This window comes from Enterobacter cloacae complex sp. IR5418, from assembly GCF_049238105.1.
Taxonomy (GTDB): Bacteria; Pseudomonadota; Gammaproteobacteria; order Enterobacterales; family Enterobacteriaceae; genus Enterobacter; species Enterobacter hormaechei.
This window is the reverse complement of the sequence record NZ_JBMKHS010000025.1, coordinates 1-57,671: the sequence shown is the minus strand read 5'-3', so window position 1 is coordinate 57,671 and position 57,671 is coordinate 1. Positions and strand designations below refer to the sequence as shown.

Annotated in this window: 45 protein-coding genes; 23 read left to right on the top strand and 22 right to left on the bottom strand. The window is 56.1% G+C overall.

All coding sequences use genetic code 11. The features are described 5' to 3' along the window. Positions 1-24: 24 nt before the first annotated feature. Positions 25-915: an HTH-type transcriptional activator IlvY gene (ilvY, locus tag ACOTX7_RS17660; RefSeq protein ID WP_017382574.1), complete on the bottom strand. Its 891-nt coding sequence runs from the start codon at positions 913-915 to the stop codon at positions 25-27. 152 nt (positions 916-1,067) lie between these two features. Between ilvY and ilvC the strand changes: the two genes are divergently transcribed. Next, positions 1,068-2,543 (top strand): ketol-acid reductoisomerase, encoded by a 1,476-nt coding sequence (gene ilvC, locus ACOTX7_RS17655; protein WP_006808634.1) that lies wholly within the window; start codon positions 1,068-1,070, stop codon positions 2,541-2,543. A gap of 38 nt (positions 2,544-2,581) precedes the next feature. Here the strand turns inward: ilvC and trmL are convergent, their stop codons facing one another. The 5 genes from trmL to lldP form a co-directional block, all read right to left on the bottom strand. After that, positions 2,582-3,055: a tRNA (uridine(34)/cytosine(34)/5-carboxymethylaminomethyluridine(34)-2'-O)-methyltransferase TrmL gene (gene trmL, locus ACOTX7_RS17650; protein ID WP_006808633.1), complete on the bottom strand. Its 474-nt coding sequence runs from the start codon at positions 3,053-3,055 to the stop codon at positions 2,582-2,584. A 46-nt stretch (positions 3,056-3,101) separates the two neighbouring features. Further along, positions 3,102-4,442: an MFS transporter gene (locus tag ACOTX7_RS17645; RefSeq protein ID WP_006808632.1), complete on the bottom strand. Its 1,341-nt coding sequence runs from the start codon at positions 4,440-4,442 to the stop codon at positions 3,102-3,104. Between the two features lie 180 nt (positions 4,443-4,622). Then, positions 4,623-5,810: a quinone-dependent L-lactate dehydrogenase gene (lldD, locus tag ACOTX7_RS17640; RefSeq protein ID WP_006808631.1), complete on the bottom strand. Its 1,188-nt coding sequence runs from the start codon at positions 5,808-5,810 to the stop codon at positions 4,623-4,625. Then, the gene (gene lldR / locus ACOTX7_RS17635; protein WP_221256650.1) at positions 5,807-6,580 is read right to left on the bottom strand and encodes a transcriptional regulator LldR; all 774 of its coding nucleotides are present in this window, start codon (positions 6,578-6,580) and stop codon (positions 5,807-5,809) included. Before lldR ends, lldD begins: the two co-directional genes overlap by 4 nt. After that, the gene (lldP, locus tag ACOTX7_RS17630) at positions 6,577-8,232 is read right to left on the bottom strand and encodes an L-lactate permease (RefSeq protein WP_003860175.1); all 1,656 of its coding nucleotides are present in this window, start codon (positions 8,230-8,232) and stop codon (positions 6,577-6,579) included. Before lldP ends, lldR begins: the two co-directional genes overlap by 4 nt. A gap of 1,099 nt (positions 8,233-9,331) precedes the next feature. Between lldP and ACOTX7_RS17625 the strand changes: the two genes are divergently transcribed. From ACOTX7_RS17625 to ACOTX7_RS17610, 4 genes are read left to right on the top strand one after another with little or no spacing between them, the layout of a single operon-like run. After that, positions 9,332-9,913 carry a fimbrial protein gene (locus ACOTX7_RS17625; RefSeq protein WP_006808628.1) on the top strand — a complete coding sequence of 194 codons (582 nt, stop codon included), beginning with the start codon at positions 9,332-9,334 and terminating at the stop codon, positions 9,911-9,913. 30 nt (positions 9,914-9,943) lie between these two features. Beyond that, entirely contained in the window at positions 9,944-10,618 is a 675-nt protein-coding gene (locus tag ACOTX7_RS17620; RefSeq protein ID WP_221256647.1) for a fimbrial biogenesis chaperone, read from the top strand. 4 nt (positions 10,619-10,622) lie between these two features. Beyond that, positions 10,623-13,103 carry a fimbria/pilus outer membrane usher protein gene (locus tag ACOTX7_RS17615; RefSeq protein ID WP_221256645.1) on the top strand — a complete coding sequence of 827 codons (2,481 nt, stop codon included), beginning with the start codon at positions 10,623-10,625 and terminating at the stop codon, positions 13,101-13,103. A gap of 9 nt (positions 13,104-13,112) precedes the next feature. After that, positions 13,113-14,207 (top strand): fimbrial protein, encoded by a 1,095-nt coding sequence (locus ACOTX7_RS17610; RefSeq protein WP_221256644.1) that lies wholly within the window; start codon positions 13,113-13,115, stop codon positions 14,205-14,207. A 32-nt stretch (positions 14,208-14,239) separates the two neighbouring features. On the opposite strand, the gene ACOTX7_RS17605 is transcribed toward ACOTX7_RS17610, so the two are convergent. The 4 genes from ACOTX7_RS17605 to ACOTX7_RS17590 form a co-directional block, all read right to left on the bottom strand. Then, positions 14,240-14,602, bottom strand: a complete 363-nt coding sequence (locus tag ACOTX7_RS17605) for a YibL family ribosome-associated protein (RefSeq protein ID WP_205925290.1) — start codon at positions 14,600-14,602, stop codon at positions 14,240-14,242. Between the two features lie 58 nt (positions 14,603-14,660). Then, positions 14,661-15,251 carry a mannitol operon repressor MtlR gene (gene mtlR / locus ACOTX7_RS17600; RefSeq protein WP_006808621.1) on the bottom strand — a complete coding sequence of 197 codons (591 nt, stop codon included), beginning with the start codon at positions 15,249-15,251 and terminating at the stop codon, positions 14,661-14,663. After that, positions 15,248-16,396, bottom strand: coding sequence for a mannitol-1-phosphate 5-dehydrogenase (gene mtlD / locus ACOTX7_RS17595; RefSeq protein ID WP_205925289.1), 1,149 nt, complete (start codon positions 16,394-16,396; stop codon positions 15,248-15,250). The genes mtlR and mtlD overlap by 4 nt, the downstream gene beginning before the upstream one ends. A 102-nt stretch (positions 16,397-16,498) precedes the next feature. Further along, positions 16,499-18,406: a PTS mannitol transporter subunit IICBA gene (locus ACOTX7_RS17590; RefSeq protein WP_221256643.1), complete on the bottom strand. Its 1,908-nt coding sequence runs from the start codon at positions 18,404-18,406 to the stop codon at positions 16,499-16,501. A gap of 664 nt (positions 18,407-19,070) precedes the next feature. On the opposite strand from ACOTX7_RS17590, the gene ACOTX7_RS17585 reads away from it, so the two are divergent. From ACOTX7_RS17585 to selB, 5 genes are all read left to right on the top strand, one after another. Next, positions 19,071-19,427 (top strand): DUF3302 domain-containing protein, encoded by a 357-nt coding sequence (locus ACOTX7_RS17585; RefSeq protein WP_047354180.1) that lies wholly within the window; start codon positions 19,071-19,073, stop codon positions 19,425-19,427. A gap of 2 nt (positions 19,428-19,429) precedes the next feature. After that, positions 19,430-20,566 carry an HlyD family secretion protein gene (locus ACOTX7_RS17580; RefSeq protein ID WP_006808617.1) on the top strand — a complete coding sequence of 379 codons (1,137 nt, stop codon included), beginning with the start codon at positions 19,430-19,432 and terminating at the stop codon, positions 20,564-20,566. Positions 20,567-20,655: 89 nt separating this feature from the next. Further along, complete coding sequence (locus ACOTX7_RS17575; protein WP_039274607.1) at positions 20,656-21,264, top strand: glutathione S-transferase; 609 nt, start codon at positions 20,656-20,658, stop codon at positions 21,262-21,264. Positions 21,265-21,367: 103 nt separating this feature from the next. Further along, on the top strand, positions 21,368-22,753 hold the full coding sequence (selA, locus tag ACOTX7_RS17570) for an L-seryl-tRNA(Sec) selenium transferase (protein ID WP_221256642.1): 1,386 nt from the start codon (positions 21,368-21,370) through the stop codon (positions 22,751-22,753). Next, positions 22,750-24,588, top strand: a complete 1,839-nt coding sequence (gene selB / locus ACOTX7_RS17565) for a selenocysteine-specific translation elongation factor (RefSeq protein WP_205922976.1) — start codon at positions 22,750-22,752, stop codon at positions 24,586-24,588. The genes selA and selB overlap by 4 nt, the downstream gene beginning before the upstream one ends. A gap of 3 nt (positions 24,589-24,591) precedes the next feature. Here the strand turns inward: selB and ACOTX7_RS17560 are convergent, their stop codons facing one another. Continuing rightward, positions 24,592-25,476: an ROK family protein gene (locus ACOTX7_RS17560; protein ID WP_221256640.1), complete on the bottom strand. Its 885-nt coding sequence runs from the start codon at positions 25,474-25,476 to the stop codon at positions 24,592-24,594. A 166-nt stretch (positions 25,477-25,642) separates the two neighbouring features. Between ACOTX7_RS17560 and aldB the strand changes: the two genes are divergently transcribed. Then, entirely contained in the window at positions 25,643-27,181 is a 1,539-nt protein-coding gene (aldB, locus tag ACOTX7_RS17555) for an aldehyde dehydrogenase AldB (RefSeq protein ID WP_421626141.1), read from the top strand. A 99-nt stretch (positions 27,182-27,280) separates the two neighbouring features. On the opposite strand, the gene ACOTX7_RS17550 is transcribed toward aldB, so the two are convergent. Both ACOTX7_RS17550 and ACOTX7_RS17545 read right to left on the bottom strand, forming a co-directional pair. After that, a complete protein-coding gene (locus tag ACOTX7_RS17550; protein ID WP_221256639.1) occupies positions 27,281-29,230 on the bottom strand; it encodes a glycoside hydrolase family 127 protein in 1,950 nt (649 codons plus the stop codon). Positions 29,231-29,240: 10 nt separating this feature from the next. Next, positions 29,241-30,641, bottom strand: a complete 1,401-nt coding sequence (locus ACOTX7_RS17545) for an MFS transporter (RefSeq protein WP_221256638.1) — start codon at positions 30,639-30,641, stop codon at positions 29,241-29,243. A gap of 226 nt (positions 30,642-30,867) precedes the next feature. Between ACOTX7_RS17545 and ACOTX7_RS17540 the strand changes: the two genes are divergently transcribed. Further along, the gene (locus ACOTX7_RS17540; RefSeq protein WP_006808609.1) at positions 30,868-31,686 is read left to right on the top strand and encodes an AraC family transcriptional regulator; all 819 of its coding nucleotides are present in this window, start codon (positions 30,868-30,870) and stop codon (positions 31,684-31,686) included. 93 nt (positions 31,687-31,779) lie between these two features. Further along, positions 31,780-32,235, top strand: a complete 456-nt coding sequence (locus ACOTX7_RS17535) for a 4Fe-4S dicluster domain-containing protein (protein WP_221813611.1) — start codon at positions 31,780-31,782, stop codon at positions 32,233-32,235. A gap of 7 nt (positions 32,236-32,242) precedes the next feature. Here ACOTX7_RS17535 and avtA read toward each other — a convergent pair whose 3' ends face one another. Both avtA and ACOTX7_RS17525 read right to left on the bottom strand, forming a co-directional pair. After that, on the bottom strand, positions 32,243-33,496 hold the full coding sequence (avtA, locus tag ACOTX7_RS17530) for a valine--pyruvate transaminase (RefSeq protein WP_221256637.1): 1,254 nt from the start codon (positions 33,494-33,496) through the stop codon (positions 32,243-32,245). 236 nt (positions 33,497-33,732) lie between these two features. Continuing rightward, positions 33,733-35,763, bottom strand: coding sequence for an alpha-amylase (locus ACOTX7_RS17525; RefSeq protein WP_205925282.1), 2,031 nt, complete (start codon positions 35,761-35,763; stop codon positions 33,733-33,735). Between the two features lie 314 nt (positions 35,764-36,077). Between ACOTX7_RS17525 and ACOTX7_RS17520 the strand changes: the two genes are divergently transcribed. Further along, complete coding sequence (locus tag ACOTX7_RS17520) at positions 36,078-36,902, top strand: protein bax (protein ID WP_006808605.1); 825 nt, start codon at positions 36,078-36,080, stop codon at positions 36,900-36,902. A 35-nt stretch (positions 36,903-36,937) separates the two neighbouring features. On the opposite strand, the gene xylR is transcribed toward ACOTX7_RS17520, so the two are convergent. From xylR to xylF, 4 genes are all read right to left on the bottom strand, one after another. After that, complete coding sequence (gene xylR / locus ACOTX7_RS17515) at positions 36,938-38,116, bottom strand: D-xylose utilization transcriptional activator XylR (RefSeq protein ID WP_006808604.1); 1,179 nt, start codon at positions 38,114-38,116, stop codon at positions 36,938-36,940. A gap of 34 nt (positions 38,117-38,150) precedes the next feature. Beyond that, complete coding sequence (gene xylH, locus ACOTX7_RS17510) at positions 38,151-39,332, bottom strand: xylose ABC transporter permease XylH (protein WP_221256635.1); 1,182 nt, start codon at positions 39,330-39,332, stop codon at positions 38,151-38,153. Continuing rightward, complete coding sequence (locus ACOTX7_RS17505) at positions 39,310-40,851, bottom strand: xylose ABC transporter ATP-binding protein (protein ID WP_221256634.1); 1,542 nt, start codon at positions 40,849-40,851, stop codon at positions 39,310-39,312. The genes xylH and ACOTX7_RS17505 overlap by 23 nt, the downstream gene beginning before the upstream one ends. A 72-nt stretch (positions 40,852-40,923) precedes the next feature. Continuing rightward, the gene (gene xylF, locus ACOTX7_RS17500; RefSeq protein ID WP_006808602.1) at positions 40,924-41,916 is read right to left on the bottom strand and encodes a D-xylose ABC transporter substrate-binding protein; all 993 of its coding nucleotides are present in this window, start codon (positions 41,914-41,916) and stop codon (positions 40,924-40,926) included. 370 nt (positions 41,917-42,286) lie between these two features. On the opposite strand from xylF, the gene xylA reads away from it, so the two are divergent. Both xylA and xylB read left to right on the top strand, forming a co-directional pair. Further along, complete coding sequence (gene xylA / locus ACOTX7_RS17495) at positions 42,287-43,609, top strand: xylose isomerase (RefSeq protein WP_026080557.1); 1,323 nt, start codon at positions 42,287-42,289, stop codon at positions 43,607-43,609. A 60-nt stretch (positions 43,610-43,669) separates the two neighbouring features. After that, positions 43,670-45,124 (top strand): xylulokinase, encoded by a 1,455-nt coding sequence (gene xylB, locus ACOTX7_RS17490; RefSeq protein ID WP_221256633.1) that lies wholly within the window; start codon positions 43,670-43,672, stop codon positions 45,122-45,124. A gap of 52 nt (positions 45,125-45,176) precedes the next feature. On the opposite strand, the gene ACOTX7_RS17485 is transcribed toward xylB, so the two are convergent. Beyond that, positions 45,177-46,172 carry an acyltransferase gene (locus tag ACOTX7_RS17485; protein ID WP_221256632.1) on the bottom strand — a complete coding sequence of 332 codons (996 nt, stop codon included), beginning with the start codon at positions 46,170-46,172 and terminating at the stop codon, positions 45,177-45,179. A gap of 184 nt (positions 46,173-46,356) precedes the next feature. On the opposite strand from ACOTX7_RS17485, the gene ACOTX7_RS17480 reads away from it, so the two are divergent. From ACOTX7_RS17480 to glyS, 3 genes are all read left to right on the top strand, one after another. Then, the gene (locus tag ACOTX7_RS17480; RefSeq protein ID WP_006808597.1) at positions 46,357-46,662 is read left to right on the top strand and encodes a YsaB family lipoprotein; all 306 of its coding nucleotides are present in this window, start codon (positions 46,357-46,359) and stop codon (positions 46,660-46,662) included. A gap of 160 nt (positions 46,663-46,822) precedes the next feature. Then, positions 46,823-47,734 (top strand): glycine--tRNA ligase subunit alpha, encoded by a 912-nt coding sequence (gene glyQ, locus ACOTX7_RS17475; protein ID WP_003860141.1) that lies wholly within the window; start codon positions 46,823-46,825, stop codon positions 47,732-47,734. Between the two features lie 9 nt (positions 47,735-47,743). Continuing rightward, positions 47,744-49,813 (top strand): glycine--tRNA ligase subunit beta, encoded by a 2,070-nt coding sequence (gene glyS, locus ACOTX7_RS17470; protein WP_221256630.1) that lies wholly within the window; start codon positions 47,744-47,746, stop codon positions 49,811-49,813. Between the two features lie 202 nt (positions 49,814-50,015). On the opposite strand, the gene fadA is transcribed toward glyS, so the two are convergent. Both fadA and fadB read right to left on the bottom strand, forming a co-directional pair. Continuing rightward, complete coding sequence (gene fadA, locus ACOTX7_RS17465; protein ID WP_006808595.1) at positions 50,016-51,179, bottom strand: acetyl-CoA C-acyltransferase FadA; 1,164 nt, start codon at positions 51,177-51,179, stop codon at positions 50,016-50,018. A 9-nt stretch (positions 51,180-51,188) separates the two neighbouring features. Then, positions 51,189-53,378 (bottom strand): fatty acid oxidation complex subunit alpha FadB, encoded by a 2,190-nt coding sequence (gene fadB / locus ACOTX7_RS17460; protein ID WP_221256629.1) that lies wholly within the window; start codon positions 53,376-53,378, stop codon positions 51,189-51,191. A 190-nt stretch (positions 53,379-53,568) separates the two neighbouring features. Between fadB and pepQ the strand changes: the two genes are divergently transcribed. Genes pepQ through hemG form a run of 4 tightly spaced genes read left to right on the top strand, consistent with a single transcriptional unit; the run spans position 53,569 to position 57,564 of the window. Continuing rightward, positions 53,569-54,900, top strand: coding sequence for a Xaa-Pro dipeptidase (pepQ, locus tag ACOTX7_RS17455; RefSeq protein ID WP_032673451.1), 1,332 nt, complete (start codon positions 53,569-53,571; stop codon positions 54,898-54,900). Then, positions 54,900-55,514 (top strand): IMPACT family protein, encoded by a 615-nt coding sequence (locus tag ACOTX7_RS17450; RefSeq protein ID WP_006808592.1) that lies wholly within the window; start codon positions 54,900-54,902, stop codon positions 55,512-55,514. Before pepQ ends, ACOTX7_RS17450 begins: the two co-directional genes overlap by 1 nt. 42 nt (positions 55,515-55,556) lie before the next feature. Further along, positions 55,557-57,008, top strand: a complete 1,452-nt coding sequence (trkH, locus tag ACOTX7_RS17445) for a Trk system potassium transporter TrkH (protein ID WP_006808591.1) — start codon at positions 55,557-55,559, stop codon at positions 57,006-57,008. 10 nt (positions 57,009-57,018) lie between these two features. Continuing rightward, positions 57,019-57,564, top strand: a complete 546-nt coding sequence (gene hemG, locus ACOTX7_RS17440) for a menaquinone-dependent protoporphyrinogen IX dehydrogenase (protein WP_032673450.1) — start codon at positions 57,019-57,021, stop codon at positions 57,562-57,564. Positions 57,565-57,671: the final 107 nt, after the last annotated feature.

Genomic DNA, 57,671 nt, shown 5'->3' with positions numbered 1-57,671 from the left:
GGGTAAGCGCAGCGCCACCCGGCTTTAGTGGTTGGGCAAAATCTTCCAGAACGCATCAATAAGCGGCTCATGCAGCCGCTTTTTTTGTGCACACACGCCAAGTTCGAACGGCGTTTTCTCGTCGCTGCGCTCTAAAATCATCACGCGATTGCGCACCGGTTCCGGGCTATTTTCCAGCACCACTTCCGGCAGCAGCGCCACGCCGCAGCCGAGCGCCACCATCGACACCATTGCCTCATGGCCGCCGACCGTGGCGTAAATTGACGGGTTGCTGATCTTCTGGCGGCGGAACCACAGCTCGATGCGGCGACGCACCGGGCCTTGATCGGCCATGATAAACGGCACCGTTGACCAGTCTGGTTTTTCCACAGAGACCTGGTTGCGCACCGGGCAGGGCAGCGCCGGGGCAATCAGCACCACCGCCAGATTCTCCAGCATCGAGAACGCCACCGCACCCGGCAGGGTTTCAGGTTTCCCGGCAATCGCCAGATCCGCTTCGCCCGTGACCACTTTTTCCATCGCGTCGGCGGCATCGCCGGTGGTGAGTTTAATTTCGACCGACGGATGTTCCGCGCGGAAGCGATCGAGAATGGGAGGAAGATGGCTGTAGGCGGCGGTTACGGAGCAGAAAATATGCAGCTCGCCGGAAAGCGACGGCCCCTGCTGGTCAATGGTGTGCCGCAGCTGCTGATACTGCAACAGCGTCTGCTGGGCAAAAATGCGCAGTTCTTCCCCGGCTTCCGTGAGGGTGACGGTGCGGTTATCGCGCACGAACAGCGGCTGGCCGAGGTCTTCTTCAAGGCGCTGGATCTGGCGCGACAGCGTGGACGGGCTGACGTGCATCGCCCGGGCGCTACGGCCAAAGTGGCGGCTTTCCGCCAGATGCAGGAACATTTTCAGATCGCGTAAATCCACCGATTCCATTCCCTCTTTTTACATTGCATAAATTGCAATATGACGTTGTGAATATATCAATTTCCGCAATAAATTTCCTGTTGTAATGTGGGTACATTCTCGCTGAAACGCGAACCGAACAATAAGACACACAACATCACGAGGTATCACCCATGGCTAACTACTTTAATACACTGAACTTGCGCCAGCAGCTGGCGCAGCTGGGCAAATGCCGCTTCATGGCGCGCGACGAATTTGCCGATGGCGCGAGCTACCTTCAGGGTAAAAAAGTGGTCATCGTCGGCTGTGGCGCGCAGGGTCTGAACCAGGGCCTGAACATGCGTGACTCCGGGCTGGATATCTCTTACGCCCTGCGTAAAGAAGCGATCGCTGAAAAGCGCGCGTCCTGGCGTAAAGCGACCGAAAACGGCTTTAAGGTGGGTACCTACGAAGAGCTGATCCCGCAGGCGGATCTGGTGGTTAACCTGACGCCAGACAAGCAGCACTCTGACGTTGTGCGTTCCGTACAGCCGCTGATGAAAGATGGCGCCGCGCTGGGTTACTCCCACGGCTTCAACATTGTTGAAGTGGGCGAGCAGATCCGTAAAGACATCACCGTCGTGATGGTGGCACCGAAGTGCCCGGGTACAGAAGTACGCGAAGAGTACAAACGTGGCTTCGGCGTGCCGACGCTTATCGCCGTTCACCCGGAAAACGATCCGAAAGGCGAAGGCATGGCGATTGCCAAAGCCTGGGCAGCGGCGACCGGCGGTCACCGTGCGGGCGTTCTGGAATCTTCCTTCGTTGCGGAAGTGAAATCTGACCTGATGGGCGAGCAGACCATCCTGTGCGGTATGCTCCAGGCTGGCTCTCTGCTGTGCTTCGACAAGCTGGTGGAAGAAGGCACCGACCCGGCATATGCGGAAAAACTGATTCAGTTCGGCTGGGAAACCATCACCGAAGCGCTGAAGCAGGGCGGCATTACGCTGATGATGGACCGTCTGTCCAACCCGGCAAAACTGCGCGCGTTCGCACTCTCTGAACAGCTGAAAACCATCATGGCGCCGCTGTTCCAGAAACACATGGACGATATCATCTCCGGCGAGTTCTCTTCCGGCATGATGGCGGACTGGGCGAATGACGATAAGAAACTGCTGACCTGGCGCGAAGAGACCGGTAAAACCGCGTTCGAAACCGCACCACAGTACGACGGCAAAATCACCGAGCAGGAGTACTTCGATAAAGGCGTCCTGATGATCGCGATGGTGAAAGCAGGCGTTGAGCTGGCGTTCGAAACCATGGTGGATTCCGGCATCATCGAAGAGTCCGCGTACTATGAATCACTGCACGAGCTGCCGCTGATTGCGAACACCATCGCCCGTAAGCGTCTGTATGAAATGAACGTGGTGATCTCCGATACCGCCGAGTACGGTAACTACCTGTTCTCATACGCCTGCGTACCGCTGCTGAAAGAGTTTATGACCACCCTGCAAGCAGGCGATCTGGGCCAGGCGATTGCGGAAGGTGCGGTTGATAACGCGCAATTGCGTGACGTAAACGAAGCGATTCGCAGCCACGAAATCGAGAAAGTGGGCCAGAAGCTGCGTGGCTACATGACCGATATGAAACGTATCGCGGTAGCAGGCTAAATACGACGAATCGGGTGGCGCAAGCCACCCGAATTGTTTTAACTACGCAGTATCGCGCCGGGATATCCCAGCTGGCGCCACGCCTCATACACCACCACCGACACCGCATTCGACAGGTTCATGCTGCGGCTGTCCGGCATCATCGGAATACGAATTTTCTGCTCCGCGGGCAGGGCATCCAGAATCGTGGCGGGCAGGCCGCGAGTTTCCGGGCCAAACATCAGATAATCCCCGTCCTGATAGCTTACGGCGCTGTGCGCTGGCGTACCTTTGGTGGTCAGGGCGAACATGCGCTGCGGTTTTTCGGCTTCCAGAAACGCGGCGTAATCGTGATGGCGAACGACGGCAGTAAATTCATGGTAATCCAGCCCTGCGCGACGCAGACGTTTGTCGTCCCACGTAAAGCCCATCGGCTCGATGATGTGCAGGCGAAAACCGGTGTTGGCACACAGGCGGATGATATTGCCGGTATTGGGTGGGATTTCTGGTTCAAATAAGACGATGTTAAGCATGCTGCCCCCTTAATTGCGGGGGGCAGAATAGCAGAAAAGAGAGGGATTACGCGACGCCCGGCTCCTGCGAGCGGCTATACAGCATTTTGTAGACGGTAGCCGCCGCAGCCACCAGAGCAGGCACGCTGAGGATCATTAAAATACTGTCGGCCTGCCACTGCATGGCAAGAAGCTGGGCGCTGGTCATGGTGCCTGCTACGCCGCCGAAGCGGCCGATCCCCTGCATCCAGGCGATACCTGTCGCGCGGCATTCGGTAGGGTAAAAGGTGGCGGCCAGGGTCTGCATGCCCGACTGCGCCCCGTTCATCGCGATCCCCATCAGGAAAATTAACCCGCCAAACAGGGCGATATGGTTATGCTCAATCCCCAGTAAAAGAATGAGGCCCATCGTTAGCACGAAACCACACGCGACCACCTTGTGCGCTTCCCAGCGATCCATCATCCAGCCCGCGAGCAAAATGCCTGCGGTGCCGCCGAAGGTGAATAGTGAGGTGAGCCAGGCGGATTCCGCCAGCGCATAACCCATCCCCTGCATCAGCGTCGGCATCCAGCTCAGCAGGACGTAGTAAATGACCAGCCCCATAAAGTAGGTCACCCACAGCATCAGGGTGCCGGGCAGCCAGGGCATGGAAAACAGCTGCGCCACGCTCCCTTTTTTAGACGCCACCTTGTCTTCCACCAGGAAAAAGCCCGTGACGCTATCGAGCGTGCTGCGGGCGAACCGGCTGGCGATGCGACGAACCTGGGCAAGATCTTTCCCGCGCTGCACCAGAAACTTCACCGACTCCGGCAACAGCAGTGCCAGCAGCACTGTTAAAATCAGCGGTGCAATCGCGCCGGTCAGCAGCACGCTTCGCCAGCCATGGTGAGGAATAAGCCAGGACGAGATCGCCCCGCCGCCCGCTGCACCCAGCGGAAAGCCGCAGTACATGGTGTTAATCGCCATGGCGCGGCAGCGCTGGGGCGCAAACTCTGAGATCAGCGTGATGGCGTTAGGCATCGCGGCGCCCAGCCCGAGACCGGTCAGAAAGCGCCACAGCGTCAGGGTATTCAGACTTTGCGCCCAGGCCGTGCCCAGACTCGCCAGGCCGAAGAACAGGCACGAAAAGACCAGCACACGCTTGCGTCCCATCCGGTCAGATACCGGACCGGCAATAAGGGCTCCCAGCGACAGCCCGAGCAGCGCCGCACTTAGCACCGGCCCCAGATCCTGTTTATGTATTCCCCACTCCGCCGACAGCGTAGGCGCAATGTAACCCATCGCTGCGGTATCGAACCCATCGATCGCCAGCACCAGAAAGCCCAGCACGATAAGAAGCCAGTGAAACCCTGAAAAAGGGCTCTCATCGATCACCTGCTGAATATCCACCCGACCTGAATACGCCATACGTTCCTCTCCGATGTGATGTTGTTTTTGTGTTCTTGTATTTGCTTGTCTATACAATTGCGGAGGGGCGGGTTGTGTCAAATTTTCTTATCCAGAATGTTACGCAGGTGTTATTTTCGACAAAAAAAAACGCCCGATGGAAAGTCGGGCGCAGAAGAAGGGGAGGCTAACCGGAGGAGATCAGGCCGCGTTTCCCTGCGACAACGGTGCCAGCGCCGCAGGCAGCTTGCTCAGCTCCTGCACCAGCGAATCTTTGCTGATTTCACTTATCGATTTTGCCCCGGTCAGGGTCATCGCCACCTTCATCTCTTTCTCGATCAGGTTCAGCAGGTTCGCCACGCCCGCCTGACCGCTGGTGGCCAGCGCGTAAAGGTAAGCACGGCCCAGCAGCACGCTGTCTGCTCCCAGCGCAATCATGCGCACCACGTCCAGCCCGTTACGGATGCCGCTGTCGGCCAGGATCGCAATATCGCCCTTCACCGCATCGGCAATGGCTGGCAGCGCGCGGGCAGAAGAGAGCACGCCGTCGAGCTGGCGTCCGCCATGGTTAGAGACCACGATCCCATCGGCGCCAAAACGCACCGCGTCGCGCGCATCTTCCGGATCGAGGATCCCTTTGATCACCATCGGGCCGTCCCAGAATTCGCGGATCCATTCCAGGTCCTTCCACGAGATCGACGGATCGAAGTTGTTCGCCAGCCAGCCGATGTAATCTTCCAGCCCGGTCGGTTTACCGAGGTAGGCCGAAATATTTCCCAGATCGTGCGGACGACCGTTCAGCCCGACATCCCACGCCCACTGCGGGTGCGTCACCGCCTGCCAGTAGCGGCGCAGGGCGGCGTTAGGGCCGCTCATGCCGGAGTGGGCATCACGGTAGCGCGCGCCGGGGGTCGGCATATCGACGGTAAAGACCAGCGTTGAACAGCCCGCCGCTTTGGCGCGCTCCAGCGCGTTGCGCATAAAACCGCGATCGCGCAGGACGTACAGCTGGAACCACATCGGGCGCTTGATGGTCGGGGCGACTTCTTCTATCGGGCAGACGGATACGGTGGACAGGGTAAACGGAATGCCTTTGGCATCCGCGGCGGCGGCGGCCTGCACTTCGCCCCGGCGGGCGTACATGCCGCATAAGCCGACAGGTGCGAGCGCCACCGGCATGGAGAGCGTTTCGTTAAACAGCTTCGTCTCAAGGCTCAGGTCAGACATATTCTTCAGCACACGCTGGCGCAGGGCCACTTCCGACAGATCCTCCACGTTGCGGCGCAGGGTATATTCGGCATACGCCCCACCGTCAATGTAGTGGAACAGGAACGGCGGCAAAATGCGCTGCGCCGCGGCGCGATAGTCACTGGCTGCTGAAATAATCATGCTTTGTTCTCCCTGGAAATATCACTCTCGCCAGGCAGACGGGTAATACGCGCCTGTCGGGCCTGATCTTCATCGAATCGTTTAATGGTGGTATGGACGAAACCCAGATGCGCCATCATCGCTTTGCGCGCGGCCTCGGCATCACCGGCCAGAATGGCGTTGAGCACCGCCTCGTGCTGTTCGGTCAGCCGGGCAAACACCGGCGGGACCAGATACATGCGCTGGCGGCTCTGCTTCACGGAGGATTGCAGCAGGTCGAAAAACCCGCGCATGGTTTGCAGCAGCACCACGTTGTGCGAGGCCTCGGCAATGGCCAGATGGAACCGCACGTCGGCCTGAGAGGCGATGTCCGGGTCGCTGCTTTGCGTGGCGTCAAAACAGGCTTTGAGCTTCTCTTTGTCGGCGTCGGTTGCCCGCATCGCCGCGTGCCACGCGGTACTGGTTTCGATGGCGTGACGCGCTTCGAGGATGTCGAAGCTGTAGTCCGGGTCGTTTTCCATCAGCGTCTTTAATGGTTGCACGATGTTTTGTTCGGACCAGTCATCATGCTGCCAGCGTACAAAGGTGCCGCCGCCGCGACGGCTCAGCAGCACCCCTTCGCTGACCAGCGTCGCCAGCGCTTCGCGTAGTGAATTGCGCGACACGCCAAGCTGGGCGGCAAGCTGACGCTCGGCGGGCAATCTCATGCCCGCTTCCAGCTGTTGTTCTTCTATCAGCGCCCGTACGCGAGTGGCAATCTCGTCGGACAGGCGTCTGGGCATCACTATCATGGAATCATCCAGGTTAAGACATAGGCCTGCAATGTGGTGATCACGCCCACCATGCAGGTAAATATCAGGCTGTGTTTCACGGTAAAACGGAACAGATCCGACTCTTTACCCACCAGTCCTACCGCGGCACAGGCAATGGCGATGGACTGCGGCGAGATCATCTTTCCGGTCACGCCGCCGGTGGTGTTCGCAGCGACCAGCAGCACGTCCGAGACGCCAATCTGCTGCGCGGCCGTTGCCTGGAGGGCGGCAAACAGGGCGTTAGATGACGTATCTGAACCGGTCAGGAAGACCCCCAGCCAGCCGAGGAACGGCGAGAAGAAGGTAAACGCGTGGCCGGTGTGCGCCAGCGCTAACGCCAGCGTCGACGACAGACCGGAGTAGTTCGAAATAAACGCGAACGCCAGCACCATGCCGATGGAGTAGATCGGCAGCATCAGCTCTTTAATCGTCGCCGCAAAAGTCTGTACCGCTGCGGCAGGCTTCATGCGCAGCCACACTACGGAAAGGATAGCGGCAAACAGGATGGCTGTGCCGGTGGCAGAGAACCAGTCGAACTTAAACACTGCCGCATACGGCGTGGCGTCGTGCACCACCGGCGGCATACGGGCGACCATTTTGTCGAGGAACGGCACGGAGATATTAATCACCATGTCGTACAGCGCGCCGCCCGGGGCGAACAGCGCCTTAAACGGCGGAATGCTCCACAGCGTCACGGTTGCGGTCAGGAACAGGAACGGCGACCACGCGCGCACAATCTGTCCGGCGGTATAGCCGGTGCGCGCCAGCGTCTGATCCACGTGCGATGCGCCCATATCAGCAAAGCGGAAGATACGTACCGGCTGCCAGCGTTTCAGGAACAGCGTCAGGCAGACCAGCGACACCAGGGAAGAGATGATATCCGGCAGTTCCGGGCCGAGGAAGTTGGAGCTGAGATACTGGGCAATGGCGAACGAACCGCCCGCCACCATCACCGCAGGCCAGGTCTCCTTCACGCCGCGCCAGCCGTCCATAATCGCCATGATCCAGAACAGCACGATAATGGTCAGGAACGGCAGCTGACGGCCCACCATCTGGCCAATCTCGAAGCTGTCCAGTCCGGTCACCTGGCCCGCCACCAGAATCGGAATGCCCATCGCGCCAAAGGCCACCGGCGCGGTGTTCACAATCAGGCACAGGCCCGCGGCATACAGGGGGTTAAAGCCCAGCCCGACCAGCAGGGCGGCGGTGATCGCAACCGGCGCGCCGAATCCTGCCGCCCCTTCAAGGAACGCCCCGAAGGAGAAACCGACAATCAGCATCTGCAAACGCTGGTCCGGTGTAATAGAGAGAATCGACGAGCGAATAATGTCGAACTGCCCGGTTTTGACCGAGATTTTGTAGACAAAGACGGCGGCGATGATGATCCACGCAATCGGCCACAGGCCGTAGAAGAAACCATACACCACGGAGGCCAGCGCGCGATCGACCGGCATTTTATAGAAGAACAGCGCCACCAGCAGGGCGATGGCAACGGTATACGTCGCGGCAAGGTAGCCCTTCAGCTTGAGCTTAATCAGCGCAAAGAAGAAGAACAGAATGGGTAGCGATGCGATCAGGCTCGACAGCCAGATGTTCCCGGCGGGATCGTAGTTTTGTTGCCAGAGGCTCATGCAGGTCTCCTGGGGACCACACAGCCTGCACTGCGGGTGAGTCTCCGCTCATCTCTGCATCACAGACTGTGTAAAAGTGGTCCATCCAATAATGTGTTGTAGGGGTTATGGCAATAAATGGTTAACTAAGTGTTGCTATTCGGCAATGGTTTTGTGAATTGAAGCATTGGAAGTGTGAACGGTGGTTCGCTTTACAGACGATTGGTAGGACCAAACCGTCTCCGCGATGTACCCGCCCAGGGTACTGACCGTGATGGCCAGTAGCGCATTATGTCGTCAGACAGGACCGCGCACGGTGCGTTAAATATGATGGGCAAAATACAGCGTTGATACGTGTTCGTTAATAAAGGGATTTGTTTTTGTCTTAATTGTGTTTGCAAGTAATAAGTTCAGTGTGAGCGAAATGGATTATTTCAGATAAATAAAAAATTTTTTTAGTTAAAAATGCGGAATCTAACATGTAGCAAAAAATTTTAATTAAGGTAAATTTAACATATAGATTTTAACAGCCTATTACAAACGATCAATTGCTGATCAACAAGGATATGTCCCGAAAATAGGTATTTTTTCAGGATAATGTCAAAGCGCATCGCGTAAAACACAATAATTTATTCTAATAATATTCTGAAATAAATTGATCAAACATTGATCAGTCGAATCTCTTTTTAATTGAGGGGCGGTATTAGAAGCGGGTTAATAATTTTTTGTGCAATGAAAAAGAGTTAAATTTGTTGCGGGGCTGTTAATTTTAAAATGTTTATAAACCGTTCCTGGCCTTTTTCAATGCGTAGACGTAATAAGGTATTTCATTTACTATTTATTCAGAAGCAACGTTACAGAAGAAGCTGTAATTGTTTTAAACCTTAAAGCATTCATGGTTATTTTCGAGCTGACATATTTTTCTGACAGGGAATATGCATACAGGGCTTAATGAAAATATATGGATTATCACACTGGGATGGACCCCGCTTTATACTATGAGGTCGCGTCACCAACTCTACTGGCACCCTTTAGTGACGTTTTCAAATTCTTACAGGAATGATTGCACCTGGTATAACAAGTCTGGATCTGTTTAATCTACAGAGGGTAATACTTTCAAATGAAAATCAAAAATGTGGCGCTGGCAATTGCCGCAGCGGGGATACTGTTATCTTCTCAATCAGTGCTGGCAAGTAGTGATTCAGGGGTAAATACCTCCCTGGACGCTGGCGCCGGCTCGCAAAGCACTGGCGGGGTAATCAATTTTACCGGGAAAATTACCCTTATTTCCTGTGATATTACGCCTGCGTCAAAAAACAAAACGGTAGACCTTGGTGCATGGGCGAAAAACTACTTTGATGAGCACGTCGAAACGACGCCGCGTGAGTTTAAAATCAATGTGGAGAATTGTCCCCCGGCGGTTGAATCTGTTGCGGTGCTGTTCGACGGGAATAAAGATTCGGACGATGCCACGCTGTTGCAGGTTACGCCAGGCACGGGGATGGCGACGGGCGTCGGGGTGAAGCTCTATAACAGCGATCGCAGCACGGCGATTAAACCGGGCACGGTTTCTAAAACAACCGCACCGGATGAAGAAGGCAATGCTGAATTAACTTTCTATGCCGCACTTGACAAAGATGGCACGGAAATCAACGCGGGTGATGTCAACGCCGTATCCAACTTCCTGATGGTTTATAACTGATTTCACAGTCAGCCACCTCCAGAGATAATAATGATGAAACGTTTATCGTATATTATGCTCACTGCATTAATGGTTAGTTCTGCGTCAGTTTCCGCTGGCGTTGTAATGGGGGGAACACGGATCGTATACCCACAACACAGCAAGGAGGTGGCATTTTCTGTTTCTAATATGGAAAGTGCGGTTCCCTACCTTATTCAGTCATGGGTTGAAGGCGATGGGCAGAATAAAAATAACGCTGCGCCATTTATTGTCACGCCACCCCTGTTCAGACTTGATCCGGAGCAGACCAACACGCTGCGTATCCAATATACCGGCACACCGCTGCCCACCGATCGTGAATCTGTATTCTGGCTTGATATTAAAGCGATTGCGCCAAAGCCAAAAGAGAGCACTAACGAATTACAGGTTAACGTAAAATCTAAATTTAAAATTTTCTACCGCCCGGACAATCTGAAAGGGGACGCTGCCACTGCCTGGCAGAAAATAACGTTTTCGCGGACGGGAAAAGGGCTTAAGGCCGCCAACCCGACGCCATACTACGTCTCTTTTTATCGGCTGACCGTTGGCGGGCATAAAATTGAGCAACCGGGCATGATCGGTCCAGGGGAAACCCGCGAATGGCCTGTGTCCGCCTCCGGGGGCGTAAGCTGGTCGGCTATTAATGATTTTGGTGCCATCACCGCCACCCACTCCCAGCCTCTGTAACACCATGCCTTTTCGTCTGTTTCGTTACGCGCCGCTTTCGGTGTTGCTGCTTAGCTTCAGCCGCGCGGGGATAGCCGAGGATTATTTTGATCCCGCCGCGCTGGAGCTTTCCTCTACCGAACAGAAAACGGCGGATCTGCACTATTTCTCTGAAAAGGGCGGGCAAATGCCAGGCACCTGGCTCGTGACGCTGGAGATTAACGGACGCGAGGAGCGGCATCAGGAGATCACCTTCGTCAATGAGAAAGGCAGCCTGCAACCCGTTTTTAGCGTATCGCTGCTGGAAACGCTTGGGGTGAATGTCAGGGCCATTCCTGCATTCTCCCGGTTGCAGGAGGGAGAAACGTTCACGCACCTCGCGGATTTTATTCCGGCAGCGCGGACCTCCTATGACTTCAGCCAGCAGCGCCTTTTTCTCAGCCTGCCGCAGGCGGCGATGAAACACCGCAGCCGTGGCTACGTGCCGCAGTCACGGTGGGATGATGGTATCCCGGCGGCATTTACTGATTACAGTCTGTCGGGTGGCCAGGCACGTCATCAGAGTGGCGTCACGACATCCAGCTATCTGAGCCTGCGTAACGGTATCAATCTGGGGGCATGGCGGTTGCGCAACACCTCCGCCTGGAGCCACAGCGACGCGGGTGGCGACCATTTTCAGTCGCAAAGTAGCTGGCTGACCCGGGATATTCGCCGTCTTAACAGCCAGCTGCGGCTCGGCGATGCCTGGACCGCAGGCGATGTCTTCGATAGCGTGGCGTTTCGCGGGGTACAGCTCTCATCAAGCGAAAGCATGTTACCCGACAGCCAGCGCGGTTTTGCACCAACCATCCGCGGTGTCGCACACAGTTTCGCTAAAGTCTCCGTTTCGCAAAATGGCTATGTGATCTATGAAACCTGGGTGGCCGCCGGGCCATTTATCATTAACGATCTGTTCCCCGGCGCACAAAGTGGCGATCTACAGGTTACGGTCACGGAAAGTGACGGCTCAACGCGCGTCTTTACCCAACCCTATTCTGCGGTGCCGTTTATGCGACGCCAGGGCAGCCTGAAATACAGCCTCAATGCCGGACGATTTCACTCCGGCTCCGGCGATGCACGTTCGCCCGAGTTTGTTGAAGGCGCTTTCTTCTACGGTCTGCTCTCCAGGATGACGGTGTATGGCGGCTTTCGCACGGCGAACAACTATCAGGCCGGTGCGATTGGCGTAGGCAGAGGGTTTGGCGCATTTGGCTCGCTGGGCATTGACGATACGCTGGCAAAAAGCCGTTTACCCAACGGCATAAGCGCGATGGGGCAGGCGTGGCGCATTCAGTACCAGAAAGATTTTAGCGCGACCGGCACCGCCTTCAGTCTTGCCAGTTATCGCTATGCCTCGCGTAATTACTATGAATTTGGCGAACTGAATCAGTCTGACAGCCAACAGTTGCAACTTAATAATCGCCGTAGCCGCTCGCAGGTCACCTTCTCACAGACGCTGGGTCAGTTCGGCAGCCTCAGCGTCTCGGCATGGATGCAGGATTACTGGCATACCTCCGGGCAGGATAAAACCATCCATATTGGCTGGTACACCAGCTGGCGGGGCATTTCCTGGGGCGCGGGATATGACTACACCGACTCAGCGCTTGATCAGCATCCCGATCGCACCGTGTCGTTTAACGTCAATGTTCCGCTTGGTCACTGGTTACCGGACAGCTCGGTCAGTTACTTCATCAACCATAACAATCGCGGGATGACCACGCAGCAGGTGTCACTCAACGGCAGCGCGCTGGCGAACCGCAACCTTAATTACAGCGTTCAGCAGAGTCAGGCCAGCGAGGGACAAGCCGACAGCACCAGCCTGGCGCTGCAATACAACGGTGGTTATGGCAACGTCAGCCTCGGTTATGACCACAGCCGAAGCGGTAGCAACGCGAGCCTCGGACTCGCCGGAGGCGTTATCGCCACGCAGTATGGCGCCACGCTTAGCCAGCCGCTGGGCGATACCGTTGCCCTGATACGCGTGCACGGTGCGGCAAACGTTGAGCCGGAGGGCTACAACGGGATCCATACCAACAGCCGCGGCTATGCGGTCATGCCAACGCTCTCGGCGTATCGCAAAAATACCGTCAGTCTTGATACGGCGACGCTGGGTGAGAACGTTGACGTTGAGCAGAGCGGCCTGACGCTCATTCCTACCAGCGGCGCGGTGGTGCTGGCCAATTACAAAACCCACATTGGTTATCGCGTTCTGTTTTCCCTGCGCTACCACGGCGAACCGTTGCCGTTTGGCGCGCAGGCTGAAGTGGTGGAACAGAACCGCCATTCTGCAAACCGAAGCATGGTCGCTGACGGCGGTCAGGCCTACCTGAGCGGCGTACCAGAGCGCGGCACCCTGCGCGTCACCTGGTATGAAGACGGGGAGCAACAGCAATGCCAGACACCTTTCAGACTGGGGAAAGCGCATATGGCCCCCGGTATCGCCACGCTGTCCGTTGAGTGCCATTAGAGGAATATCATGCGTCGTTTTATTCACTGGTTTTTCTATCTGAGCCTTCTTTCGCTGTTTGGCATGCTGAGTTTTCATGCCCATGCGCAGACCTCGCCTTGCCACACCACGCGCGATCAGTGGGTCGTTCAGGTGCCTTACGCCATTGGGTATGCACCCGGCACGGCGGACTGGACGCCGATATCTGCGCCGATACAGTCTACCGGGGCGGATTTCTACAGCTGTGATGGCGGGAATGACGCCTGGCGGAGTATCGGCTTTGTCGACATGGATAACCCCGTCGGCACCGTAGTAGGTGAGGACGGCGCGTCACGTCACGTCTATAAAACCCAAATTGACGGCATTGGCTACGCGCTGGGATTTCGGGAGCAGCAGTACTGCGGCGCCGATGCGATACGCTATATTGACGGCACAAGTCAGATGAATGGCAATGAGTCCCGGCGCATATGCGACGCATCGCAAAACCCCGCCTTTGCCAGCGCCTCAACGTACAAAATGCAGTTCTGGGTGGTGTTTTATAAAATTCCAACGACCAGCGCCATGCCTGATGATAACGCCAATTCCCAGGAGCAAAATGTGGGATCGCTGATATTGCAGGCGGGAGAAAATCAAGCCAGCGCCACCAATGTGGCGATACCGGTACAGATCCATCTCGCCAGCTTCACCGTCAGGCGTACCAGCTGTTCAGTAGGCTCTCGCAGCATTCTTGTTCCCATGGGGAGCGTGAGCCAGCGTGAATTTCACGGCACAGGTTCACGGGCCGGTGGCGGACGCTTCAGCATTCCGGTGACCTGCGAAAATAACACGGCGGTTAAGGTGGGGTTCTTTGGCGATACCACTCCGGCCAACGATCGGGCACTGGCATTGTCGAAGCAGGAGGATAGCGCCAGCGGTGTCGGGATCGAACTGCTCTACGGTGACAATACCGGTTCGGTTCAGGGGCAGGTGGTACAGTGGAACATCCCGCAGGTATCAGCGCTTGGGCAAGTGGGGGATAACCAGACGCAGACCTTCTGGTTTGATGCGCATTATATTCAGACGGAAGAGAACGTGACGGCGGGAAAAGCGGATGCGATGGCGACGTTTAACCTGATTTACAACTGAGTTTCCCCTGCCGCAGCGGCAGGGGAGAGCGATCAAAATTCGGTCTTACAAAAGCCCGTCATCTCTTTCAGGCCCATTTCGCGGCCAAGCTCGGTCATCGGGTGCACCACCACCAGGCCACGGACGCTCTTCTTCAGCTTGCCCATGTCGGCCTGCTCTTTTTTGGTGATCGCGCGGCGATGCGGCATGTTCATCAGCTTCTGCGCTTCTTTACTCAGCTTCTGGCCTTTCACTTCGCGCAGACGCTCAATTTCCGCCTCCAGCTTCACGGACTCTTTTTCCAGCTCGGCATATTTTTCGGCGGAATCGACCAGGGAGAGGCCAGCCATCTGATGGCGGATCAGATCCAGGCGGTCGCTCAGGCGTTTAATTTCGTTCTTTTCGACTTCTTTCATGACAAATAACTCTGAAAACGGGGAATTTACAGGGAAGGATACACCAATGTGTGCGGGCTTACTTCTGAAACGCTTTTTTTAAGCTGATTTTAGAAATCAGCTCAGTCAGGGAAAGCACCATGGTGGAGCGGACAACCTGTTGATAACGCAGCTTTTGCATCGCGTACAGCTCAGGGTCGCTGTTATCAAACGTCGGTGCGGGAGGAAGCGCGGATACGCAGTGTAGTTCGCCGAAGGGGCCCAGAATCTCATCATCGGTAAAGGTGTACTCGTTACCGTCATGATTAAGCTCTTCGCGCAGCGCCATTAACAGCTCGGCGTCTTCATACTCCTGGCGGTTCAGCACGCCAAGACCGTAAATCAGCTTCAGCCGTACCGATAAATCGCCCAGCGGTCCGTCTCCGTCCAGTAACGGTTCTACAGCATACTTTACCGCGTAGTCGTCTTTGCGAAACACCTGAAGCACCAGAATGTTCACCGCCTCGGTTAACAGCTCAACGGCGGCAATCAGGAAGCTTCGTACGGTTTTGCCAGCATTCAGACGCTCAAGCACACGATTTTCAAAGGCCTGGGTTTGTTCCATTATTGCCTGCATATCTGACAATCTGTTATTCGGGCGCAGGCTAACCTGCGCCGGACTCTGCATCATTTGGTTGCGTTATATACGCTGACCGCCTCCGCAACCACGTCACTGTTGGCATCCAGACCGGAGATCTGCGCCAGCGCCGCCTGCGCGCCTTTGTCATCAATCAGCTGAGCCAGCTCAATCGCCTGCGGATCCTGCTCGCTGCGGTAGTGCATGGCGGCGGCAATCCCTTTCACCAGGCTGGCGTGCGGCAGGCCGTATTCCAGCGTGCCCAGCAGCGGTTTAATCAGGCGGTCGCCCGCGCTCAGTTTACGCAGCGGCTGACGACCCACGCGCTCAACGTCATCTTTCAGATACGGGTTTTCAAAACGACCGAGGATTTTCTGGATGTATGCTGCGTGTTTGTCAGCATCAAAACCGTAGCGTTTGATCAGCACCGCGCCGCTCTCTTCCATTGCCCCTTTGACCACCGCACGGATGTTCTCATCGAGGATCGCGTCACGAATCGTCTGATGACCGGCCAATTTCCCGAGGTACGCGGTTATAGCATGCCCGGTGTTCAGCGTGAAGAGTTTACGTTCGACAAATGCCATCAGGTTATCGGTTAATTCCATTCCCGGAATGGTTGGCAGCGTGCCCTTGAACTGGGTTTTATCAACGATCCACTCGCTGAAGGTTTCCACGGTCACTTCCAGCGGGTCGTTGGTGGCGGATTCGGACGGCGGAACGATGCGGTCAACGGCGGAATCCACAAACCCGACGTGCGCTTCAACCCAGGCTTTATCTTCGTCTGCAACGGCCGCAAGAACGTGGCCTTTCAGCTGCGTGGTGCCGCGCACCATGTTTTCACAGGCGATGATGTTCAGCGGAGCTTCAACGCCCTGCGCTTTACGTTTCGCCAGGCCTTTCGCAACCGCCGGGGCGATACGCTCAAGTACTACCGGACCCACGGCAGTGGTGACGAGGTCAACGTTCGCGATGAGGTCGATCACGTCGTCGCCAATGCTGCTCACCGCATTGACGCCAGAGACCGTTTCAACCTGCTCGTTTTCACCCACCACGTGAACCTGATAGCTATGACGGGCATTCAGGGCATCCAGAACCACCTGATTCACATCGGCGAATGTCAGGGTAATGCCCGCGTCTGCCAGCAGTTTACCGATAAAGCCACGACCGATATTACCTGCGCCAAAATGTAATGCTTTCATAGTGTTAACCTTCATCAATGTTTTTACCCGAGAGGGCTGGGGTGAGGAACGTTTTCCCCTCACCCTAGCCCTCTCCCCAAAGGGGAGAGGGAAGAGGCGCTGCTATTTGTTGAGCAGGGCCAGAACTTCTTCCACGCTGGTGGTGTTGGCCAGGCGCTCGATGACGGTTTCGTCGTCCAGCGCGTTGGTCAGGCTGGTAATCACCTGGATATGCTCGTTGTTGCGAGCGGCGATACCAATCACCAGACGGGCGATGTCGTCCTCTTCTTCACCGAAGCGTACGCCGTCAGGATACTGACAGAACACCACGCCGGTTTTCAGCACGCGATCTTTCGCTTCCACCGTACCGTGTGGAACCGCGATGGATTCACCCAGGTAGGTTGGGGTCAGTTTTTCGCGTTCCAGCATCGCGTCAACGTATTCTGGCTGAACGTAGCCGCCTTTCACCAGCTGCTCACCGGCGAAGCGAATGGCCTCTTCTTTATTGGTCGCCGTGCGGCCGAGGAAGATGTTTTCTGCGCCCAGTTTGAACAGATGCGCGTTGCTCTCGTCGAAGCTGTCTTGCAGGCTGGTGCGCACTTTCACTTCGTTATCTTCATGACGCTGCGCCGCTACCAGACGTTCAGTCAGGCTGGAGTACAGGCCGCTGTCGAGGAAGTTGGTCAGGGAAATGTGCTGCGCCTGCGGCACCTGACGCATTGCGCGTTCGGTCAGATCGCGGTGCGTGATCACCAGGTCAACGTCCGGTGGCAGGCTGTTAATCGCGCTGTTGGTGACGGAGATGTTGGTCAGACTCGCATCCTGCACTTTCTTACGCAGCACGCCCGCACCCATGGCGCTGGAGCCCATACCGGCATCACAGGCCACGATGATTTTACGCACGTGGCTCAGGTCGTTAGAGACATCACCCGCCGCCAGCGGCGTAGCGCCTTTGGATTCGGCTTTCATGTCATGCATACGACGGGTTGCCGCTTCGATATCGTCGTCTTCTTTCACCTTGCTGGTTTTCAGCAGGATAGCGGAGACCACGAAGGAGACCGCCATGGCCGCACAGATCGCCGCGATGTTCGCGAAGTAGGCGCCTTTCGGGGTCATCGCCAGCACCGCCAGGATAGAGCCTGGAGAAGCAGGAGACACCAGACCACCGCCCAGCACGCTCAGGGTGAACACGCCGGTCATACCGCCGAGAATAACGGCCAGGATCAGACGTGGGTTCATCAGCACATACGGGAAGTAAATTTCGTGAATACCGCCCAGGAAGTGAATGATCGCCGCACCGCCAGCAGACTGTTTTGCGCTGCCGCGACCGAAGAACATATAGGCCAGCAGAACGCCCATACCGGGACCCGGGTTCGCTTCAATCAGGAAGAAGATGGACTTGCCGAGATCGTGTGACTGCTGAATACCCAGCGGTGAGAAGATACCGTGGTTGATGGCGTTGTTGAGGAACAGGATTTTCGCCGGTTCAACGAAGATAGACGCCAGCGGCAGCATGTCGTGTGCCACCATGAAGTTAACGCCCGCCGCCAGCAGCTTGGACAGCACTTCAACCGCCGGGCCAATGCCGAGGAACGCCAGAATCGCGAGGATCATCCCGATGATGCCCGCGGAGAAGTTATTCACCAGCATTTCGAAGCCGGATTTGATCTTGCCATCAACCCAGACGTCGAATTTCTTAATTGCCCAGCCGCCCAGAGGACCGGCAATCATCGCACCGAGGAACATCGGCATATCCGCACCGACGATAACCCCCATGGTTGTGATGGCACCCACGACACCACCACGGTCACCGCCCACCAGACGACCACCGGTATAACCGATAAGCAGCGGCAGCAGGTATGTAATCATTGGGCCAACAAGTTTCGCCAGCGTTTCGTTAGGCAACCACCCTGTCGGAATAAATAATGCGGTGATAATACCCCACGCGATAAACGCGCCGATATTTGGCATCACCATGTTGCTGAGGAAACGACCAAAGCTTTGCACTTTGATCTTGAAATCGGATGACATAAAACACCCCTTCTTATGTTTACGCTTAGGCTTGCGGCCCGAGGTTTATCGTTAATGTGCGGCGGCAGAGGTAGCCGGGCCCTGTTCTGATGCTGTGAAATCTGGCACTGAATCGTTCAACTGTCCAGATAGCGGAATTTTGTGTGATCTGAATCACGTAAATGTAGGGGGTGAGGATATTAATGAAGTGATCGCGATCACATAATGAGTGTGTAAAAAAAATACATCGCTCAGAATTACGCCAAAATGGGCGGTGTTTTGTGATTTCTATCACAATGTTAAGTTGGCTGTTTGTTTCCAGATTGTGATTTGATTCACAAAATATTTTTATTCCGATTCCTCCCGCTGCGAGCGCAGTCATTTTCTGCGTGTCGCAGTGCGGCACCCTGTAAAAAAGCAACATTAATCGCTAAGCCAAATGCGCCAAAATGTTGTATGGCGAAAAGCGAAAACCTGGATTACGCTCATATCGTAAGCGTAAATATATTTTTATTCAGGTTATATTTTGACACGTTTATAAACTTGCATGCAGTTATTATAAGAAACGATACTTCCCGGCTCTGAAATAATAGCCGCAGCCTGTTTGTTTAAAAATAAATAAATTAATCAGGTTGCGCATCAATTTATTCAATTAATGAGTTGACGTTGTGTAAGCGAGGAGACTATGTTTCTCAACTATTTCGCGCTGGGCATATTAATTTTCGTGTTCCTGGTTCTGTTCTACGGGATCATCGCTATTCATGATATTCCCTATAATATGGCGAAAAAACGTAATCATCCCCATGCGGATGCTATCCATACGGCTGGCTGGATCAGCCTGTTTACGCTCCATGCCATCTGGCCCTTCCTGTGGATTTGGGCCACGCTGTACCGGGAAGATCGCGGCTGGGGTATGCAAAACCACATTCAGCCGTCAGACCGACCCTCTGACGTTGATGCCCTTGCGAAACGCGTCACCGAGCTTGAGCAAAAGCTCGCCGCCGTGCAGCCCGTGGTCGATAAAAACACGCTGGAGCGATAATCATGGATCTGTTGATTATTCTGACCTATGTGGCCTTCGCCTGGGCTATTTTTAAAATATTCCGTATTCCGGTAAATCAGTGGACGCTCGCCACCGCGTCATTAGGCGGAATATTTATTGTGGCGGGGCTGATTCTGTTAATGAACTATAACCATCCCTATACCTTTACGGCGCAAAAAGCGGTTATTTCAATCCCCATTACGCCGCAGGTCACTGGCGTGGTCAGTGAAGTGACCCATAAAAATAACCAGCTTATTAAAAAGGGCGAAGTGTTATTTAAACTCGATCCGGGTAAGTATCAGGCGCGCGTCGACAGGCTGAAAGCCGATCTGGTTACCGCCACGCACAATATTGATGTACTTAAAGCCCAGCTCTCTGAGGCGCAGGCCAACACGACCCGCGTGTCTGCTGAACGCGACCGGCTGTATAAAGATTATCAGCGCTACGTCAAAGGCAGCCGGGCGAAGGTCAATCCGTTCTCTGAAAGCGATATCGATAACGCACGGCAGAACTATCTGGCGCAGGATGCGCTGGTAAAAGGCTCGGTTGCTGAACAGACCCAGATCCAGAGTCAGTTAGACAGTATGGTCAACGGCGAGCAGTCGCAAATTGCTTCGCTTCGTGCGCAACTGGCCGAGGCCACCTATAACCTGGAACAGACGGTGGTCCGCGCGCCAGGCAACGGCTACGTCACGCAGGTCCTTATCCGCCCGGGAACCTACGCTGCGGCGCTGCCGCTGCGTCCGGTGATGGTGTTTATTCCCGAACAGAAACGCCAGATTATCGCTCAGTTCCGCCAGAACTCATTACTGCGTCTGAAGCCTGGTGACGAAGCGGAAGTGGTGTTCAACGCGCTGCCGGGCCGGGTGTTCTCCGGCAAGCTTACCAGCATCCTGCCGGTGGTGCCGGGAGGAACCTATCAGGCACAGGGGGTGTTACAGTCGCTGACGGTGGCGCCGGGTACGGATGGGGTGCAGGCGCTTATCGAACTGGAACCGAACGCGGATGTTGATGCGCTGCCTGACGGCATCTATGCCCAGGTGGCTGTCTATTCCGACCACTTCGCCCACGTCTCGGTGATGCGTAAGGTATTGCTGCGTATGACCAGCTGGATGCACTACCTTTACCTCGACCATTAAGCGTTGGAGGGCAGGAATGCGAGATGCATACCTGCCTTTTTTCACGGCTTGATCCATACTGACCTCTTTGTGGGCATTAAGGATAAGCAATGAAACTCATCGGCAGTTACACCAGTCCTTTCGTGCGTAAGATTTCGATTCTCCTGCTGGAGAAAGGAATTGAATTTGAATTCGTGAATGAACAGCCCTACAACGCAGAGAACGGCGTTGCGCAGTACAACCCGCTGGGGAAAGTCCCGGCGCTGGTAACGGACGAGGGCGACTACTGGTTTGATTCCCCGATCATTGCGGAGTACATCGAGCTGCTTGGCGTTGCGCCAGCCATGCTGCCGACGGAGCCAAAAGCGGCGCTGGCGATGAAGCAAATTGAAGCCCTGGCGGATGGCATTATGGATGCGGCGCTAACGTCCGTACGCGAGCAGGCAAGGCCCGCCGCCCAGCAGTCAGAAAATGAACTGCTGCGCCAGCGTGAAAAAATCAGCCGCAGCCTGGACAGGTGCGAACAGCTGATCCGCGACGGTAAAATTCAGAGCGATAGCCTGAATCTGGCGACGATCGCCATCGCCTGCGCCATTGGCTACCTCAATTTCCGCCGCGTCTCCCCGGGCTGGTGCGTGGATCGTCCACTGCTGGTCAAACTGGCGGAGACGCTCTTCCAGCGCGAAAGTTTTGCCCGGACGGAACCACCAAAGGCTTGATGCGGGTTATAACACTTCCTGGCGGGAGGCGGTACAATCCCCCCACATGTTAACTCCCTCTCCCGTCGGGAGGGGGGAAGATATTTACTCGCCAGGCGCATTCATGACTACTCATCATTCCCTCTACAGCCAGATCCCCGCTACCGATCGTCTGCTTCGTGACCCGCGCATTACGGCGGTGCTGGAGCAGTTTGGCCATACTGCAACGGTCGACATGCTACGCCAGCTTCAGGACGACGCGCGTCGCCATATTCAGGCTGAGAATGCGCTACCCGGCTGGTGCGTGGCGTGGGCGCAGGAAGTTGAACGCAGGCTGAGCAAGCATGCGCAAAGCGCGTTGCGCCCGGTCATTAACCTGACGGGCACGGTACTGCACACCAATCTGGGGCGGGCACAGCAGGCAGAAGAGGCAATAGAGGCCGTCACCCAGGCCATGCGCTCGCCGGTGACGCTGGAGTACGATCTGGACGGCGCCGGACGTGGGCATCGCGACCGCGCGCTGGCAGATCTTCTCTGCCAGATCACCGGCGCGGAAGATGCCTGCATCGTGAATAACAACGCGGCGGCGGTGCTGTTAATGCTGGCGGCCACCGCGAGCGGAAAAGAGGTTGTCGTCTCTCGCGGCGAGCTGGTGGAGATCGGCGGAGCGTTTCGTATTCCGGACGTCATGCGCCAGGCGGGTTGCACGCTGCATGAAGTGGGTACAACCAACCGTACCCATGCAAAAGATTATCGCGCGGCGGTGAATGAAAATACCGCGCTGCTGATGAAAGTGCATACCAGCAATTACCATATCGAAGGGTTTACCAAAACGGTGGAAGAGGCCGACCTGGCCGCCATCGGGCGCGAGCTAAACGTGCCGGTGATTGCCGATCTCGGCAGCGGGTCGCTGGTGGATATGCGCCAGTTCGGGCTGCCGAAAGAGCCGATGGTGCAGGAGATGATCGCCGCGGGCGTCAGCCTGGTCAGTTTCTCCGGCGATAAACTGCTGGGCGGGCCGCAGGCGGGGATTATCGTCGGCAGGCGCGAGCTGATTGCGCAGCTACAGCAGCATCCACTGAAGCGTGCTCTGCGTGCTGATAAAATGACGCTGGCCGCGCTGGAAGCCACGCTGCGGCTCTATCTCTACCCGGAGAAACTGGCTGACCGCCTGCCCACGTTGCGTTTGCTGAGCCGTGATACGGCCTCCATTCGCGCGCAGGCGGAAGCGCTACTGCCGCAGGTTGCTCCTCATTACCCTGAGTTTGACGTTCGTATCGAGCCTTGCCTGTCGCAAATTGGCAGTGGCTCGCTGCCCGTGGACAGGTTACCGAGCGAAGCGCTGACGTTCACCCCGCGCGACGGACGCGGAAGCCAGCTTGAGGCGCTCTCGGCACGCTGGCGCGCATTACCGACGCCGGTGATAGGCCGTATCGGTGATGGCCGCATGTGGCTGGATTTACGCTGTCTGGAAGATGAAAAGCGGTTTCTGGAGATGATGTTGAAATGATTATTGCCACCGCCGGTCACGTTGACCACGGCAAAACCACGTTATTGCAGGCCATTACGGGCGTGAATGCCGATCGCCTGCCGGAAGAGAAAAAGCGCGGCATGACCATTGACCTGGGTTATGCCTACTGGCCGCAGCCCGATGGTCGCGTGCTGGGTTTTATCGACGTGCCCGGTCACGAGAAGTTTCTTTCCAATATGCTCGCGGGCGTGGGCGGTATCGATCACGCGCTGCTGGTGGTTGCATGCGATGACGGGGTGATGGCGCAAACGCGCGAGCATCTGGCGATCCTCCAGCTGACGGGAAACCCGCAGTTGACCGTCGCCCTCACCAAAGCGGACCGTGTGGACGAGGCGCGTATCGACGAGGTGCGTGAAGAGGTACTGGCGGCACTGGCTGAATACGGTTTTGAGGATGCCGCACTGTTTGTCACCGTGGCGACAGAAGGCCGCGGTATCGACGCCCTTCGCGACCATTTGCAGCAGATCCCGTCTCGTGAACAGGCCAGCCATCACCGGTTCCGTCTGGCGATCGACAGGGCATTCACCGTGAAAGGGGCTGGGCTGGTGGTGACCGGCACCGCGCTGAGCGGCGAAGTGAACGTGGGCGATACCCTGTGGCTGACGGGCGTGAACACACCGATGCGCGTGCGTGGGCTTCATGCGCAAAACCAGCCGGTAGAGCGGGCCTACGCCGGGCAGCGTATCGCCCTGAATATTGCCGGTGATGCCGAAAAAGACCAGCTTAACCGCGGCGACTGGCTGCTGGCCGACGCGCCGCCGGAGCCTTCTGAACGGATCATCGTTTCACTCCAGACCCACACGCCGCTGACCCAGTGGCAGCCGCTGCACATCCACCACGCGGCCAGCCACATCACCGGGCGTGTGTCGCTGCTGGAAAACGATCTCGCCGAGCTGGTGTTCGACTCCCCGCTCTGGCTGGCGGATAACGATCGCCTGGTTCTGCGTGATATTTCGGCGCGGGAAACGCTGGCGGGGGCGCGCGTGGTCATGCTGGATCCGCCCCGTCGCGGCAAGCGTAAGCCCGAGTATTTACAGTGGCTGGCCGCGCTGGCGAAGGCAAGCGACGATAAGTCTGCGTTAGATATCCACCTTGAGCGTGGTGCGGTGGATCTGGCGGCGTTCGCCTGGGCGCGCCAGCTTAGCGGCGAAGGATTGCGTCTTCTGACGCAGGAGCCAGGGTTTATTCAGGCCGGTAACCGCCTGCTGAACGCGCCGGTGGCGGCGCGCTGGCAGCGCAAAGTGCTGAGCACACTGGCGACCTACCATGAACAGCATCAGGATGAGCCAGGCCCGGGCCGCGAGCGTTTGCGGCGCATGGCGTTGCCCATGGAAGATGATGCGCTGGTGCTGTTGCTGATTGAAAACATGCGTGAAAGCGGCGTGATTAACAGTCACCACGGCTGGCTACACCTGCCGGAACACAAGGCCGGTTTTACCGCTGAGCAGGACGCGGTCTGGCAAAAAGTCGCGGCGCTGTTTGGCGATGAACCGTGGTGGGTGCGCGATCTGGCGCGTGAAACCCATACCGACGAGCAGCTGATGCGTCAGGTACTGCGCCATGCGGCACAGCAGGGGATGATTGTGGCGATCGTGAAAGATCGTTATTACCGCAACGATCGGATCGTCGCGTTTGCGAACCTGATCCGGGAGCTGGATCAGGCGCGCGGATCAACCTGCGCCGCAGATTTTCGCGATCGGCTGAACGTGGGACGCAAACTGGCGATTCAGATCCTGGAGTATTTCAACCGCATCGGGTTTACGCGTCGTCGCGGCAATGACCATGTGCTACGCGACGCGCAGTTATTTCCGTAAGCGTTAAGCGCTGCGCGCCTGCTTCTGTTTAGCCAGCCAGACCGCGCCCAGCCTTCCCGCCTGGTTACCCAGCTTGCAGGGAAGGATGGGCACCCGGAGCGCCTCCCACTCTTCGAATCGCTGTAGGTATTTATCCAGCAGGAGATAGATTTTCTCCTGCTCGCTAATGCCGCCGCCAATCAGCACCGCCTGTGGATCAAACATAGATATCACGCTATAAATGCCGCGCGAGAGGAAATGCGCCCACTCTTCTATGGCCTCACGCAGATGCACGTCGCTGTCCATGCGTTTAAACAGCTCTTCCCCGTCAGGCATCTCCTCTTCCGACACGGCCAGCGCGCGGCGGCAGGCTTTCATCAGGCCGCTGGCTGACGCCACTTCGTGCATCGGTTCGCCGTTGTTGCCCACGGGCAGCACGCCAAATTCGCCCGCCCGGTAGTGCGACCCACGGTAGAGATCGCCCTCCATGACGATACCGCCGCCGATACCGGTGCCGATGGTGATGCAGACAAAATGCTCATAGTCCTTACCGGCGCCCTGCCAGCGTTCGCCCAGCGCCGCGCAGTTGGCGTCATTCTCGGCTGTGACGGGGAGATCGGTCAGCTGTGCGAAAAGTTCGCACAGATTTTCGCCGTCAAGATAATCCAGCGCCCCGGCTTTGGCCGCTTCGCCGGTATGGTGATTAATATGGCCCGGGAAACTCACGCCGATGCCGACGATCTCATACTCCTGGCGGTACTTATCCACCACCGTTTTCCACTTCTGTTTGAAGGTGCTTTCATCGTCAGGCGTATCATATTCATCGGATGTCAGTTCTTCGCCGTTTTCATTAATCACGCCGTGTTTGATGTGGGTTCCGCCCACGTCAAAGCCGATAAATAGCTGCATTGCATCGTTCCTCATGAGCCCCTGAGCTATTAAGTATGGCTCCGGCGGCAGAAACGAAACGTAAAGTACGGTAATCCGTGATACGGCTCGTAAACCCGTTACCGGCTGGCGAGAAAATCACCAGCCGGAACTACCCTTGTTGTACACCTACTGCAAGGAGACGGTCATGACAAACAATCCTCCCTCATCGCGTATCCAGCCTGGCGAGTATGGTTTTCCCCTTAAGCTCAAGCCCCGCTATGACAACTTTATCGGTGGCGACTGGGTGGCGCCCGTCGACGGTGAATACTATTCCAACCTGACGCCCGTCACCGGCCAGCCGCTGTGTGAAATTGCCAGTTCGGGCAAGCGGGATATTGATTTAGCGCTGGATGCGGCGCATAAGGCGAAAGATAAATGGGGACAAACGTCCGTTCAGGACAGAGCGGCCATTTTGTTCAAAATCGCCGATCGGATGGAGCAGAGTCTGGAGCTGCTGGCGACCGCTGAAACGTGGGACAACGGCAAGCCGATCCGGGAAACCATGGCGGCGGACGTGCCGCTGGCGATTGACCATTTCCGTTATTTTGCCTCCTGCATTCGTGCCCAGGAGGGGGGAATCAGTGAAGTTGACAAGGATACCGTGGCGTATCACTTCCACGAGCCGCTCGGCGTGGTAGGGCAAATTATTCCCTGGAACTTCCCGCTGCTGATGGCAAGCTGGAAAATGGCGCCCGCGCTGGCGGCAGGTAACTGCGTTGTGCTGAAACCCGCACGCCTGACGCCGCTTTCGGTACTGCTGCTGATGGAGGTGATTGGCGACCTGTTGCCGCCGGGGGTGATTAACGTGGTCAACGGTGCCGGGGGCGAGATTGGCGAATATCTGGCTACTTCAAAGCGTATCGCCAAAGTGGCGTTTACCGGCTCAACGGAAGTGGGTCAGCAGATCATGCAGTACGCGACCCAGAACATCATTCCGGTCACGCTGGAGCTGGGCGGGAAATCGCCGAACATCTTCTTTGCCGACGTGATGGATGAAGAGGACGCCTTCTTCGACAAAGCGCTGGAAGGGTTTGCGTTGTTCGCGTTTAACCAGGGTGAAGTCTGTACCTGTCCGAGCCGCGCGCTGGTGCAGGAATCCATCTATGAGCGCTTTATGGAGCGGGCGATCCGGCGCGTGGAGTCGATTCGCAGCGGTAATCCGCTGGATAACGTCACCCAGATGGGAGCGCAGGTATCGCATGGTCAGCTGGAAACCATCCTCAACTATATTGATATTGGCAAAAAAGAGGGGGCCGATGTGTTGACCGGCGGTCGTCGTAAGGTGCTGGGCGGCGATTTGCAGGAGGGTTACTACCTTGAGCCGACCATCCTGTTCGGTAAGAACAACATGCGCGTTTTCCAGGAGGAAATTTTTGGACCGGTGCTGGCCGTCACCACGTTTAAAACCATGGACGAAGCGCTGGAACTCGCCAACGACACGCAGTATGGCCTGGGGGCGGGCGTCTGGAGCCGTAACGGCAATCTGGCCTATAAAATGGGGCGCGGCATTCAGGCCGGACGCGTATGGACCAACTGCTATCACGCCTATCCGGCTCATGCGGCGTTTGGCGGCTACAAGCAGTCGGGCATCGGGCGTGAAACCCATAAGATGATGCTGGAGCACTACCAGCAAACGAAATGTCTGCTGGTCAGCTACTCCGATAAACCGCTGGGGCTGTTTTAATCTTCCCGCGCAGGCCGTCCCGGGCGGCCTGAGCCAGCCTACGTTTTACTCCCTCTCCCGTGGGAGAGGGCTGGGGTGAGGGCAACAGACCGCCGCTATTCAGCCCTCATCCACCCATATCCGCATTTCACCTTCTCCCCGGTTTGCCCAGCTAAACCACGGAATAAAGGTCAGCGTCCGGGGCTGACGTTCTACCGGCGAGCGGTCGTACTGCCACAGGGCATCAGTGTCCTTCGCCTGACACCCGATCCCCTCTGTCTGTATCAGCATTTTGTGCGCGAAAATGCCTTTGCCTTCAAATACCCGAAACGCGCTGTCTTGTGGCAAGGAAAGGTTATGCAGATTTGCACCGTTATCGGCCTCTTCCAGGCAGTAAACCAGCGGCCCGCGCTGGAGCGCGACTTTCCCCGCCTGCTGGCGCACCTGCGGGTTGCCATACACGCGGCGAACCGGCATCGGTAACGTCAGCGTCAGCGTGTCGCCTTCCTGCCAGCTGCGGTTGAGGTACAGGTATCCCCGGGAGACCTCGCCGGTAATGGCTTCACCATTCAGCGAAACCGCCGGTTCAGCGCACCAGTCCGGCAGCCTCAGGGCCAGCGTGTGACTCACCGGAACTGGCGAGGTTATCTCGATTTTCACCTGCTCATGCCACGGATAGTTGCCGCTAATCCGCAGCTGTAGGGTGTTTTCCCCAACCGGAATGGCGACGTCGTTCCCCACGTACAGATTGATCAACAGCGCGTCCGGGCGAACGGTATAAATGTAGTGCCCCAGCGAAGTCAGGACGCGCGCAATATTCGGCGGGCAACAGGCGCAGCCGAACCAGCGCTGACGCACCGGTTTCACGTGGTCATAGATATGGTTGAAGGCCAGCGTTTTCGGGTGTACTTCCAGCGGATTCACATAAAAGAAATGCTTACCGTCCAGCGCCATGCCGCCCAGCACCGTGTTGTACAGCGCACGCTCCATCACGTCGGCGTAGTGGCCGTCTGCCTCCATCTCCAGCATCCGGCGGGCAAACATCATCAGGCCAATGGAGGCGCAGCTTTCCGCATATACCGTATCGTTGGGCAGATCGTAATCGCTGCTGAACGCCTCGCCGCTGCTTTGCGAGCCAATCCCGCCGGTAATGTACAGCTGGCGCTGCGCCATGTTGTTCCACAGCCGCAGACAGTCCTGGCGTTTGCCTTCGTCATTGCTCAGGCGCGCCAGGTGCGCCATGCCCGCCATCAGGTAGACGAAACGCACCGCATGGCCGATGGCCGTTTGCTGTTCGGCAAGGGGTTGATGCGCCTGGCTGTAGGCTTTGTCCTTGACCATCCACGCCGGGCCATAGGTATTCCAGTAGGACGTTTTGCCGCGCTTCTCGTATTCAATGTCGTAGAAGTGAGGCTGCGCGCCGCGTTCCTCAATGAAATATTTCACCATGTTGAGATAGCGTGGCTCCTGCGTGACGTCGTACAGCCGCATCAGCGCCAGCTCGATTTCCGGGTGTCCCGGATAGCCGTGCAACTGCGTCTCGCCTGGGCCAAACACGCCGTCGATATGGTCCGCCAGCCTGCACACCACGTCCAGCAGGCGGCGCTTTCCGGTTCCCTGGAAATACGCCACGCCCGCTTCAATCATATGTCCGGCGCAGTACAGTTCGTGGCATTCCGCCAGATTGGTCCAGCGCTCCTCGGGGGCTTTCACCGTGAAATAGGTATTGAGATAACCATCTTCGCACTGCGCCGCCGCGACCAGTTCAATCACCTCGTCGGCGGTTTTTTCCAGTTCAGCATCCGGCTTCTGGCACAGCGACCACGCCACGGCTTCGAGCCATTTCGCCACGTCACTGTCCTGAAATACCATCCCGTAAAACTCCCCCTGTTCCAGACCGGCCGCGATGCGGAAGTTGGCGATGGCGTGGCTGGGTTCGGCCTCTGCCACGCGGTCGTTAAGCGCCTCCCACTGGTAAGGGATCACCACGTCACGGACCAGCCGTTGGTACTGACCAAGAAACGGGTCGTTGATTTTCAACTGGTGAAGGTCGGCTTCCATTATGGACATATCGTTCTCCTCAGGACTGGACATGACGCTGGCGCAAATCGGTGGCAATGCGCGGCATCACGGGATTGTTAAGCCTGCACCAGCGGATAGCGACCGCCAGCAGCAGGTGGAAAAGGGCAGGGAGTAGCGTCTCCATGGCGGTGATGCCCTGCAATGAGGCGGGCGTCTGGTTACCCGCGCCTAGCTGATAGGCCACGGCAATAAACACCAGGCTGATGATCCCGGCGCTGGATGCCCACGCGAGCTTGATGAAAAACAGGTTGAAAGCGAAGTTCATGCCCGATGAGCGCACGCCGGTTTTCCATTCGCCGTAATCATCGGCAAAGGCCATCAGCGAGAAGTGCAGCGGCAGAGTGAAGCCCAGGATCACGCCGTTGCTTAAAATGACGATCAGCCAGAGCGTCTGGTGCGCCGGGCCACCCGGCAGAAACCACATGCCCACTGCAAGTGCTGCGAGCACCAGGTTGGTGTAGTAGTAGAGTTTGACGGTATCCATTCGGCGCGACAGCGGGTTGACGATCACCGCACCCAGAATGGCGGCAAAGGTCACCATGGTGAAAAACAGCGAGGTGTACGCCGTGCTGCCCTGAAGCACGTAGGTGATGAAGTACATGTATCCGCCGCCGCGAATGTTGAATACGTTAATCAGCAGGAACGACATCACCAGCATCAGCAGTAGCTGATCGTTTTTACGCAGGCCCGCCAGATGCTCGCGCAGGGTGAATTTGCCCATCAGCGCCAGCGGGACGCGCTCGCGTACCCAGAAGAAGCAGCACAGGAACATCACCACGGCGATGGCACACAGCACGCCGACGCCCAGTTGATAACCCCGGGCGGCATTGCCCTGGCCCAGTTCCGCCACCAGCCACGGCAGGCCAACGGAGACCAGAAAGCCCGCCACGCCGCACAGTACGAAGCGCCAGGACTGGCAGGATATGACCTCGTTGTGGCGGGTGGTCATGGTATTGATCAGCGCACAATACGGCACGTTGATGGCGGTATAGCCCACGGACAACAGCAAATAGGTGCCAAACGCCCAGGCGATTTTCACGCCCATGCTGGCGTCCGGGACGGTAAAGGTCAGCACGCCGATGATGCCGATGGGAAGCGCGACCCACAGCTGCCAGGGACGAAAACGTCCCCAGCGGCTCTGCGTGCGGTCAGCAATCACGCCCATCACCGGATCGGAAACTGCGTCAAATACCCGCAGGGCAATGAACAGCGTGCCGACGAGCGCGGGCGTCAGGCCAAACACATCGGTATAGAAAAAGGTCAGAAAATTCATGATCAGACAGGTGATTACCGTGCCACCCGCGTCGCCCAGGCCGTAGCCAATTTTTTCGCGGACCGACAGCCGGTCATCGGCTACCTGTTTTGCAACTTCTGCGTCTGTAATCGGTGTGGAAGTCATGGGGTAACTCCTCGATAAACGTTTTTTTTATCGTATTTGTGCAAGGTACCCCATTTATTCTGCATTCAACGGGCAGACCAACAAGGGAAGGGAAAAGTATAAAAAGGTGACGATTCCGACCTGATGATAAAAGTGTGAGTTTGATCGAGCGGTTATGCTGATATTTATTAATAATCAAAGAATAAAGGCAATATTCGTCACCATAAAAGCGGAAAAATGAATATCCATGCTTGAATTATCCATAGCACTTCCGATTAAGGTTCAAAATGGCGGTTTATTTATCTCCCGGGGCGTGGGCCGTCATCCCGCACGAAAATTATCATCGTGGGAGATTATTTTTGTCGAAAAAGGGACATTAACGATCCAGGAGGAAAATACGCTTTTTGAGGTAAACGCTGGTGAGAGTTTATTACTTTGGCCGAAGCGGCGGCATGTCGGGGTGGACGATTTTCCGGGCGATCTGAAATTTTACTGGCTGCATTTTGAGGTGGATGAACGCTTGCCTGCGTTGCCAGGCGCGTCGCCGCTGTCGATTGAGCAACACTGTAGCGTTCGGGATCCGCAATATGTCATTGCGTTATTCCGACAGTTTTTAAGCGAGCAGGAAAAATTACAGCGTAGCCAGGCGCTGGAGATCATTTTGCTGTTAATTTTGCAGCAAATATCGCTCTCGCCGGGATATGAAGATAAAGCGGATGATGCGGGCGCGGCAATGGCGTGGAAGGCCAAACAGCTTATCCGCACGCACTTTCATTTGCCCATATCCACTTCGCAGCTGGCGAAAGAGCTGCACTGCAACGCTGATTACCTTGGGCGAGTATTTCGCCGGACGTTTCATTTAACCCTGACGGAGGCAATTCATCGCCAGCGCGTCAGGGCCGCTGAAAAACTGTTGTTGAACGATGCGGCCTCGTTAACTGAAGTGGCCGCCCGGTGCGGTTTTAATGACGTGGGTTATTTCCGGCAGATATTTTCGAAACATACCGGGTTAACGCCCGCCGTGTGGAAACGGCGGTACTGTAAAGAGCATATTAATTCCGGCTAAGCGCCGCCTCTTTGACTCATCACACCTTCGCTGCCTGAGACGTTATGTATGATGTGCCCGGAACCGGGTTTTAACGTGCGCGAGGCGTAACACATGAACCGATTTATCATGGCGGATTCGGAAAAATGTATCGGGTGTCGCACCTGTGAGGTGGCGTGCATGGTGTCGCATCAGAATGATGCTACGCCAGGTGCTGTTATGTCCCGTATTCGGGTGGTTAAGGGCGATACGTTCACCACGGCCGTGGGCTGTCACCAGTGTGAAGACGCACCCTGCGCGAATGTCTGCCCGACGCAGGCAATTCACCGCACTGCCGGGGCCTGGCTGGTGGAGCAGGCACGCTGTATCGGCTGCAAAAGCTGTATGGTGGCGTGCCCGTTCGGGGCAATGCAGGTTCGGCTCGTGGAAGATCGCGTTCAGGCGTTGAAATGTGATTTGTGCGTGCATCGCGAAGGGGGGCCCGCCTGCGTCGAAGCCTGTCCCACCCACGCGCTGCGCTGCATAGACCCCGCCAGATTACGCGCGGAACGGCTGCGTAATCTGGCCTGAGGACGTTTTAACCGGCTTCGCGCCAGGCGTTCTCAATCTCTTCGGCGAGAATTTTCACCCCCGCTTCGATTTTTTCCGGGTCCGGGACGTAGTTCATGCGCATGCACTGGTGCGTGTGCGGCCACGGCTTATCCAGTCCCGGGAAGAAGTAATCTCCTGGCACCATCAGCACGCCACGTTTTTTCAGACGCTGATAAAGCAGCTCTGTCGTAATGGGCAGATCTTTAAACCACAGCCACAGGAAAATGGCCCCTTCCGGTTTATGGATCAGGCAGCGTTCTTCCGGTAAATAGCGGCGAAGGATGGCGATGGTTTCCTGAACGCGCTGAGAGTAAAACGGCTTAATCACCTCATTCGACAGGCGCAGCAGGTCGTTACGCCTGATCATCTCGCACATCATCGCCGGGCCGATGCCGCCAGGCGAAAGGCTGATAATGCCGTTCATGTTGGTAATGGCGGTGATGATTTTCTCGTTAGCAATGATAATGCCGCAGCGGCTGCCCGGCAGGCCCAGCTTGGAGAGGCTCATGCACAGCACAATATTCGGGTTCCACAGCGGACGCGCTTCGCTGAAGATGATCCCCGGGAACGGTACGCCATAGGCGTTGTCGATCACCAGCGGGATGCCGTGCTGATTCGCCAGCGCATCCAGCTTCATCAGCTCGTCGTCGGTGATCACGTTGCCCGTCGGGTTGGTGGGACGGGATACGCAGATCATGCCCGTCTCTTCACCGATATGCAGATGTTCAAAATCGACGTGATATTTGAACTGGCCCTCTGGCAACAACTCGATATTCGGACGCGCGGACACAAACAGGTCTTCTTCGAGGCCAGCATCGGCATAGCCGATATACTCCGGTGCCAGCGGGAACAGCACTTTTTTTGTGGTGCCGTCGGCGCGGCGTCCGGCGAAGAGATTGAACAAGTAGAAAAACGCGCTCTGACTGCCGTTGGTCAGTGCAATATTCTGTGGTTCAATATCCCAACCCAGCGCTTCCCGCAGCATTGCCGCCAGAAGCGTCAGTAGTTCGGTTTTACCCTGTGGGCCGTCGTAATTACACAGCGCATCGGTTGCTTTACCGTTTTCCAGCATGTCTGCCAGCAGCGTCTGGAAGTAGGAGTTCATCTCCGGAATTTGAGCCGGGTTTCCGCCGCCAAGCATGATAGCGCCTGGGGTGCGCAGCCCGTCGTTGAGGTCCTCCATCAGGCGGGTAATGCCTGAATGGCGGGTAAATTTGTCGCCGAATTGTGAAAACGTCATAGCAGGTGATCTGTCGGGCTTAATATGAAAGGCAGTAACCATAACGCCAGCACCGTGTTGGTGCAAATCGGCGGATGTGGTCGGATTTGTTGTTTTATGTGGCGGGTTTGTATTTGTATGGTGAATTGTTCTGGTGAATGCCCCTCACTCCGGCCCTCTGCTCAAAGGGGCGAGGGAGAAAGAGCGCACCGTGCCATCCCCTCTCCCCCCTGGGGAGAGGGTTAGGGTGAGGGGGCCTATTGATTACCCGCCCACACCACCATCACCTTATCGCCCTTGTGCTCGCGCACAAAGCCGTAGCCTTCTTTCATCGACAGCGTGGTTTGCTTGCCTTCACCTACCGCCGGATGACGGGCGCGGAACTGCCCCAGAAGCTGCCAGTGGGCGACAGTTAACGCCTGTTTACCCGTGACGTCCTGCCAGTTCATATCCGAACGGGTTCCCTGTAGCGGATCGGAGCCCGTCGGGCCGAATGGACGCTCTGATTCATCGCCGTAATAGATCTGCACGCTTCCCGGTGCCAGCAGCAGTAACTCAGCGGCGCGCTGGCCCCCTTCACGGAACAGACGCGTATCGTGGGAGGAGAGATAGCTCAGCACATTGAAACTTTGCAGCTTTTCTGCCATCTGCTGCCAGGTCAAATCCATATCCGCCAGACAATCCACCGCTTTCGCCGCCTGCTCCTGATAGTCAAAGTTGATCATCGCATCGAAGCCGTGGCGGTAATAATCGCTCTGCATGACGCCATGTCCCCAGGATTCACCGGTCATCCAGAATGGCGCATCGTCGAGTTTTTTGTCCGGGTTGGCGGCTTTCCACGCGGTCAGCGCCTGGCTGGCCTGGTTTTTCAGTTGCTGCCAGGCTTCAGGCTCAACGTGTTTAGCGGTATCGACCCGAAAACCGTCGATGCCGTAGTCACGTACCCACTGACTGAGCCAGTGGGTCAGATAATCCCGGGGGGTGAAATTCGTCATCACCTTCGCGTTGGTGTCGGGCTTATGTTGATAAAAGTTTGGCAAACCTGACGGGATCTTAGATTCCGTTTTCAGATCCGGCAGGAAGGCCAGCGACATGGTCAGATCGTCAAAGCCCGGGTTGTCGTAATCACCGATATCGGTACGGATCCATTTTTTACCCCACCACTTTTCCCATGCGGCTTTATCACTGAAGTTGATGTAATCGTTGAAGCTGTGCCAGCTTTGGCCCGCGCCTGGCTTCCAGTCAGTCCAGCGCTCACCGAGGGTTTTTTTCAGCTCATCCCCCTGCAAATACAACGCGCCAAACTGATACTCCTGCATATCGGCAAGCGTCGCATAGCCCGCGTGATTCATGACAACGTCAAACAGGACGCGGATCCCGCGCCGGTGCGCTTCATCGACAAGCTGGCGCAAATCTTCTTCGTTGCCCATGTTGGCGTCGAGTTTCGTCCAGTCCTGGGTGTAATAGCCGTGATAGGCGTAGTGGGGGAAATCCCCTTTCGTGCCGCCGCCAACCCAGCCGTGGATCTGCTCCAGCGGAGAGCTTATCCAGAGCGCATTCACGCCCAGCTGCTGAAGATAATCCAGTTTGCTTGTAAGCCCTTTAAGATCGCCGCCGTGGAAAGTACCAATCTCCTGCATACCGTCTTTATGGCGGCCATAGCTATTGTCGTTGGTGGGGTCGCCATTCACAAAGCGATCGGTCAGCACGAAATAGACGGTGGCGTTTTGCCAGCTGAACGGCGCGGGTTTGTCCGTCTCGGCGCGCTCAAGCAGCAGCAGGCCGTTGCTGTTGGCGGCTGGCTGAAGCGTGACTTTGCCATTTTGAACGGTCGCGGTCTGTTTGCTGTAAAAATCACGCACCACCGTGCCTTCCGGGAAGGTGTTAACGACGTCGATCGTGAGCGGTTGGCCGTCCCACTTCGGGCACTGGCGGGTAACGTTAGCGACAGGCTGTGGCGCCGCACTGTTCACCGTCAGCATCAGCGTCGGCGTTCCCGAGCGCGTATCAATACGCATCTGATAAACGCCGTCACGGAATAACCGCCACTGCGGCGGGGTGCCTTCGCACGGTTTGAGCGACAGCATCTCGTTGAGCTTAATGGCATCTGTCGGCTGCCAGCACGCGTTGTCAAGACTCAGCGTCAGCGGGCGGGTACCCTTCGCAAGCGTTGCCTGGCTGGTAAAAACGCCGGTACCTTCAGCGTTAAACGCGTCAAATCCTGGCGATGACCAGTCGGCATGCGCGAGTGCGGGTAACATCAGAACAGCTAATGCAGTGCGTTTCATTCCATTTTCCTGTCGCGGCATTTTTGACCAGTGTGCCATTCGGTTCAGGGGAAAAACTCCTCCTCTGAGGCTTTCTGCCAGGAGGACGCGAAGGGATGAGTGATCCCGCGCAAAATTAGGCAGTTATCTGCGATATCGCGCACATTTTTCCAGTGTTGATGCTTTAATGAGCACGTTCCGGATGACATAGTTTCGGAATTGGACTATTTGTATACGTGCTCTTGAGGACTATTTTTGGTATGATTTGAGATTCCGCTCTCAAATTTTTGAAGAAAATAAGGTGTTGGAATGCTTATATCCGACCAGGAGACCTAATGATATCGACTCCCATTCGACGATATGGGGCCGCGATACTCATGTTACTCACCATGGCATTTTCAGGTGAGGTGCTTGCAAAGACGCACACGGATACAACGAGTAAGAAAGCCCACGTAATAAAGACGACAAGCAGTAAGGTTAGCAGTAAACAAGAGTATTCTCGCAATAGTGCAAAGAGTAGTTCACTTCCTGATTTGCGAAAATACCCTTCCGGAACACCAAGAAAAAAAGCGTTTCTCCGGACGGTAATGCCTTACATTAAAAGTCAAAATGCCGCGATTACTGCGGATCGTAACTGGCTGATCTCCAAACAGTACGATAGCCGCTGGTCGCCGTCTGAGCGCACTCGCCTGAAAGACATCGCCAAACGCTATAAAGTGAAGTGGAGCGGGAACACGCGTCGCGTGCCGTGGAATTCACTGTTAGAGCGTGTGGACATCATTCCAGGCAGTATGGTCGCGACAATGGCTGCCGCCGAAAGCGGTTGGGGCACCTCGAAGCTGGCGCGCAACAACAACAATCTGTTTGGCATGAAATGCGCAAAAGGTCGTTGTACCAATGCACCCGGCAAGGTGAAGGGCTATTCACAGTTTGAATCGGTGAAAGATTCCGTGAATGCCTATGTGGTGAACCTGAACACCCATCCGGCCTACTCCTCGTTCCGTAAGTCACGCGCACAGCTGCGTAAGGCGGATCAGGAAGTGACGGCCACGGCGATGATCCACAAGCTGAAAGGTTATTCCACTCAGGGACAGCGTTATAACAATTACCTGTTCTCCATGTACCAGGATAACCAGCGTCTGATTGCCGCGCATATGTAATGAAAAACGCCTTCCACTGGAAGGCGTTCTCTTTTCTAGAGCAGGACTTCACTGTACCGTTCCCGGTACTCCTTCGGCGTGGTGTCGTACTCTTTCCTGAACACCGAATAGAAATACTGTAGCGACGGGTAGCCGCACATCTGTGAAATCTCGTTGATTGACAGCGAGGTGGAGATCAGCAAACTGCGCGCTTTCTCCAGCTTTTCCGCATGGATCACGGCGTGAATGGTCTCACCGACTTCCTCTTTGAACCGTTTCTCCAGATTCGAACGTGAAATACCGACCGAATCCAGCACCTGATCGACCTTAATCCCTTTGCAGGCATGATTGCGAATGTAGTGCATCGCCTGAATCACGGCCGGATCGTTTAAGGAACGGTAGTCAGTTGAGCGACGCTCGACCACGCGAACGGGCGGAACCAGCAGACGCTGGAGCGGCAGGGATTCTTTGTCTAACAGCCTGTGCAGCAGCTTCGCGGCCTGATAGCCCATCTGACGGGTACCCTGAGCCACGGATGAGAGCGCCACGCGTGACAGATAGCGCGTAAGCTCTTCGTTATCAATACCAATCACGCACAGCTTTTCCGGCACCGGAATATGCAAATGTTCGCACACCTGTAATACGTGGCGGGCGCGGGCGTCCGTCACGGCGATAATCCCGGTCTGTGGCGGCAGCGTTTGCAGCCAGTCAGCCAGGCGATTCTGTGCGTGCTGCCAGTTTTCTGGCGCGGTTTCCAGCCCTTGATAAACGACGCCGCGATACTTCTCCTGGGCGACCAGCTGGCAGAAGGCATATTCACGCTCCATCGCCCAGCGCTTTCCGCTGGTGGCGGGCAATCCGTAAAACGCAAAACGATGCACGCCTTTCTCCTTTAAATGGAGAAAGGCGGTCTCGACCAGGGCATGGTTATCCGTGGCGATGTAGTGAACGGGGGGATAGTGTTCCGGTGAATGGTAAGAGCCGCCAACGCCCACGATAGGCACGTCGACGCCACTCAGCAACTGTTCAATTACGGGGTCGTCAAAGTCGGCGATGACCCCGTCTCCCAGCCAGTCTTTGATGTTCTCCAGACGGGTACGGAAATCTTCTTCGATGAAAATATCCCATTCCGATTGCGACGCCTGCAAATATTCACCAACCCCTTCAACCACCTGCCGGTCATAGGCTTTGTTGGCATTGAATAACAACGTAATGCGGTGACGCTTTTCAAACATGGCTCATTTTCCCAGATTAGTCACGATACTGTTATCAGGCGCGCCGCTTGGTGGCAGAGTCCATCCAGACTGCCAGCAAAAGAATGGCACCCTTGACGATATACTGCCAAAACGTCGGCACGTCCATCATACTCATCCCGTTATCCAGCGAAGCCATAATAAATGCGCCCATCACTGCACCCGCCACGCTGCCAATGCCCCCGGCGAGGCTGGTCCCGCCAATCACGCAGGCGGCGATGGCGTCCAGTTCGGCAATGTTACCGGCGGAGGGGGAGCCTGCCCCCAGACGCGAGCTGAGGATCAGCCCCGCGATGGCCACCATCAGACCGTTGATGGCAAAGACGGCGAGTTTCGTTCGCTCGACGTTGATCCCGGATAAACGTGCGGCCTCCAGGTTGCCGCCGATGGCATAAATACGGCGGCCAAAAGCGGTACGTGTGGCCATAAACATCCCACCTAACAGCAGCAGGGCCAGCAGCAGAACGGGCGTTGGGACGCCGCGATAATCGTTTAGCAGCCAGATGGCGCCCAGCACAATCACGGCGATAAGCGCCTGACGACCGACAACCGAGGTTGAAGCAGGTGAGGCCAGACCCAGCGCCTGGCGACGCATACGCCCCCGCCATTGCCACGCCACAAACGCCATCAGCCCAACCACGCCGATCGTAAAACCAACGCCATCAGAGAGGTAGCTTTGGCCAATCTGGGACATAGAGGCGCTGGTAGGGGAGACGGTGGTGCCGTTGGTGATCCCAATCAGAATACCGCGGAAGGCCAGCATCCCCGCTAAGGTGACGATAAACGACGGAACTTTCCGGTAGGCTACCCACCAGCCATTCCACGCCCCCAGCAGCAGACCCAGTACCAGCGTGACCGCAATTGTCAGCGGCAGCGGCCAGCCGAGCCAGACGTCAAAAATTGCCGCCACGCCGCCGAGGAGACCCATCATCGACCCTACCGACAGGTCAATTTCCGCTGAGATAATCACGAAGACCATCCCCACTGCCAGGATGCCGGTGATGGCGGTCTGACGCAGCAGGTTAGAGACGTTGCGGGCGCTCAAATAGGAGCCATCGGTCATCCATGTAAAGAACAACATGATGACGATAATGGCGGCTATCATCACAAAAACTTGCAGATTCAGCGATTTAAGTCCTGCGAACGCACCGGGCGTCGGAACAGCGACTTTGATATCAGACGGGTTGCTTTTCGACATGGCGTTCGCTCCTTAAGGCAGCTTCCATCACCTGCTCTTGCGTCAGGTTCTGGTTGTTCAGGTTGGCTTTGAGTTTCCCTTCATGCATAACCAGCACGCGGTCGCTCAGGCCCAGCACTTCAGGCAATTCGGACGAGATAACAATGACGGCAATGCCTTGCTGCACAAGCTGGTTGATCAGCTTGTAGATTTCATACTTCGCGCCGATATCGATCCCGCGGGTGGGTTCGTCCAGAATTAAAATGCGCGGATTAAGCAGCAGGCAGCGCGCCAGAATCGCTTTTTGCTGGTTGCCGCCGCTCAGGCGTCCTATCGCCAGCTCCGGCGAGGATGTTTTTACCTTGAGTCTGGCAAGGGACTGAAGAATACACTGCTGCTCTGCGGCATCATCCAGGCTGCTCAGCGCACCGGAAAAATGACTGAGCGCCGCCAGCGTGATATTTTTTCCTACCGCCATTACCGGCACGATACCGTCTTTTTTGCGGTCTTCTGGCACCATGGCAATGCCTTTGGCAATGGCCTGCTGGCAGTTGTCGATTTTTACCGGCTGACCGTCGATATAAATTTTGCCTTCCCAGCGCCCCGGCCAGACCCCAAAGAGACACTGTACGGCCTCGGTTCTTCCGGCCCCCACTAAACCGGCAATGCCGAGAATTTCGCCGCGGTGCAGTGAGAAAGAGAGGTTATCCACGCGCTTGATATGGCGGTTAACGGGGTGCCACGCCGTCAGGTTTTCTACGCGCAGGAGTTCTTCGCCAATCGCGTGCGGTTCGCTGGGGTACAGCGCGGTGAGTTCACGGCCCACCATCATGGTGATGATGTCATCCTCGCTCATGCCTTCTGCTTCACGCGTACCGATGTGCTGCCCGTCGCGGATGACACAGATGGTGTCAGAAATGGCTTTGACCTCATTGAGCTTGTGCGAAATATAGATGCAGGCGATGCCGTGGTTTTGCAGGTCGCGGATGATATTGAGCAGAACGGCCGTTTCCTGTTCGGTGAGTGAAGCGGTTGGCTCGTCGAGGATCAGCAGGCGTACCTGTTTGTTCAGCGCCTTGGCGATCTCCACCAGCTGCTGCTGGCCCAAACCTAAGTCGCCGACGCGCGTATCCGGTGAGATAGCCAGGCTCACCTGAGCCAGCAGTTTTTCGCAGCGCAGCGTCATGGTGTCGTAATCCAGCACGCCGTGGCGTGAGAGTTCGGCCCCGAGGAAGATATTTTCCAGCACGGTGAGGTGCTTCACCAGCGCCAGCTCCTGGTGAATGATCGCGATGCCTTTACGCTCGGTATCACGAATGTGCGTGGCCTGGAGCACCTCTCCGGCAAAGACGATTTCGCCCTCGTAGCTGCCGTGCGGGTAGATCCCACACAACACTTTCATCAGGGTGGATTTTCCCGAGCCATTTTCGCCGCACAGCGACATCACTTCGCCGGGATTCAGCCGCAGGCTCACGTTGTCGACCGCTTTCACCGCCCCGAAGGCTTTGGTGATGCTTTTCATTTCAAGTAAATAAGACATAACTGCTCCGCATAGCCCGACAGATGAACAGGGCAGAACGATGCGCCCCTGCCGGGCAGGGGCTGCGCTGGATTACAGTTCACTCTTCTTATGGAAACCGTCTTTCACCACCGTGGCGTCAATATTCTCTTTGTTGACTTCGATAGGGGTAAGCAGGCGAGCAGGTACGTCTTTCAGGCCATTATTTAACGTCGCGTCTGCTTTAGGTTGTTGACCATTGCCCAGCTCAACGGCAATTTCAGCGGCCGTATTGGCAAGCTCGGTAATGGGCTTATAGACCGTCATGGTCTGAGTCCCCGCGATAATGCGTTTGACACCCGCAAGGTCGGCGTCCTGACCGGAAATAGCGACTTTTCCGGCCAGACCCTGCGCGCTAAGCGCCTGAATGGCGCCACCCGCAGTAGCATCGTTAGAGGCCACCACCGCATCGATTTTGTTGTTATTTGCGGTCAACGCGTTTTCCATAATTTTCAGCGCGTTTTCCGGTAACCAGCCATCAGCCCATTGGTCGCCGACGACTTTAATTTTGCCCTCGTCGATATACGGCTTCAGCACTTTCATTTGCCCCTGGCGGAACAGCTTGGCGTTGTTATCCACAGGCGAGCCGCCCATCAGGAAATAATTCCCTTGAGGCACTTTTGCGACCAGGCTTTTAGCCTGTAATTCACCCACCTTTTCATTGTCGAAGGAAATATAATAATCAATATCCGCATTATTAATCATGCGGTCATAAGCCAGGACTTTTATGCCTTCCTGTTTTGCTTCTTTCACCACGTTGCTTAATACCTGGCCGTTATACGGGATAATGACCAGCACATCGACGCCACGGTTGATCATATTCTCGATTTGCGACATTTGCGTCTCTTCGTTGCCGTTAGCGGATTGCACGAACACCTCCGCGCCGAGAGATTCCGCTTTTTTAACAAAGATATCGCGATCTTTTTGCCAGCGCTCCAGGCGCAGGTCATCGATTGCCATGCCAATTTTGACCTCTTTGGCGTGACCGGCAAAGCTTGCAAGCAGGAGAGTGGTGCAGAGCGTTAGGGTCAGGTTCTTTATCTTCATAATTATTAGGCCTTTTGTAGGGGTATGTGTCGCTGAGATAAAAGAAACATTCACTGCTGAGACGCAGCAAATTTTTAACGTGGAAAGTCCTGCTGGCAATTACAGATTTTTATCTTCTCATTACGATATTTGGTTTATTTCTGAATTTATGACCGCGATCGGATTTTAAAAAGCGTAACCTATTAATTACATTTGATTCTGGAATGCGCGCCGAAAAATAGTTTGTCTGCACATTATTTTGCGAGCCAGCGCACAATTGCGCATTCTCTCAATAGCAGTGTGAAATAACGTAATTGAGCAACCCCCAATGTCTATTCACTATTACTCCAGAAGCAAGACCACGCCGCATACCCTGATTATGGAGCTCAATATGCAAGCTTATTTCGACCAACTCGATCGCGTTCGTTTCGAAGGCACGAAAACGACCAATCCTTTAGCATTTCGTCACTACAACCCGGATGAGCTGGTGCTGGGTAAGCGCATGGAAGATCACTTGCGCTTTGCCGCCTGCTACTGGCACACCTTCTGCTGGAACGGTGCCGATATGTTCGGCGTGGGCTCTTTTGACCGTCCATGGCAGCAGCCGGGCGAGGCCATCGAGCTGGCGAAGCGTAAAGCCGACGTCGCGTTCGAGTTCTTCCATAAACTGAACGTGCCGTACTACTGTTTCCACGATGTGGACGTGTCGCCGGAAGGGGCATCGCTGAAAGAGTATCTGAACAATTTCGCGCAGATGGTCGACGTACTGGCTGAAAAACAGCAGCAAAGCGGCGTCAAGCTGCTCTGGGGTACGGCTAACTGCTTTACCAACCCTCGCTATGGCGCGGGCGCGGCAACCAACCCGGACCCGGAAGTCTTCAGCTGGGCGGCAACCCAGGTTGTGACCGCAATGAACGCCACGCATCAGCTGGGCGGTGAGAACTATGTGCTCTGGGGCGGTCGTGAAGGCTATGAAACGCTGCTGAATACCGATCTGCGCCAGGAGCGTGAGCAGATTGGCCGTTTTATGCAGATGGTGGTGGACCACAAACACAAAATCGGCTTCCGCGGTACGCTGCTGATTGAGCCAAAACCACAGGAGCCAACCAAGCATCAGTATGATTATGATGTCGCCACCGTGTATGGCTTCCTGAAGCAGTTTGGTCTGGAAAAAGAGATCAAAGTGAACATTGAGGCTAACCACGCCACCCTGGCGGGCCACTCATTCCATCACGAAATTGCCTCTGCGATTGCGCTGGGCATCTTTGGTTCGGTGGATGCGAACCGCGGCGATCCGCAGCTGGGCTGGGATACCGACCAGTTCCCGAACAGCGTCGAAGAAAATGCACTGGTGATGTACGAAATCATCAAAGCGGGTGGTTTCACCACCGGCGGCCTGAACTTCGATGCCAAAGTACGTCGCCAGAGCACCGACAAATACGATCTGTTCTATGGTCATATTGGCGCGATGGACACCATGGCGCTGGCGCTGAAAGTGGCGGCCCGTATGATTGAAGACGGCGAGCTGGATAAGCGCGTGGCGAAGCGCTACAGCGGCTGGAACAGTGAGCTGGGCCAGCAAATTTTGAAAGGTCAGTTATCCCTTGCGGAGATCGCGAAGTACGCTGAACAGCATCAGCTGGCGCCGCAGCACCAGAGCGGCCATCAGGAGTTGCTGGAAAACCTGGTCAATCACTACCTGTTCGATAAATAACAGCATCCAGGCCCGGTAAGCGCAGCGCCACCGGGCATTTCTGTTAAAGGAGTCACCACAATGTACATCGGGATCGATCTTGGCACGTCGGGGGTGAAAGCCATCCTGTTAAGCGAGCAGGGCGATGTGTTAGCCACGCAGACTGAAAAGTTGCAGGTTTCACGTCCGCATCCGCTTTGGTCGGAACAAGATCCGGAGCAGTGGTGGCAGGCGACGGACCGCGCGATGAAAGCCTTAGGCGAGCAGCACAGCCTGCGCGACGTGAAAGCGCTGGGTATTGCCGGGCAAATGCATGGCGCAACGTTGCTGGATAGCCAGCATCGTGTTCTGCGCCCGGCTATTCTCTGGAACGATGGCCGCTGTGCAGAAGAGTGTGCGATCCTTGAAGAGCGTGTGCCCACGTCCCGCGAGATTACGGGCAACCTGATGATGCCCGGTTTTACCGCGCCAAAACTGCTGTGGGTGCAGCGCCATGAGCCCGAAATTTTCCGTCAGGTAGCGAAGGTTCTGTTGCCTAAAGACTACCTGCGTTTTCGCATGACGGGGGATTTTGCCAGCGACATGTCTGACGCCGCGGGCACGATGTGGCTTGACGTGGCGAAACGGGACTGGAGCGAGGCGATGCTGGATGCCTGCCAACTGACGCGCGACCATATGCCTGCGCTGTTTGAAGGCAGTGAAATCACGGGCGCTTTGCAGCCTTCCATTGCTGAACGCTGGAATATGCCAGCCGTACCTGTTGTCGCTGGCGGCGGCGATAATGCGGCGGGGGCGGTCGGCGTAGGCATGGTCGAGGCTGGGCAGGCCATGCTCTCGCTCGGCACCTCCGGCGTCTATTTTGCCGTCAGTGACGGCTATCGTAGTAACCCTGAAAGCGCAGTACACAGCTTCTGCCACGCGTTGCCGGGTAAATGGCATTTGATGTCGGTGATGCTGAGTGCGGCTTCCTGCCTCGACTGGGCGGCAAAGCTTACCGGAATGGCGGACGTCCCGGCGCTTATCGCAGCGGCACAGCAGGCGGATGATAATGCCGGTGCGGTCTGGTTTTTACCGTACCTTTCCGGCGAGCGGACGCCGCATAACAACCCGGAAGCGAAAGGGGTATTCTTCGGTCTTACTCATCAGCATGGCCCGGCAGAGCTGGCGCGCGCGGTGCTTGAAGGCGTTGGCTATGCTCTGGCGGACGGAATGGATGTCGTGCATGACTGTGGACTGACGCCATCCAGCATTACGTTAATTGGCGGCGGTGCGCGAAGCAGCTACTGGCGGCAAATGCTTTCCGATATTAGCGGGTTGCAGCTGGACTATCGTACCGGGGGGGATGTCGGCCCGGCGCTCGGTGCGGCACGGCTGGCGCAAATTGCGCTGAACCCGGATAAACCACTGCACCTGCTTTTGCCCCAGTTGCCGCTTGAACAGGAGCATCGTCCTGATGCGAGAAATCATGCTCGCTACGCCGAAAGACGAGACGTGTTCCGCAAAATCTATCAGCAGCTTTTGCCGCTAATGTCATAAACAGGAGCCGGGTGGCGCTAACGCTTACCCGGCCTACCAGCCTTCAACCGGGTTAGCTCACAAACCTGCGCGTATCGATTCTTTGCAGCAACATTGACAGCAGCAGGCTGACAACCAGCGTAACGGTAAATATCCAGACAATATCCAGCACCGGCCAGCTTTTAAGCTCAACGCCGCGGGTGCGCAGGGCGTGGATCACCAGCGCGTGTAAACCGTAAATGCCCAACGAGTGGCGAGAGATAAACCCCAGCACCGGAAGCGGGCGGGCATTAAGGGTGTTTTTAACCAGCGTCAGCAGAGAAATCGCGCAGATAAAGACCATTGGGCCGCAGTACAGATACCAGGTATCGGCAAAGTTGCCGCGCCATTGCAGTTCGTGCAGCGTCCCGCGAGAGATAATAAACACACCGGCGATAAATGCTGCCGCACAAAGCCAGTTTACTCCTCGCTTTTGCGTCTCCATCATGCCGATGGCGCGCCCCAGCATGCCGTACAGCACGTAATAAAACGTATCGCCGTTGATATAGAGGTTAACGGGCAGCCATTCAAAGCCGTCAATTTTTTGCGAGACGGTATTCGGATTGGCCACGATCCCGATAATCACCATCAGCGCCAGCAGCATTTTACCGCTGACGTTTTTAACCTGAATTAACGGTGACACCAGATAAATAACGATTATCGCGAAGAAAAACCACAGATGATAGAACACCGGTTTTTGCAACAAATTGAGCAGGGAACGTTCAGCGTTAATTGAAGTGAACAGGACGATATAGAGCAGCGAAATGGCGCTGTAAAACACCAGACAGGAGACAATACGGATGAAATGTCTCGGCTGTGCGCTACGCTCGCCAAAAAAGAGAAAACCGGAAATCATAAAGAACAGTGGGACGCTCACGCGGGAGGCCGAGTTCAGAATATTGGCGACATCCCAGTTAACAGGGCTGATACTGTGCGCGTTCGTGACATACCAGGTCGTTGTGTGGATCATTACCACCATCAGACAGGCTATTCCCCGCAGGTTATCAATCCAGTTAATTTTTGACTGCATCAGTTCCTCTGTATTCCTGATAAAGAAAGTGTGACTGCGATTGTGTAAAACTTTTCCCTTGGAAAATTCTGAGTTTAGCCAGGCTAACTTGTAGGGAGCAGGCGAGATTCGCAGAATGACGGACTTTAATCTATAAACGTGTTGCTACTAAAAATAACAGCCACTGACCAGGGCGGTAATAAAAATGATGATGAAGCGTGGGGCGTCACTCTTTCTGCTGCTCTTATTAACAGGATGCACTGCTTCTGAGGAGATGCCTGCCCAAAAAGCGCAGCAGGGGAAAATGAGCCCGGAGCGTTCCCTGAATATGGAACAGCTGTGCAGGGATCAGGCCGCTCACCGCTATAATTCCGAAGCACAGAAAATTCATATAAACGGCTTCGAGCGCTTTCAGGGCAGCTATGAGCTGAAAGGCTATACGGCACGTAAAGAGGGCTTTGTCTGTTCATTTGATGCAGACGGCCAGTTTTTACATCTCTCAATGCGTTAAATTGCTCGTATAAGCAGCAACCAGAGCCTTCGCAGGTTCTGGCTGTAGGGCTTATTCCCCAATTTTCCCTAAACAACCCCGTTTCGTACTGTATATCTTGCAGCCAGCGGGTATACTGATCCCTTCCATTTAAAACCACACGTATCCAGCACGAAATACTATGCAAAAGTTTGATACCAAGACCTTCCAGGGCCTGATCCTGACCTTACAGGATTACTGGGCTCGTCAGGGCTGCACCATTGTTCAACCTTTGGACATGGAAGTTGGCGCAGGCACCTCACACCCGATGACCAGCCTGCGCGCGTTAGGGCCAGAGCCAATGGCGACCGCCTATGTGCAGCCATCCCGTCGTCCGACCGATGGCCGTTACGGCGAAAACCCGAACCGTTTGCAGCACTACTATCAGTTCCAGGTGGTGATTAAGCCATCACCCGACAACATTCAGGAACTGTACCTCGGGTCACTGAAAGAGCTGGGTATGGATCCGACCATTCACGACATTCGTTTCGTGGAAGATAACTGGGAAAACCCAACGCTGGGTGCCTGGGGTCTGGGTTGGGAAGTGTGGCTGAACGGCATGGAAGTGACCCAGTTCACTTACTTCCAGCAGGTTGGCGGTCTGGAGTGTAAGCCGATCACCGGTGAAATCACCTACGGTCTGGAACGTCTGGCCATGTACATTCAGGGCGTAGACAGCGTTTACGACCTGGTCTGGAGCGACGGCCCGCTGGGTAAAACCACCTACGGCGACGTGTTCCATCAGAACGAAGTGGAGCAATCCACCTATAACTTCGAATACGCGGACGTGGACTTCCTGTTCACCTGCTTCGAGCAGTACGAGAAAGAGGCCCAGCAGCTGCTGGCGCTGGAGACTCCGCTGCCGCTGCCTGCCTACGAGCGTATTCTGAAGGCTGCCCACAGCTTCAACCTGCTGGATGCCCGCAAAGCCATCTCCGTGACTGAACGTCAGCGCTACATTCTGCGTATTCGTACCCTGACCAAAGCCGTTGCAGAAGCTTACTACGCGTCCCGTGAAGCCCTTGGCTTCCCGATGTGCAACCGAAACAAATAAGAGGCGGCCATGTCTGAGAAAACTTTCCTGGTGGAAATTGGCACCGAAGAGCTGCCACCAAAAGCCCTGCGCAGCCTGGCTGAATCTTTCGCTGCGAACGTCACTGCCGAGCTGGATAACGCTGGCCTGGCACACGGTAAAATTGAGTGGTTTGCTGCCCCGCGTCGTCTGGCGCTGAAAGTGGCAAACCTGGCGGCGTCCCAGCCGGATCGTGAAGTTGAAAAACGTGGCCCGGCGATTGCCCAGGCGTTCGACGCGGAAGGCAAGCCGAGCAAAGCGGCAGAAGGCTGGGCGCGCGGCTGCGGTATCACCGTTGACCAAGCCGAGCGTCTGACCACCGACAAAGGTGAATGGCTGCTGTATCGTGCCCATGTGAAAGGCGAAAGTGCAGAAGCGCTGCTGCCAGATATGATCGCGACCTCGCTGGCTAAGCTGCCCATTCCTAAGCTGATGCGCTGGGGCGCGTCCGACGTACACTTTGTGCGTCCGGTTCACACCGTGACCCTGCTGCTGGGCGATACCGTTATCCCGGCGACCATTCTGGGCGTGGCGTCCGACCGCGTGATCCGCGGCCATCGCTTTATGGGCGAGCCGGAGTTCACCATCGACAATGCTGACCAGTACCCGCAGATCCTGCTGGAGCGCGGCAAGGTCATTGCTGACTACGAACAGCGTAAAGCCAAAATCAAAGCGGACGCAGAAGACGCGGCGCGCAAAATTGGCGGCAACGCTGACCTGAGCGACAGCCTGCTGGAAGAGGTGACTTCTCTGGTGGAATGGCCGGTTGTGTTGACCGCGAAATTCGAAGAGAAATTCCTGGCCGTTCCGGCAGAAGCGCTGGTGTACACCATGAAGGGTGACCAGAAGTACTTCCCGGTTTACGCCAACGACGGCAAGCTGCAGCCAAACTTCATCTTCGTGGCGAACATCGAATCGAAAGATCCGAGCCAGATTATCTCCGGTAACGAGAAAGTGGTGCGTCCGCGTCTGGCGGATGCCGAGTTCTTCTTCAATACCGACCGTAAAAAACGTCTGGAAGATAACCTGCCGCGTCTTCAAACCGTACTGTTCCAGCAGCAGCTGGGTACGCTGCGCGACAAGACCGACCGTATCGCGGAACTGTCCGGCTGGATTGCCCGTGAAATTGGCGCCGACGTTAACCATGCCACCCGCGCGGGTCTGCTCTCCAAGTGCGACCTGATGACCAACATGGTGTTCGAATTTACCGACACCCAGGGCGTAATGGGTATGCACTACGCGCGTCACGACGGCGAAGCGGAAGATGTGGCGGTAGCCCTGAACGAGCAGTATCAGCCGCGCTTTGCCGGTGACGATCTGCCGTCCAACCCGGTGGCCTGCGCCGTGGCGATTGCCGATAAGATGGACACCCTGGCGGGTATCTTCGGTATCGGTCAGCATCCGAAAGGCGACAAAGACCCGTTCGCGCTGCGTCGTGCTGCGCTGGGCGTGCTGCGAATCATCGTAGAGAAGAACCTGAATCTCGATCTGCAAACGCTGACCGAAGAAGCGGTGCGTCTGTACGGCGACAAGCTGACTAACGCGAAGGTTGTGGACGATGTGATCGACTTTATGCTCGGTCGTTTCCGCGCGTGGTATCAGGACGAAGGTTATTCCGTTGATACCATTCAGGCGGTGCTGGCGCGTCGTCCAACTCGTCCGGCAGATTTCGATGCGCGTATGAAAGCGGTATCCCACTTCCGTACGCTGGAAGCGGCGTCTGCGCTGGCCGCGGCCAACAAGCGTGTATCCAACATCCTCGCAAAATCCGACGAGACGCTCAACGAGCGCGTAAACGCTGCGACGCTGAAAGAGCCGGAAGAGATTTCCCTGGCGATGCAGGTTGTGGTGCTGCGCGACAAGCTCGAGCCGTACTTTGCGGAAGGGCGCTACCAGGAAGCGCTGGTAGAGCTGGCGGAGCTGCGTGACGTCATCGACGCCTTCTTCGAGAAGGTGATGGTGAACGTGGAAGATAAAGAGCTGCGTATTAACCGTCTCTCGATGCTTGAGAAACTGCGTGAGCTGTTCCTGCGTGTGGCGGATATTTCGCTGCTGCAATAACGTAAAAAACCCGCCCCTGACAGGCGGGAAGAACGGCAACTAAACTGTCTCTCTTCGCCAATGGCGCCATAACTGCGTTGGCTGCGCTCGTTCACCCGAATCACTTACTAATGTAAGCTCATCGGGATTCGCTCGCTTGCCGCCTTGTTCTGACGTCATTGGCTTTGAGATACTTTTCCTTATTTACACTCTCTCAATTAATTTAAACCCTCTCAAACACCGTCGCGATCCCCTGACCCAACCCGATACACATCGTTGCCAGCCCGAACTGGGCATCTTTGCGTTCCATCAGGTTAATCAGCGTGGTACTGATGCGCGCCCCGGAGCAGCCCAGCGGGTGACCGAGGGCGATCGCGCCGCCGTTGAGGTTAATCTTCTCGTCGATCTGATCCATCAGTCCCAGATCTTTAATGCACGGCAGGATCTGCGCGGCAAAGGCTTCGTTCATCTCGAACAGGTCGATATCACTGGCGCTCAGCCCCGCTTTTTTCAGCGCCAGTTTTGACGCCGGAACCGGGCCGTAACCCATGATGGAAGGATCGCAGCCCACGACCGCCATCGAACGCACGCGAGCGCGTGGCGTCAGGCCTAATTCGCGGGCGCGGCTTTCGCTCATCACCAGCATCGCGGCGGCACCGTCGGACAGAGCAGACGAGGTGCCCGCCGTTACCGTGCCGGTGACCGGATCAAACGCCGGACGCAGGGTAGAAAGCGCTTCGACCGTGGTTTCAGGGCGGATAACTTCGTCGTAGCTGAACTGCTTCAGTACGCCGTCTGCATCGTGACCGCCAGTTGGGATGATCTCATTCTTAAAGGCACCAGACTGCGTGGCGGCCCAGGCGCGGGCATGCGAACGCGCGGCAAAGGTATCCTGCATCTCACGGCTGATGCCGTGCAGACGGGAGAGCATCTCGGCGGTCAGGCCCATCATACCGGCGGCTTTCGCCACGTTGCGGCTCATGCCCGGGTGGAAATCGACCCCGTGGCTCATCGGCACATGGCCCATGTGCTCCACGCCGCCCACCAGGCAGGCCTGCGCATCGCCGGTCATGATCATGCGGGCTGCGTCGTGCAGCGCCTGCATCGACGAACCGCACAGGCGGTTGACGGTGACCGCCGGAACCGAATGCGGGATCTCCGCCAGCAGGGACGCGTTACGGGCGATGTTGAAGCCCTGCTCCAGCGTCTGCTGGACGCAGCCCCAGTAAATATCATCCAGCGCAGCGGGATCCAGCGCCGGGTTACGCGCCAGCAGGCTACGCATCAGGTGCGCAGAGAGATCTTCCGCTCGCACGTTACGGAACGCGCCGCCTTTTGAACGGCCCATTGGGGTGCGAATCGCATCAACAATGACAACCTTTTCCATTGTGACTCCTTAAGCCGTTTTCAGCGCGCCAACCGGACGGGCTGGCTCAACTGCGGGATAGTAGGGTTCGTTATGGCGCGCTTTGTTGCGCAGACCTTCCGGCACCTCATAAAGCGGGCCGAGGTGCTGATATTGCTGAGCCATATCGAGATAGCGGGCGCTGCCAAGCGTATCCAGCCAGCGGAACGCGCCGCCGTGGAACGGAGGGAAGCCCAGGCCGTACACCAGCGCCATATCCGCTTCTGCCGGGCTGGCGATAATACCCTCTTCGAGGCAGCGCACCACTTCGTTGATCATTGGAATCATCATCCGGGCGATGATCTCGTCGTCGGTGAAGTCGCGTTTCGGCTGACTGACGTCGGCCAGCAGACCATCCACCGCCGGATCTTCTTCTTTCTTCGGTTTACCTTTGCTGTCTTCTTTATAGCGCCAGAAGCCCAGACCGTTTTTCTGCCCGAAGCGGTTGGCGTCGAACAGCGCATCAATGGCGTCGCGATAATCTTTCTGCATCCGCTGCGGGAAGCCCGCCGCCATCACCGCCTGCGCGTGATGGGCCGTATCGATGCCGACAACGTCCAGCAGATACGCCGGGCCCATCGGCCAGCCGAACTGTTTTTCCATCACTTTGTCGATTTTGCGGAAGTCCGCACCGTCGCGCAGCAGCTGGCTGAAACCAGCGAAGTACGGGAACAGCACGCGGTTAACGAAGAAGCCCGGGCAGTCGTTAACAACGATCGGTGTTTTGCCCATCTTGCTCGCCCACGCCACCACTTTGGCGATGGTTTCGTCGGAGGTTTTTTCCCCGCGAATGACTTCAACCAGCGGCATGCGGTGCACCGGGTTAAAGAAGTGCATCCCGCAGAAGTTTTCCGGGCGCTTCAGTACGCTCGCCAGTTCGCTGATAGGAATGGTGGAGGTATTGGAGGCCAGCACGGTTTCCGGACGCACCTTGTCTTCGGTTTCGGCCAGCACCGTTTTTTTCACTTTCGGGTTCTCAACGACCGCTTCAACCACCACGTCCACACGGTCGAAACCGCTGTATTCCAGCACTGGCTGAATGGTTGAGATCACGCCGGAGAGTTTCAGACCGTCAATTTTGCCGCGCTCAAGCTGTTTATTCAGCAGCTTGGCCGCTTCGGTCATGCCCAGCGTCAGGGATTTCTCATTGATGTCTTTCATCACCACCGGCACGCCTTTCCAGGCCGACTGGTAAGCGATGCCGCCACCCATGATACCGGCACCAAGTACCGCCGCGTGTTTTGGCGTCTCAACGTTTTTGGTCAGCTGTTTGGCTTTGCCCTTCACGAACTGATCGTTGAGGAAGATGCCAACCAGCGCGCGGGCTTCGTTGGTGTGCGCCAGCGGAACAAAGCTCTGGTTTTCCAGCTTCAGGGCTTCATCACGGCCCAGACGGGCTGCCGCTTCAATGGTTTTCACCGCTGTGATCGGCGCCGGGTAGTGTTTACCCGCCGTCTGCATCACCATGCCTTTGGCGATGGTGAAGCTCATGGTGGCTTCAATTTTGCTGAGCTTTAACGGCTCCAGCTTCGGCTGACGTTTGGCTTTCCAGTCGAGATCGCCGTTAATCGCCTGACGCAGAATGGCAACAGCGCCTTCAACAAGTTTCTCAGGTTTGACGACGCCGTCCACCAGGCCAATTTTCTGCGCCTGGTCAGCTCCCACATCTTTACCTGCGGCAATGATTTCCAGCGCGCTATCGGCACCCAGCATACGCGGCATACGCACCGAGCCGCCAAAGCCCGGCATAATGCCCAGTTTGGTTTCCGGCAGACCGATGCGCAGATCCGGCGTCGCCAGACGATAATCGGTTGCGAGTACGCACTCACAGCCGCCGCCCAGCGCATAGCCATTTACGGCAGAGATCGTTGGAACAGGCAGATCTTCCAGACGATTAAAGACGCTGTTGGCGAAGTGCAGCCACTGGCTTAGCTGTTCTTCGGGTACCAGGAACAGCGACAGGAATTCGGTGATATCCGCGCCAACGATAAAGGCCGCTTTGTTGGAGCGCAGCAGCAGCCCTTTCAAATCTGATTGCTTTTCAAGTACATCCAGCGCCTGGCCAAGACTGGCCACCGTCGCGGTATCAAGCTTGTTCACTGAGCCGGGGGCATCGAACACCAGTTCGGCAATGCCATCTTCCAGCCAGTCTACGTACAGGGTGTCGCCTTTGTAGAGCATGTCGGTCTCCTGAATCCAGCAATTGGATCTGGTCATACCAGATGAGACGGAGTGTGGAATTTATGTTAATAAAATGCAAATTAGTCATTAAGAAATTGCTGCGCTGATCACGGTCGGTGGAAATCACGCAGCCGGAGTGAGGTGTGCTAAGATGCGATGACTTGAGGTCAAAAAAACGAAAGGAAGAATGATGGACTCACTGGCTTCGCTTTATAAAAATCATATCGTTACCCTACAGGAACGTACCCGCGATGTACTGGCCCGCTTCAAGCTGGATGCCCTGCTGATCCACTCCGGCGAGCTGATGAATACTTTTCTTGATGACCATGCTTATCCCTTCAAGGTTAACCCGCAGTTTAAAGCCTGGGTGCCTGTCACGCAGGTTCCAAATTGCTGGCTGCTGGTGGATGGCGTGAACAAGCCGAAACTGTGGTTCTACCTGCCGGTCGATTACTGGCACAACGTGGAACCGCTGCCGACCTCATTCTGGACCGAAGAAATTGACGTGATTGCGCTGCCAAAAGCGGACGGCATTGGCAGCCAGCTGCCAGCGGCGCGCGGCAACATCGGCTACATTGGTCCGGCTCCTGAGCGTGCGCTGGGTCTGGATATTCCGGCAGATAAACTCAACCCGAAAGGCGTACTGGATTATCTGCACTACTATCGCGCCTACAAGACGGACTATGAACTTTACTGCATGCGTGAAGCGCAAAAAACGGCGGTGAATGGTCACCGTGCGGCGCATGAAGCGTTCCAGTCCGGCATGAGCGAGTTCGATATTAATCAGGCCTACCTGACGGCGACCGGCCACCGCGATACCGATGTGCCGTACAGCAACATCGTGGCGCTGAATGAGCATGCCTCTGTTCTGCACTACACCAAACTGGATCATCAGGTTCCGGCTGAGATGCGCAGCTTCCTGCTGGATGCAGGCGCAGAGTACAACGGCTACGCGGCAGACCTGACCCGTACCTGGGCGGCGAATGCAGACACCGATTTTGCGCAATTAATTAAAGATGTGAACGATGAACAGCTGGCGCTGATTGGCACCATGAAGGCCGGAACCAGCTACGTGGATTATCACATCCAGTTCCATCAGCGCATCGCTAAACTGCTGCGTAAGCACCAGATTGTCAAAGACATGAGCGAAGAAGCGATGGTTGAGAACGATCTGACCGGGCCATTTATGCCGCACGGTATCGGTCACCCGCTGGGTCTACAGGTTCATGACGTTGCGGGCTTTATGCAGGATGATACCGGTACGCACCTGGCGGCACCGTCTAAATATCCTTATCTGCGCTGCACCCGCGTTCTGGCGCCGCGTATGGTATTGACCATTGAGCCGGGCATCTATTTTATTGAATCCCTGCTGGCGCCGTGGCGTGAAGGGCAATTCAGCAAGCACTTCAACTGGGAGAAAATTGAAGCGCTGAAGCCGTTTGGCGGCATTCGTATCGAGGATAACGTGGTTATCCATGAAAACAGCATCGAGAACATGACGCGAGATCTGAAGCTGGCCTGATGGAAAGCTGGCTGATACCGGCTGAGCCGGTCACCTTTGTTGAGGAAATCAAGAAAAGCCGCTTTATCACGCTGTTGGCGCATACCGACGGCGTGGAGGCGGCGAAGGCGTTCGTCGAGTCCGTCCGCGCGCAGCATCCTGACGCACGTCACCACTGCGTGGCGTGGGTCGCAGGGCCGCCAGACGACTCACAGCAGCTCGGGTTTTCTGATGACGGTGAACCGGCGGGCACGGCCGGTAAACCCATGCTCTCCCAGTTGATGGGCAGCGGCGTGGGTGAAATCACCGCCGTCGTTGTTCGCTACTATGGGGGCATTTTGTTAGGCACCGGAGGTCTGGTTAAAGCCTACGGTGGAGGTGTCCAGCAGGCGCTTAATCAGCTGATAACGACCCGCAAAACGCCACTTACCGAATATACTTTGTTATGCGATTACGCCCAGCTTTCGGGTATCGAAGCACTGCTTAAACAGTTTAACGGTGTCATCGCACACAGTGATTATCAGGCAATGGTGCAATTACGCGTGGCGCTTCCTCAGGCGGAACTGGCTGCTTTTTCAGCAAAACTCGCTGATTTTAGTCGCGGTTCATTGCAATTACTGCCGATTGAAGAATAATCCCCAACCTCACAATATTGAATACCTAAGGAAGCGGCAGAGATGCATTTTCGTGCCATTACCCGAATCGTTGGATTGCTGGTCATACTTTTCTCCGGGACGATGATCATTCCCGGACTGGTGGCGCTCATCTACCGGGACGGCGCGGGGCGTGCATTTACGCAAACCTTTTTTGTCGCGCTGACGATTGGCTCCCTGCTGTGGTGGCCAAACCGTCGTGAGAAAGGTGAACTGAAATCCCGGGAGGGTTTTCTGATTGTGGTCCTGTTCTGGACGGTACTGGGAAGCGTGGGTGCGCTGCCGTTTATCTTCTCTGAACAACCGAATCTCACCGTCACGGATGCGTTTTTTGAATCGTTCTCCGGATTAACGACCACCGGGGCCACCACGCTTGTAGGGCTGGATTCGCTCCCACATGCGATTCTCTTTTACCGGCAAATGCTCCAGTGGTTCGGCGGGATGGGGATCATCGTCCTGGCGGTGGCTATTCTGCCGATTCTGGGCGTCGGGGGGATGCAGCTTTACCGGGCAGAGATGCCCGGCCCGTTGAAAGATAACAAGATGCGCCCGCGTATTGCGGAAACGGCGAAAACCCTGTGGCTGATTTATGTCCTGCTGACGGTGGCCTGCGCGCTGGCGCTGTGGTTTGCCGGGATGCCTGCGTTTGATGCTATCGGACACAGCTTTGCGACTATCGCTATCGGCGGGTTCTCCACCCACGATGCCAGCGTTGGTTACTTCGACAGCCCGACAATCAATACCATCATTGCCATCTTCCTGCTGATCTCAGGCTGTAACTACGGTCTACACTTCTCGTTGCTTAGCGGACGTAGCCTGAAGGTGTACTGGCGCGATCCGGAATTCCGGATGTTTATTGGTGTCCAGCTGACCCTGGTGGTTATCTGCACCCTGGTCCTGTGGTTCCATGACGTCTATAACTCGGCGGTCACGACCCTGAACCAGGCCTTCTTCCAGGTGGTATCGATGGCGACAACCGCCGGTTTTACCACGGACAGTATTGCGCGTTGGCCGCTGTTCCTGCCGGTGCTGCTGTTGTGCTCTGCGTTTATCGGCGGGTGCGCCGGGTCGACGGGCGGCGGTCTGAAGGTAATCCGCATTCTGCTGCTGTTCAAGCAGGGGAACCGTGAGCTGAAACGTCTGGTCCACCCGAATGCGGTTTACAGTATCAAGCTGGGGAACCGTGCGCTGCCGGAACGTATCCTCGAAGCGGTATGGGGATTCTTCTCCGCTTATGCGCTGGTTTTTATTGTCAGTATGCTGGCGATTATCGCCACGGGCGTGGATGATTTCTCTGCCTTCGCCTCTGTGGTGGCAACGTTAAACAACCTGGGACCGGGGCTGGGCGTCGTGGCGGATAACTTTGCCAGTATGAACCCGGTGGCGAAGTGGATCTTAATCGCCAATATGTTGTTTGGGCGTCTTGAGGTCTTTACGTTGCTGGTGCTGTTTACCCCAACATTCTGGCGTGAGTAAGGAGACATTGGTGAAAACGTTAATTCTTTTCTCAACGCGTGACGGGCAAACGCGTGAGATTGCTTCATATCTGGCTTCTGAACTCACAGAGCTGGGCATTTATTCTGATGTGGTGAACCTGAATCGCACAGAGCAGATTGCCTGGCAGGATTACGACCGCGTGGTGATTGGCGCGTCGATTCGTTATGGCCATTTCCATCCTGCGCTGGATCGCTTTGTGAAAAAGCATACGGCGGAGCTCGCTAAGCTGCCTGGCGCGTTTTACTCGGTCAACCTGGTTGCCCGTAAAGCGGAGAAGCGTACCCCGCAGACCAACAGCTATACGCGCAAGTTTTTGCTAAGTTCGCCATGGCAGCCCGATATTTGTTCTGTTTTTGCTGGCGCGCTGCGTTACCCGCGTTACCGCTGGTATGACCGCTTTATGATCCGCCTGATCATGAAGATGACGGGCGGGGAAACGGATACGCGTAAAGAGGTGGTTTATACCGACTGGGCACAGGTCGCCAGTTTTGCCCGTGAAATTGCGCGTTTAACGGACGATTCGCGGGTTAAATAAGCGTTGAGTTTGAAAAGTGAGCGAACAAAAAGTTTTTTGTATTTAGTGCTTGTCACTTCAGAAGAACTCCCTATAATGCGCCTCCACTGACACGGAACAACGGCACG

What these genes read in the sequence shown, in the direction of transcription:
- ilvC (WP_006808634.1), top strand. Translation starts at nt 1,068, where the DNA reads ATGGCTAACTACTTTAATACACTGAACTTGCGCCAGCAGCTGGCGCAG.
- trmL (WP_006808633.1), bottom strand. Translation starts at nt 3,055, where the DNA reads ATGCTTAACATCGTCTTATTTGAACCAGAAATCCCACCCAATACCGGC.
- ACOTX7_RS17645 (WP_006808632.1), bottom strand. Translation starts at nt 4,442, where the DNA reads ATGGCGTATTCAGGTCGGGTGGATATTCAGCAGGTGATCGATGAGAGC.
- lldD (WP_006808631.1), bottom strand. Translation starts at nt 5,810, where the DNA reads ATGATTATTTCAGCAGCCAGTGACTATCGCGCCGCGGCGCAGCGCATT.
- lldR (WP_221256650.1), bottom strand. Translation starts at nt 6,580, where the DNA reads ATGATAGTGATGCCCAGACGCCTGTCCGACGAGATTGCCACTCGCGTA.
- lldP (WP_003860175.1), bottom strand. Translation starts at nt 8,232, where the DNA reads ATGAGCCTCTGGCAACAAAACTACGATCCCGCCGGGAACATCTGGCTG.
- ACOTX7_RS17625 (WP_006808628.1), top strand. Translation starts at nt 9,332, where the DNA reads ATGAAAATCAAAAATGTGGCGCTGGCAATTGCCGCAGCGGGGATACTG.
- ACOTX7_RS17620 (WP_221256647.1), top strand. Translation starts at nt 9,944, where the DNA reads ATGATGAAACGTTTATCGTATATTATGCTCACTGCATTAATGGTTAGT.
- ACOTX7_RS17615 (WP_221256645.1), top strand. Translation starts at nt 10,623, where the DNA reads ATGCCTTTTCGTCTGTTTCGTTACGCGCCGCTTTCGGTGTTGCTGCTT.
- ACOTX7_RS17610 (WP_221256644.1), top strand. Translation starts at nt 13,113, where the DNA reads ATGCGTCGTTTTATTCACTGGTTTTTCTATCTGAGCCTTCTTTCGCTG.
- ACOTX7_RS17605 (WP_205925290.1), bottom strand. Translation starts at nt 14,602, where the DNA reads ATGAAAGAAGTCGAAAAGAACGAAATTAAACGCCTGAGCGACCGCCTG.
- mtlR (WP_006808621.1), bottom strand. Translation starts at nt 15,251, where the DNA reads ATGATGCAGAGTCCGGCGCAGGTTAGCCTGCGCCCGAATAACAGATTG.
- mtlD (WP_205925289.1), bottom strand. Translation starts at nt 16,396, where the DNA reads ATGAAAGCATTACATTTTGGCGCAGGTAATATCGGTCGTGGCTTTATC.
- ACOTX7_RS17590 (WP_221256643.1), bottom strand. Translation starts at nt 18,406, where the DNA reads ATGTCATCCGATTTCAAGATCAAAGTGCAAAGCTTTGGTCGTTTCCTC.
- ACOTX7_RS17585 (WP_047354180.1), top strand. Translation starts at nt 19,071, where the DNA reads ATGTTTCTCAACTATTTCGCGCTGGGCATATTAATTTTCGTGTTCCTG.
- ACOTX7_RS17580 (WP_006808617.1), top strand. Translation starts at nt 19,430, where the DNA reads ATGGATCTGTTGATTATTCTGACCTATGTGGCCTTCGCCTGGGCTATT.
- ACOTX7_RS17575 (WP_039274607.1), top strand. Translation starts at nt 20,656, where the DNA reads ATGAAACTCATCGGCAGTTACACCAGTCCTTTCGTGCGTAAGATTTCG.
- selA (WP_221256642.1), top strand. Translation starts at nt 21,368, where the DNA reads ATGACTACTCATCATTCCCTCTACAGCCAGATCCCCGCTACCGATCGT.
- selB (WP_205922976.1), top strand. Translation starts at nt 22,750, where the DNA reads ATGATTATTGCCACCGCCGGTCACGTTGACCACGGCAAAACCACGTTA.
- ACOTX7_RS17560 (WP_221256640.1), bottom strand. Translation starts at nt 25,476, where the DNA reads ATGCAGCTATTTATCGGCTTTGACGTGGGCGGAACCCACATCAAACAC.
- aldB (WP_421626141.1), top strand. Translation starts at nt 25,643, where the DNA reads ATGACAAACAATCCTCCCTCATCGCGTATCCAGCCTGGCGAGTATGGT.
- ACOTX7_RS17550 (WP_221256639.1), bottom strand. Translation starts at nt 29,230, where the DNA reads ATGTCCATAATGGAAGCCGACCTTCACCAGTTGAAAATCAACGACCCG.
- ACOTX7_RS17545 (WP_221256638.1), bottom strand. Translation starts at nt 30,641, where the DNA reads ATGACTTCCACACCGATTACAGACGCAGAAGTTGCAAAACAGGTAGCC.
- ACOTX7_RS17540 (WP_006808609.1), top strand. Translation starts at nt 30,868, where the DNA reads ATGCTTGAATTATCCATAGCACTTCCGATTAAGGTTCAAAATGGCGGT.
- ACOTX7_RS17535 (WP_221813611.1), top strand. Translation starts at nt 31,780, where the DNA reads ATGAACCGATTTATCATGGCGGATTCGGAAAAATGTATCGGGTGTCGC.
- avtA (WP_221256637.1), bottom strand. Translation starts at nt 33,496, where the DNA reads ATGACGTTTTCACAATTCGGCGACAAATTTACCCGCCATTCAGGCATT.
- ACOTX7_RS17525 (WP_205925282.1), bottom strand. Translation starts at nt 35,763, where the DNA reads ATGAAACGCACTGCATTAGCTGTTCTGATGTTACCCGCACTCGCGCAT.
- ACOTX7_RS17520 (WP_006808605.1), top strand. Translation starts at nt 36,078, where the DNA reads ATGATATCGACTCCCATTCGACGATATGGGGCCGCGATACTCATGTTA.
- xylR (WP_006808604.1), bottom strand. Translation starts at nt 38,116, where the DNA reads ATGTTTGAAAAGCGTCACCGCATTACGTTGTTATTCAATGCCAACAAA.
- xylH (WP_221256635.1), bottom strand. Translation starts at nt 39,332, where the DNA reads ATGTCGAAAAGCAACCCGTCTGATATCAAAGTCGCTGTTCCGACGCCC.
- ACOTX7_RS17505 (WP_221256634.1), bottom strand. Translation starts at nt 40,851, where the DNA reads ATGTCTTATTTACTTGAAATGAAAAGCATCACCAAAGCCTTCGGGGCG.
- xylF (WP_006808602.1), bottom strand. Translation starts at nt 41,916, where the DNA reads ATGAAGATAAAGAACCTGACCCTAACGCTCTGCACCACTCTCCTGCTT.
- xylA (WP_026080557.1), top strand. Translation starts at nt 42,287, where the DNA reads ATGCAAGCTTATTTCGACCAACTCGATCGCGTTCGTTTCGAAGGCACG.
- xylB (WP_221256633.1), top strand. Translation starts at nt 43,670, where the DNA reads ATGTACATCGGGATCGATCTTGGCACGTCGGGGGTGAAAGCCATCCTG.
- ACOTX7_RS17485 (WP_221256632.1), bottom strand. Translation starts at nt 46,172, where the DNA reads ATGCAGTCAAAAATTAACTGGATTGATAACCTGCGGGGAATAGCCTGT.
- ACOTX7_RS17480 (WP_006808597.1), top strand. Translation starts at nt 46,357, where the DNA reads ATGATGATGAAGCGTGGGGCGTCACTCTTTCTGCTGCTCTTATTAACA.
- glyQ (WP_003860141.1), top strand. Translation starts at nt 46,823, where the DNA reads ATGCAAAAGTTTGATACCAAGACCTTCCAGGGCCTGATCCTGACCTTA.
- glyS (WP_221256630.1), top strand. Translation starts at nt 47,744, where the DNA reads ATGTCTGAGAAAACTTTCCTGGTGGAAATTGGCACCGAAGAGCTGCCA.
- fadA (WP_006808595.1), bottom strand. Translation starts at nt 51,179, where the DNA reads ATGGAAAAGGTTGTCATTGTTGATGCGATTCGCACCCCAATGGGCCGT.
- fadB (WP_221256629.1), bottom strand. Translation starts at nt 53,378, where the DNA reads ATGCTCTACAAAGGCGACACCCTGTACGTAGACTGGCTGGAAGATGGC.
- pepQ (WP_032673451.1), top strand. Translation starts at nt 53,569, where the DNA reads ATGGACTCACTGGCTTCGCTTTATAAAAATCATATCGTTACCCTACAG.
- ACOTX7_RS17450 (WP_006808592.1), top strand. Translation starts at nt 54,900, where the DNA reads ATGGAAAGCTGGCTGATACCGGCTGAGCCGGTCACCTTTGTTGAGGAA.
- trkH (WP_006808591.1), top strand. Translation starts at nt 55,557, where the DNA reads ATGCATTTTCGTGCCATTACCCGAATCGTTGGATTGCTGGTCATACTT.